This is a genomic window from Paenibacillus sp. FSL R5-0810, from assembly GCF_038002285.1.
Lineage (GTDB): Bacteria > Bacillota > Bacilli > Paenibacillales > Paenibacillaceae > Paenibacillus_AQ > Paenibacillus_AQ lactis.
The window spans coordinates 5,653,940-5,711,610 of sequence record NZ_JBBOCF010000001.1 but is presented as its reverse complement, the minus strand read 5'-3'; the positions used below and the strand labels follow the sequence as shown (position 1 = coordinate 5,711,610).

Sequence of the window (57,671 nt, the reverse complement as noted above, 5' to 3'; positions counted from 1 at the left end):
ATTGCCTCATAAATTTCTTCTCGATAAATCGTAACATTCGAAGGCGCATCGATACCGATCCGGACCTGATCTCCGTTGATTTCAATGACGGAGAGGACGATATTATCATTGATCATAATTTTTTGCCCCTTATTTCGCGACAGGATTAACATCAGACCCCTCTCCTTTCTTCCCTCCCAACAGCGGTTGTTTGGTTGTATAGTTGCCATGATCCAAAATGATCTGGGCAGCGATGTTTCTGGCTTTGTTCAGTACGATCGGAGCCTTTAAGTTACAGGTAATATCTTCAGCAGAACGGACGGTTACGATCACCATCACCTGAACCTCCTCCTCGCTTTGCACCCCCAAAGCTTCAATCCAATGAGGGTCCAGTTGAAATTCATACTCCTTGAAAAAAGCAAACGGGTCCATCACGATAAACGTCAAATTTTCATCCTCAATGGATTGCAAAAATTCGAACGGATGTTGATTACCCTCAGATTGAATGATCACGTAGTTATGCAAGTCATTAAAGCCTAGTATAGGTCCTATAAAGGTTATTAATTGTTCTTCATCGATTTGGATAGGCCCAAATCTCTTGGTATTAACAATCATGCCTTCCGATCCTCCCTTTCTAACAACAATAGCTATAATGACACCTGTCCATTATAGCTATTGTATACCTGTCGTCAGACAACTGCATCCAGCTGTTTGCCCGTCGCAGACATAAATATAAAATTTTGATGAACCAAATACGGATTGACCTTGCCGGGATAGTAATCAATGATCGGCTTATGGGTCTCGGGATTAAAGGTAATTCCGCCCGGCGTGTAATTTGTATGCACTTGGCCCGGTATATAAGTAACATCCACATTGTCGTACCCCGGCTCCCCCGTAACCTCAACTCTCGGCCGATCTCCAAATACGCTGTCCCTTGCAATCTCTGCAAATGCGTTGCCGCCTTCATGAAAAGCCATCATTCGATCCCCGTTACGGGCAATATCTGCGATATTATGCATGGAGATTTGAAGAGAAGATTGCGACACACGATCCGTCATCTCCTCGAATCGGGCCTTGCCGAGTGCAGACCAAGCCTTTCTCGAATCAATCTCTAATACAGGACTAGTCCTCTCCATCTCAAGTTGACCGCGCTGCTGCTTCATGTTAAGTGATGGTCTTGGCTGCTCGATGCTTTGTTGCCCCTTGGTTGTTTCAAGTCCGATTATTGAATATCCTTGCTGAATCTGAATACGGGGAATATTCATTGGTATTCCCCCTTATCTTAGGAAGTCCATTAAGCTCGGACGAATAATCCGGGCCATCGTATCCAGTGATGCCTGATAAATACTTTCCGATGTTTTCAGGTCAATAATGACCTTGGAAATATCGGCGTCCTCCACCTTAGACTGGAGATCCATATAGTTAATATTCAAATCGCCTAGCCGACTGAGTGTAAACTCCAACCGATTCTGCTTTCCTCCCATTTCGGCCTGGGCCGTAATGGTTGTCTCCAAGTTTTTTTGCAAAGCCGGGATAGCATTCTGAATGCCGGCTGTATCATCTGCGAGCAGGGCCTTTTTCAGGTTATCCACGACGGTAAATATACCGGATGGGTCACCGTGAGCACCGAATACTTGCTCTCCGAGCGTATTAACAGAGACAGTAATCCCCGCACCAACCTGATACCTTACTTCACCGTCGTCTAGCTTGTATGCCGTTCCTATCGGATCATCGGGAAATGGCTTCTCATCTGTTCTTTCACCGTTAAATATATATTTACCTTTAAACTGGGCATTGCCAAGGGAGATCAGCTGCTGATACATCTGTTCTACCTCAGCAGCAATATTTTCACGCGCATCCTTAGGCACCGTATCCGTTCCACCTTGAACGGCCAGCTCCGATAAACGCTGAATGATTTGAGTAACCTCGGTCATGACCGTGTCCCCGTACTTCAGCCACGAGTCTGCATCCTCCGCATTTTGCTCAAACTGCGTCGTCGCCGTAATTTGGCTGCGGTATTGCAGAGCACTGGCAACGCCGACCGGATCGTCGGAAGGACGATTGATCCGGCGCTGGGTCATCATCTGCTCCTGGTATTTGTCCAGGCGTTTATAGTTACCCTGCAGTCCGCTCATCATGGTGCTAGTCATCATGGATTGCGTTATCCGCATCGTTCATTCCTCCTATCTGCCGACGACACCGGTACTGTTGATTAATTTATCCAGCATCTCGTCGATTGTCGTAACAACGCGCGCGGACGCGCTATAAGCATGCTGGAAGCGAATAAGATCGGACATTTCTTCATCAAGCGAGACGCTGCTGATCGACATACGGAGCGTGTCGGCGTGCTCTACAAGCAATGACCCATTCTCCACCATTTTCTTAGCGTTACTGCTGTCCGTACCTAATTTGGAAATGACCGACTGCAAATATCCTTCAAAACTTGTAACATCCGTTACGCCGCCGTTATTGTTGTTCGGGTTAAAGCTGAATGTGCGTTCCGACAAGCCGGCAATCAATAAGGCCATGCCGCCATTCCCTTTTAGAACGACCTCAGCCGTACTACCGTCCGGGTTCGTCTTCATCTCGGTCCGTAGGGACGCTGCGATGTTCTTCAAATCTGCCTGGATGGTGGCGCTTAATCTCATGTTCCCCGCTGTAATCGGCCCGCCGTTTGCAGACACGAAGAAATCCGTCCCGGCAGTTGCCGGTTCATTCAATGTATAACCCAGCTTATGCAGTCCGTTGAGACCATCCACCGTATGCTTCGTGTCTTGGGCCAGCTTGCGCGGATTGGTTGGATCCATCACCGCATTCGGGATCGAGACACCTGGAGGCAGAATCGTGCCTGCCGGAAGTGTCACTTCCACTTTTCCGGTCGCGAGCGTATTTGCCATAATGTTAAGCTGGTTGATGTACGTTTCAACATGAACATCGCGGGACGTAACGTAGCCGGCAATCTCACCGCCCGTTAACGTAGTAGCAATCGCTGCGGTTACCGGGGTCGACGCCATATCATCAACTACGACCTGGTTTCCGAACGTCACCTGATACACATCCCCCGTTTCGGTCACGCTGACATTACCGAGAACGGAGAGCTGATCGACCAGTAAGTCCCGCTTATCTCTCAGGTCATTCGCGTTGTCGCCAAGACCCTCGATCCGTTTAATGCTTCGCGTCAGCTCCGCAATCTGATCGATATAATTGTTAGCTTCCTCCACCTTGGTGTCGATGCGGGAAGTCAAATTGTTTCGAAGCGTATCCAGCTGGGAGTATATGTGGTTAAACGTCTCCGTCAATGCGATCGCTTTCTGCTGAACGGCCATGCGGGCCGATAAATCCGTATCGCTCGGATTTTTGCTCAGCGTCTGCCATGCAGTCCAGAACTCTGCAACGCTTGCGCTTAAACTGCTCTCCGAAGGTTCGTTGAAAATCCCCTCGATATTCGAAAGCGTCTCCTGCTGAACGTTCCATGTTGACAAATTCGTGTTTTGATTCCGATATTCAATATCCAGTAGATAATCGCGTACCCGCCGGATGCTCTCAGCTTCCACGCCCATACCGAGCTGGCCCGCTGCCTGCGAACGCTGCATTCCCGGAAAGGCAATCGGGTTAGATGCAACCAGACGTGTCGTCTGCCGGGAATAACCAGGGGTATTGGCATTCGTTACGTTATGGCCGGCCGTGTTAATCGCAGCCTGCTGGGCAATCAAGCCCCTTTTTCCGATTTCGAGCAAATGAAATGTAGATCTCATCGTACCTATTCCTTTCTTCTTATGCCCTGGTATCAAACATGCTTCGGACTTTGCCTGCCGTACTCGGCTGGTTCGGATTCTGATATAGCATGTCATCTTCTGGACGGCTGACCAGCAGATTCAGGCTGTAGTCTATAAATGCAAGGGACTGTTCAATCAGTTCCCGGTTGATCTGATTCAATTCCTTAAGCTCGGTTAGCCTGTCCATTAATTGACGCTGTACATCCAACAGCTCCGTCTTCTCATCCGGGTTAAATACAAGACGAGTCATTTCAGTAACCGTCAGCTGAAGCTGGGAGCGGATGCCCTTCTCGCGCAAAAAATCCTCTGCAGCGCCTTGTCGCAGCGCTTCCGTTTCCGCCACCTGCTTCAGCAGGCGGTTCTCCCTGTTCATGACTGCTGCCAGGCGTTCCACATCGTTCGCTATAATGGCTTGCTTCTTATCATTCCCCGCCTCGATCAGCTGCCGGTGCAGCTCGTCCTGACGCTTCATATAATCGATAATGGATCTTGCACTCACTTGGATTCACCCGATTTATTGTAGGTTTGAAAATATGGGAGCAATTTATCTACAAGACGGTCTGCCGGCACTTCATAGGTGCCGTTAGATACGGCTTCCTTCAAGCGCTGGATTTTCTCTGCACGCTCCGGATCCTGTACCTTGCTTTGTGCGCTCAGTTCCATCGCCTCCGGTGAAATCGATACTTCGTCTTTCTTGCGTTTCTTCTTATCGATATGCTGTAGCTCCCGAGATTCTATATTCCGTTGATACGAATTGACGCCGTTCACGCGTCCCGATTCGTTAATCTTCACGTTCAATCACCTCACTTAAAATAAAAAACCGATAAGCTTTACTAAGTTTATCGGTACGAAATGGAGCATAGTTAATAGTTCAAAAGTTAGTATTTACGCAGTTTATCGACTGCGCGATAAGTCTCTTTCCCTTTGCCGGACCCGGGCTGATGTTCCTGGTCGGTCTCAGCCGCTTGACGAAGCTCCCGCGTCAGTCTTGTCCTGCAGGACTCGCACATATTGCTCTCACGGATCAGCGTGCCGCATACCTCGCACGGATAAGCCATGTTGGGCGCATTGGCAATCGATATCCGGCCTTCCCTGATAAACCGGGTAATCTGGCGGATCGAAACCTCTGTCGCCTCTGATACTTCATGGATCGTCGCGCCTTTCTGCTCCCGCAAATAAGTAGCGCATTTCTCGTATTCCTTCTCAATCTCTTTCAAGCATTCCGAACACATATCCCGAAAATTCAATGCATACAATCTGCCGCACCGAGGGCAATTCCCCAGATTCATGCTAAACGACCTCCATGCTTATCTAGAACCTTTGATACCCCTAGATTACATGATATCAGGCCTTACGTCTATCTTCCGAATATAGAAATCATGAGATTTCCCATGCGCTCCATCCTAACCTCTTAAGATCGGGCCCAAGTTAAGCAATAAACTTCTATCGGTTGACCCAGGGCTTTTTCATGTTTTCGCAACGCCTCCGCGCAGGCGTGGACCGTGCTCCCGGTAGTATAAATATCATCGATTAACAAAAGGCGAAGTGGAAGCAGCGCATCATTGCCCCTGTCCAGGACCCTATTCATCCGCTTCTCCGCTGAAGCTGCTGCGAGAGCCCGAGACATTAGCTCGATTACATGCGGGCCCGTAACAAATGCGTCCTCCATATCCCTCATTCGGTCCATTCGGGTTTTAAAGCTCTGCTTATCGGTATGCCTTTTCCGCTGAAGCAGGCGAAGATACGGCACCTTTATCTGCCTGGCGAGTCCCGTTGCCATCGCCTCTGCCTGATTAAACCCCCGTTCCCGAAGCCGGACATCGCTGACCGGAACCGAAGTTACGGCATGGACCATCCAGCGGCTCATCTGCCCGACCCGCAGATGACGTGCTCGCCCCTCAGGGCTGAGCTCCCGCTCCATAAGCGCATAAGCCCGTGCCAGCATTCCCGCCAACAAACCGGCATACCGTTCATTTCCCCGATATTTGTATTGGGCCAGCCATTCGCGCATCAGCCCATTATACATAACCGCGCTCCGATTCAGGACAAAAGCCCGTTCGTTCGGCCCTGTACGGCTGCAATCCGGACACCCGATCGCCCTCCCGCAGTCCAGGCAGCGGGGACGGACGATCCAGGGAATCGCTCTGGCACAAGCATCGCATATACCGGCGAACTCCCGGTTTAATGGAGCGCTTTTCCCGCAAGCAAAACAAATCTCTGCAGTCGTTCCCAAAAAACCGTGAGCCTTATCCAGAATCTGTTTGAGGGAATGCATAATCACATCGATTGTCTCCTTCCAAAAAATTCGATTCGCGCGCGCATTCGTTCACGTAAAATCCCTATGTAAGCTCTATCCGCAGGTAACCCCCTTTACCCGCAATCCGGTTCATCTGCTTGATCTGGCGTACGGCCAGGCTTTGGCTCCGGGTCCATTGCGGAGCGGCGAACACCACCCGCCCTGCCGGATCATCCTTCGATCGCCCTGCCCGTCCTGCCATTTGGATGAGCGCGGCCTCGTCAAACAGATCGCTGTTGGCATCCACGATATAGACGTCGCTTTTCGGTACCGTTACGCCCCGCTCGAGAATCGTTGTCGTGACTAGCAGCCGAATCTCCCGGTTGCGAAAAGCCATGACCTTGTCCGCACGTGCGGGATCGACGGAAGACGTTCCTTCCATTGGCATGTCCGGCATCGATTGCTGCAGCAGCTCAAGGAACGGGGCAATATGGCGAATCCGGGAGACGAACAGGAACACCTGAGCCCCGCGCGACAACGAAGCTCTCAAACTGCGCACCAAGGGGACCGGCAGCCGGCTCTGTTGCAAACAGCGGTGCACCGGGAAAATCTTCAGCTTCCGAGGAACCGGCAGCGGATGTCCATGGAAACGGGCCGGAACCTTGGCATGGGGCAATCGTCCCCTGGCAGCCTCCCGTTGGAGAGGAGCAGGAGGAGTCGCCGACAAGTAAATGTATTTCCCCTCTTTCTTGCAAGCATTCCGGGCGGCATAAGCCAGCATCGGGTCGTTATGGTAGGGGAAGGCATCGATCTCATCAATGACCACGAGATCGAACGCCTCCCGAAACCGTAACAGCTGATGCGTTGTAGCCAGAGTGATGCTCCCCCGTTTCCATCGCTCGGGGCTGCCGCCATACAACGTAATGACCTGCTCGTCCGGAAAGACCCTGGACAACCGCGGGGCCAGCTCCAGAACGACATCACGTCTGGGGGCCGCAACCAGGACACGCCCGCCCGCGTCCAATACGGCTTGTAGCAGCGGAAAGATCATCTCGGTCTTTCCGGCGCCGGTGACCGCCCAGATGAGAAACCGGGCGGGCCCCGCGGAGCCCCCTGCGGGCGGCTCCGCCAAGAACCGCAGCGCAGCGCCGGCGGCGGCGCTCTGCGCTGCGCTCAGCCCCCACCGGCCCAGGGCCGCGGTGGGGGAACCCCCGGCCGTGCCCCGCACGGCCGGCCCTGCTGCGCCATGCAGCAGCAGGGTGCAAGCGCGGCTGCGCCCCATCGCGAGGCAGGCCTCGCAATAGGCGCAAGCCGCCGAGCCGCACGCGGCGCATGCCGTGCGGCTTCGAGCCTCGCTGCCGCATCGCCGGCAGCGGGGGCCATGGCCCGGCCGCGGCGAAGCCGGCCGGGCGGCACCCGCGGGGCGGGCTGCGCCAGCCCCGCTTCCATGCGCAGGCGGCCCAGCAGGACGCCGAGCTGGGCCGCGGAGCGCCAGCCGCCGGTGCCCCCGGCGGCTTCCGTCAGAAGAGCCTCGATCTCGCCGGCAAGCAAGGCTCGGCCCTCGATGGCGCAGATAAGCTGCTCAGCCTGCCTCATCAGCGCCTTCCATTCCTCGCTGCCCCTTGGCGTCCAGCCGGACAGCACTGCACGCTCGTCGAGCACGCGAACATCCTGCGTGACGGTCCTCCATCTCGCTTGATTCCGCTCGGGCTCCTCGCTGATGTAGCTTGCAATTTTTTTATCCACATAGCCCTGCCACTCGTCTCCCCCCCATTGATCCATTTCTTGAAGCGGTCTGAACGTATCCCGGATCACGGCGGCCCACCCCAGAGGGATCGAAGAAGCAAGGATAACCATACGATGCGGACGGTCGCTGATCTCTCTTTGCCCCTCTCCGTCTCCATACCACCATTGCAAATCCACCTGCATATCGAGTGAGAGATAGCATCGCCATGCATCCGTTGTCCGGACAGCATATACAATCATCTGCATATCCACAAACCCTCCATTTTCCACCGCTAAAGTTTCTGATAAATCCAAACCACGACGAGGAATCATCCATGCAAAAACTCGAGCCATATTAGAGATCGTAAATTCCATTCCACGCCTATTCCACCGGAAGGCATTTGCCATCCCCCATCTTCACTGTACCGAGCGAGGCATGCAGCGAGTGATGCTTGGCGTTGCCGCCAGGCAGATTGTATGTATACCATTCGCAGACGCGTGACCAGAGCATCAGCAGCCTGAATTTTCTCCCCAACGCAAAAAAGCACCCTCCTTCCATCTGGAATCGGAGTGTGCTTCACGCCTCTTGTGTTCGTATTCTATTCCAAAGCATCTTGGGACGAGTCGGCATCTTGATCGTTCATCCTTGGACATAAGGAATCCGGATCGCCTCGAGCGGGTTGCGCAGATCGATCGTCATGATCGGGGGGTCCCCCGACTCCCCATTGGTGTCATGTAAGGACGAATTGCCGGAGCGCCAAGTTCCGTACACCAGCTCAATGCCGGACATAGGCGTTAATCGTTCAACAATCCGCAACGTATCGTCATGCGACTGGTCATCAAGGACGGTGACGCGAATCCGCGTCCCGCTCATCAGAGCATATAATGAAAGGGCTCTCAAGTACCATTCCACCTGCCGCTCATGGTTGGACGTGATCAGCACGTAATGCATGCGCCGCTTGGTGTCTTTTCCGTTTCTACGTAGATGGCGAGCGTGAATAATATGAACCAGAAGGGCAGCGATGCCGTACACCGCAAGGATCCACAGCAAATGGGCAACCATGAGGCTCACCTCCTTCTCATATCCACACTATATGCCGATATGGAAGGGACGGTGACAGTTATGTAACGAACAGCCCACACCGAAACCTGCCGTGGCGGCTCAAAAGGCGTTCGCTTTCCATAAGAAAGGAATCCGCCCAGGCAGCCCTCCTAAGTTATACTCGTCCATGCGCTCCAAATAAGCGAAAATTACAGCGTTACCCAGCCATATTTAATGGAGTTGATAACGGCTTGAGTACGGTCGTCAACCTCCATCTTCTGCAAAATGCTGCTGACGTGGTTTTTAACCGTTTTTTCGCTAATGAACAGATATTCACCAATCATCTTGTTGCTCTTGCCCTCGGCCATCAGTCTCAGCACTTCGGCTTCGCGGCGTGTCAGCGGATTATTCTCCCCTGCCACAAACTTGACGCCCGCCTCGCGTGTACCGCTCTCAGCCATGGCGCCTGCCTCGTTCACGTAGGTCATGCGGCGGAGCTGGTGAATCAGTTTGCCTGTCACCTTCGGATGGATAAACGCATACCCTTCATGTACGGAACGAATGGCGTTGATCAGCGATTCAGCCTCCATATCCTTCAAGAGATATCCGTTAGCTCCTTTACGAAGCGTCTCGAACACATAGCTTTCGTCGTCATGAATGGAAAGAATGATGACCTTGATCTCCGGGAACATTTCACGCAGCTTTTCGGTTGCTTGAACACCGTTCTCGGTCGGCATATTAATGTCCATCAATACGATATCCGGCTTCACTTCGTTGCAGAACTCCAGCACCTGGATGCCGTCTCCGCATTCGCCGATGACGTCGATGTCGTCCTCCATATTTAAAATGCGCTTGAGACCCTCCCTAAATAACTGGTGGTCATCCGCTAATAAAACTTTAATCAGTGTATTCTCGTTTTCTAAGTGTTCCATCCCATTACTCCTTTCCCTTTTCTACGTTCGTCGGGATATGAATGATGATCTTCGTCCCTTGATTCTCGGCAGATTCGATCTCCATTCTCCCTTCGAGCAGCTCTACCCTCTCCCGCATGCCAATTAACCCAAAGTGGTCCTTGCTCTTCTGTTCCAGCAAGTCGACATTGAATCCCAGGCCATTGTCCTGTACAACAATCTTGACCAATTGGGCCTGGTACGTAATTTCCACCAATACATAAGTCGGGTAAGCATGTTTTGCAGCATTCGTAAGTGCTTCCTGCACCAAACGGTAGATGGCCGCCTCCATCGCAGAAGAGAGACGATGCTCTTTCCCCCGCGTTTCGAAGATCGTGCGGATTTTGGATTTTTCTTCAAAATCATGCACATATTTACGCAGCGTGGGAATTAATCCTAGATCATCGAGTGCCATTGGACGCAGATTAAAAATAACCTTTCGCATTTCCTCCAGGCTAGAGCGAACCTGCCCCTTCAAATCTACTATTTCGTCCTGCACCATCTTAAATTCCTGCTTAGCTAGCATTCTTTCTACAATTTCCGTCCTAAGAACCAGATTGGCAAGCAACTGTGCAGGACCATCGTGAATTTCCCGGGATATCCGTTTGCGTTCTTCTTCCTGGGCCAGGATAATTTTCAGACCGATGACCTGCCGGTTCTTCGCAGATTCGATAATGCGGGACACCTGCCCCAGCTCACCGGACAAGTACTCCAGCACCACGCCCATCTGGGATCCGATCGATTCGGCTCGTTCGACGGAATTCTCCACGTTGCGGACGCGCTTTTGCAGCTCATCCCGTCTTGCCTTCAGATACATTTCCTTCTCCCGGTAGATCATGAGATCCAGCTGCAGCTGTGTCGCCTTCTCGTACGCCTGCTTGATGTCCTCTTCCTTATACCGGACGAAATCCCGGCTGACTTCCGTCAGCCGGATCCGGGAACGGCGATAGTTCAGTTCGAGCTGGTCCACTTTCTCCAAGGTTTCCGTCGTTTCCTTCAAAGTCCGCTTTAGTTCCTGATTCAGAGACACGAGCTCCTGCCGAGACGCCTCCAAAATTTCGAACATCTGGTATTTGCTGTCCTCCATCACTTTGATGGCATTCTTTATGACACGGTCGATGGCATCGGCTTGATAATCCACGCACTCTACTCCATTTCTAACGTTTCATATACATATCATACCATATCATGATTCGATCGTAACGGTCTTCGTGTTCTTGTCCCATTTTACTTTAAGGCCTAATTGCTCGGAAACGAGGCGAAGAGGGACTAAAGTCCTACCCCCTTGAACCATAGGAGCTACAGCAGCCGAATGACGCTTGCCGTTCAAAATAAATTCCTTCTTGCCGACGGTCAGCTCAAGCAGCATGCCGCCTCTCAATACGCCTACCCGCTGTGCGGATTGATTCCACGTTGCTTGTCCGCCAAAGGCGTCCAGCACATGCTTGATCGGAACATACGTCGTTCCGTTCTTCAGGATCGGCGCTGAATCAATCGCTACCTTGGAGCCGTTAAGCACGAGTGATTTTTGCCCGATCGTCATGACCGCCTTGCCTGTCGGAAGACCTTCGTTGCCCGCAACAGCCGGCATCGTAAACCGTATATCATCAATGGATACCGAGCCTGTCAGGGCCCGCTCATCCTGTCCCTCATCCACGTTCACGACGTACATGCGCTTCAATTGGGCAGGGAATGCGATATTGTAACCGGTCAAGTCGATATTCAGCGTTTTCCAGCCGGTCCAGTCGATAGCCTTAGCCAAATCAACATAAACGGTCTTGCCGTTGTTGTCCTTCAGCTCAGCCCGGAGCCAGTTCAGGCTGCTGTCGCCTTCCACGTCGATCGCCATGGACGTTGCCTGTGCCGGAATTGTTTTACCGGTTGTACCGTTGAACTCGGCGTATGCATACATCTTCTGTCCAAGCCCGCCGGTCATATCATAGGTCAGCTTCAGCACCTTCGAGTCGGCGTGGCTTCCGCTTCCCTTCACGATGGATGCCGTACCGGTTACGGCAGGCACATTCGTTGTGAATTTGATCGGATAGCTTACATTTTCAAAGTTCTCCCAAGTGCTCTCACCGGCCGCGGACAAAATGACAACCGTGCTAAAGCCGTCATATCTAGCGATCGCATATCCTACCTTGGTGTTGCTGTTTACGGATGTAACGGTCAGGCGGCCGTCTTTGACGCTGCCCTTAAACCCGATGAATTCCCACTTCAGCGCACTGCTTGGAACCTCCAGGCTTTGCCCTGATCTCGTTACAGCCGTTACTGGAACGGACACGCTCGTTCCTGCCTGAAGCGGCGCACTGGATACCGCCGTCGTCAGCGCTGCCAGATCATCGGCTCCCAGTACGTTCACCTGCATCATTGCCTTCGTGCTGCCGCTAACCGCAGTCAGTGTGGATGTGCCCGGCTTCACTGCCTTAATGCTTTGGCCGTTGATCGCCAGATTACCGTTGCTGGATTTCCAGGTCGGTTTGATGGATCCCGCATCAATCGGGTTGTAATAGGTGTCGTAGCCCTTCAGTTCATACGACCCTGTCTGGCCGATCAGGAGCGTGCTGCTGCCGCTAACCTTTAGGCCCTTTAAGTTGCCCTTAGGCGCCGTGGAGAACACGCCGAGCGCGTTTACGACGCTCCGCTGCGTGGTGCCGTATTCCGTAGGGAATGTCAGCTCCGTATTCATCTCGGCCAGCGGACGATTGACCATCGTGGTGGATCCGCCGCCATCCAGATTCATGCCCTTCCATACCCCGATTTTGCTCATGAAATCCTGCAGCTGCTGCAGGGTCATACCCGTGCTGCCGTCATTGCGCTCGGTTGCAATCAGATACGCATAACGGCCATCCTTCGAGTAGCCTACAGCCGTCCGGGCACGCGTGCCGCCGAGATCGTTGACGTTGCGGGAGAACGAAGCGGCTTTGCCGTTATCCACCAGAATCGTATGACCGCCGATCATCATTTGGAGTGAGGAAGGATCCAGCTTCTGACCTGATTTTTTAGATACTAGGGTGTAATCCGCCGTCAGCTTCTGACCGACTTCCAGGTTATTTTTCACGAATTCGGCAGCTGCTCCGTGAGTACGAAGAACATAGCTGCCTTCCGGGACTGCTGTTGGCAAGCCTGCCATAACGGATATGTCCGTAATGACGCCGTCCGTTACCATAACCTCTGTTGGTGTCGTCGAGCTATTTAATGGACGGTCAATGGCCTTCCAGGCGCTAGTGTACAAATACGCTGCGTTCACATGACTGAAGGTCGATCCGGTACCCTCCGGGTTGTAAGCTGTTTTGTTAATGCCTGCGAGCGGGAACGTTGCTCCATTCTCAGCCGTGATGCTTCCTGAAAAAGCAAACTCATCCAAGATCGGCTTGCCATCCTTGGTGACGGCAAATGCATACATTCCCTTCAGCGCGGATGGAGAGGACATGAGATCGCCATTGGACACTTGAGGACCCATTGGAGCCCCTTCGCGATTCGTAATGAAGAAGTCGCCGTTAATCGCGGCAACCGCCCCATGCTCCTTGGCCATACCGCCTGTGCTCTGTCTTGTTGTAAACTGGTTCCCCTTGCCTGCCATCACATCCAGCTTCACATACGGGTTGTTTAAGTCGACACGGACGACATTGGCAAGCGATTTCGCGCCGGTGCTGCTCGTATATTGATACTTCATCAATACAGCACCAGAGGTGATAATCTCTTCTCCAAGCTTCTTGACCGACGTCGTTGCCGCATAGGCGACGGAGGCTGGTGACAGCTTGTCTATCACAGGCAAACTGCCGCTAAGTACGGGGCTCACCCAGATGACCCCTGCCAACGTAACGATAAACCATTTTTTACCTACTGTCGTTTGGTTTGACTTCAGTGCTTTCCCCTGTCTTGCCATGTAATCGTAACTCTCCCATCTCTTTGTTCAACACATATGCCGAACATGTAAAGTCTCTAATTAATAGACTTCATTTTTGAGGAAAAGTTACGATTTTGTTATAAAAAAACGCTTGGGCGTATTCTACACCAACTCTTTCTGATTTCACAGGTGGATTTTTTGGTAGGATTGGATCCCCTGTCCTATTCTACTATATATTCGTGCAAAAATGACAGTTTTGTCATATAACCCCTTCCTATTTTACCATAAATTAAGCCAAAAAAGCTGATACCCTTAGCAGGCATCAGCTTTTTAAAAAGTTACTTTTTTGTAATAATCATTGTTTCAAATGATGATGCTTAGTTGGCTTGAGCTTGCTCCTTCAGAGCCTCAGCCTTGTCTACGCGCTCCCATGGCAGGTCGATATCGGTACGGCCAAAATGTCCGTAAGCCGCTGTTTGCTTATAGATTGGGCGGCGAAGATCCAGCATGCGGATAATGCCGGCTGGACGCAGGTCAAAGTTATTGCGAACGAGCTCAACGAGCTTCTCTTCGCTGACTTTACCGGTGCCATAGGTATCCACGCTGATCGATACCGGATTTGCGACACCAATCGCGTAAGCAAGCTGAATTTCGCATTTGTCGGCCAGGCCGGCAGCGACGAGGTTTTTAGCCACGTAGCGGGCCGCGTAAGCCGCGGAACGGTCGACTTTTGTAGGATCCTTGCCGGAGAATGCACCGCCGCCATGACGAGCGTAGCCGCCGTAGGTGTCGACGATGATTTTACGTCCGGTCAGACCGGCATCCCCTTGAGGGCCACCGATTACAAAACGTCCCGTTGGGTTAATGAAATATTTGGTTTCCGCATCCAATAGTTCGGCTGGAACGACCGGAAGAATGACGTGCTCTTTGATGTCCTTCTGGATTTGCTCCAGCGTAACTTCCTCAGCATGCTGCGTCGATACGACAATCGTGTCCACGCGAACCGGCTTGTCACCGTCGTATTCAATCGTAACTTGCGTCTTGCCGTCTGGACGCAGGTAGCTAAGCGTACCGTCCTTACGCACCTCGGACAAGCGACGAGCGATGCGGTGAGACAATGCGATCGGCAGCGGCATGAGCTCAGGCGTCTCGTTAGTAGCAAAACCAAACATGAGGCCTTGGTCGCCGGCACCGATGTTCTCGGTTTCCTTATCCACTTGGGAAGGATCACGACTCTCCAGTGCAGCGTTTACTCCCTGTGCAATATCGGCCGATTGCTCATTCAGCGATGTCAGCACCGCGCATGTATTGGAATCAAAACCGTATTTTGCACGTGTGTACCCAATTTCCTTCACGGTGTTACGAACGATGGATGGGATATCCACATATTCTGATTTTGTACTAATTTCACCAATGACCAATACCAGACCTGTAGCAACGGAGACTTCGCAAGCCACGCGCGCATTCGGGTCGTTAGCCAAAAATGCATCGAGTACCGCATCGGAAATCTGGTCACAAATTTTATCCGGATGTCCTTCAGTTACGGACTCTGATGTAAATAAACGTCGCCCTGTTAAAGACATGAGATCAACCTCCCATATAAATAGTATGTGAATATTCAAGAGGTCCTACACAAAAAATGAACCTTTTCCGACAGGAAAAGGTTTGAAATGTACAATCCTCAACATGCATATTAACGTATTTGTTACCAGGTGTCAATCCAGTTATCCGGCAGTTTTCAAGGATTTTCTTGGATGTTTTCAAGACGAGGCAAGTCCGTAAATGTTCCTACAATCGCTGTTGATCCTAAATTTCTTACTCAGAATAAATAAGTTGAACTTAACGAGGTAGAGCAGCTGTGTGAAATGTTCTTACGATCGCTGTTGTTCGCAGATTTCTTTAATTTAACTGAACTCGATTGTGGTAGAAATCCTCTTACAAAGGCGACCACTGTCGTTTTCTTCAAAATCATTTCACACTCTTGCATTTCCCTCGTATTTCTTTTGCTCAACTTATCTTAATCCAGTTCAAGAACGATCACAGGCTTGTTCCAGATGAAGCTTTCTTTTAGAAATCTTTTACGGAAGTATTTTACTCCCTTGCTTGCATCTGTTTCTTGGTCCCTTCAAAACATCAGCTAAAAGTTATGAGGCCATTACAATCTGCCGAACAGACTCTGCTCTGCATTTCGTACAAGGCGCTTGGTAATTTCTCCGCCAACGGATCCGTTCTCACGGGAAGTGAGATGACCCCATCCCGGACGGCGGCTTGACGAGCTGCCTCCGATTGCTCCAAGCTCTGACCCGAATTCGGTATCGGCTCCATTCGAACTGCCATATCCCACATTCAAACCAAACTCAGCGGCAATTTCATATTTCATCTGATTCAGCATATGACGGCTTTCCGGTACAACCTGACGATTACGATTGCTGCGTGGCATAATGAAACACCTCCTGTAAATGTGATTACAGAAGTATTATTTGTTTAATATAAGGTACGCACACGTATTAAAGCTTGTCACTGCTGGCAATAATTATAGGAAGACGGTTTATCACATTTAACGTTTGGCATGATGAAATTGAACAAGATATTTCATCCCTTGATTGCTTTATTTTATGGTATAGCCGCCTCGTACCATGACAATGAGACCGTTCTTTTGCCCTTCCTTCACCTGAATGCCACGACCTTCACGCGGGAAGGAGAGCAAATGGTTCTTCGGCGCAGCTTGTCCATTGAGCAGGTCCTTACCATCCGTCAGATCGGCAACACCGTTGGAATCCTCGGTGTAAATAACGGCGTTACCCGAACGAACGATAAATTCTGCACCAGCATCAGCAATCAGAATTTTGCCAGGCTTCAAGGCAACGTTCTTCACTTCATCCGATCCTTGGGAAGGTTGCGTTGGAGTGGTTGGGTTCGTTGGGGTAGTAGGGTTTGTTGGAGTTGTTGTCCCTCCACCACCATTTAGCGCTTTTTGGATTTGTTGATCCACGTAGCTCTTGGTCACGACCGGGTCATCGGCTGTGCCGGGGCTGGTGCTGGCGCCAGTAGCCGTATTGCTATAAACGGCACCAATCCATATCCCTGCCCCAATTGCCAGTGTAGCTAAGGTAACCTTCGTATAAGGTTTCATGTCCTCTGTTCCTCCTAAAGTTTTCTATACTACATAACTATAATGAAAAAAAAAGTACTGAACAGCCTTACTGTAAACTAAGGATCATGTGTACGAGTAAATAGAAAAAACACACCGGGGAACGGTATGTTCTCCGGTGTGTCAAAGCTTAGTAGCTAAGCTTTATTTTAATGAGTCGATTTTAGTAATTAATATTACCTTTCAAATCAACTGTTGTACCATCTGCCAGAATAACACTAGCAGTCAACACTCCACCATTGATGGTATCTTCTTTACCAACTACTACTTTGAAGGAATTTCCATTATCAGCCAATACTGCATCATAAGAAGTTGTTCCTTTGTTTGTAGCAATCGAAACTTTACCATTAACGATGTTTTTCAGAGTCTTATCCACGTTAACAGTCAATGTAGAAGTTGCCGCATCATATGTTGTTGTTGTTACCTTAACTGGCTCAACAGCTGGTGATGTTGGAGCAGCAACTGTGAACTCATCAGATTCCACGGCTTTAACATCTGAACCTCTTGCTACAATATACTGAGCATCCTTACGAACCTTAACCGAAATCGGAGGGTTTGCTTTAAGCAATTCAGGGTTAGTAATCGTAACTACAATGTTACCCTCTGGATTACTAGAGAAGGAAGTGGTGTAGTCAGTCGCAGAGATAATAGGAGTATTATCCTTCGAAAGATCTCTTAGAATCAGGTCATTTCTCACATCAGCAACGTTACCGTTTTTAGCATCTACATAAGTAGAGAATGTAACAGTAAACGATGCGCCTTCTCTCTTAGTAACACCAGTTGCTTTAGGAGCTACAGTGTTTTGAGTAGTCATCACAGCATTACCGTTCAGGTTCAGCTTGTTATTGGAATAAGTTTCAATGGAGTTGTTAGCAAACAAAGTGATTGTTGCACCATTCAGATACTCACTGCTTGTTTTCAACGTTACTTTGTTGGTTCCATCAACTTTCACTTCGGATGGGTAAGAACCATTAACAGTGAAATCACTGATGCTTGCATAAGCAATTACTTGATTGAACTCAAGCTCAAAAGTTTTAGCATCCTTTTGAACTGCTTTTGTCCATTCGAGTTTACTTTGGTTCGCATCTGTCAGTGGTTTGCTAGTCCAGGAAACCGCTTGACCTGTTTTAGATTTAAGTCCAATTGCATGAACTTCTTTAACAGATCCGTTTGTTCCAAACGAAACTTTAGTTCCATCAATGAACTCTGGGAACTGAAGTACTACGGATTTAGCCCCATTAACTACATTCACATTTACTTCACTCGGAATTGCAATTCTCTGGGTGTTAGCACCGTTCTTTTGGAAATCAATGTAGTAGTTAGCTTTGCTTTGAAGAGTCGAGATATCCATTTCTCTTCCAAAGTGCAATGCAACTTTACGAGTTGAATTGTTGTAATCCACATAAGAAGCACTTGGGTTAGCAAGATCAGCAGCTACAAATGTGCCGTTGTACTCAACCATAGTGTTCTGCAACGCTGTTCTGTCTTTTACATCTTTAATCTTCAGATCATAAGTGCCTTCAAGAGTACTGAAGAAGCTAACATAGAAGACTTTGTTGGAAGCGTCAGCTACGACAACATCTTTCACAGGAATCGTGTCGTTACCTTTTTTAACAGTGAAGTACTTTTTGTCAGCAGCATCTACCGCTTTGTCAAAACGAACAGTCAACGTGTTTGTTCTGTCATCACCAAATGTAGTTTCAACTACACGAGGTTGAACCAAATCAACACTTGCCGTAACTTTATGCTCTTTCACAGCATTTGCGTTGCCGGAATAGTCTTTAACTTCAACAAACAGGGTAGTTTCATATCCTGGCAGACGGTTAGCAGTGAAGTCCACTTCATATACGTTTGCGGCGATTTGAGTCGCTTTACCTTTTTTCTTGCTGTCACCAGACTTCCAGTAGAAGCTGTCTTCTGTTACAGAAGCAGGATCGATTTCTTCGTCGAATGTTACAGTTACTTTTTCAAGAGTAGCGGAAATTTCAGTAACCTTCGGACCTTCTGTATCAACGGCAACTGTAAATTCTTTGGTGTCAGCCAAAGATTTCAAGCCTGCATAGTCTTCAACAAGGGAAGTCGTCAACTTGTGAGCACCGACAGAAATTCCACCTGTGTAGTCTCTCAGGATAACTTCTCTTTGGTTTGCACCTTGAGTTACAGAACCAGCGAACGCTTTGTCATCCAGTTGGAAGTTGCTGCTGGATGGAGCAATAACTGGCTCAGAGAAAGTCACTTTAATAACCTTCGTGCCCAAAGCTTTAACTTCAGTTACTGTAGGCAGCGTGTTGTCGGAAGAAGTGAAGGAAACCTCTCCTTGTGGCAATACAGAGCCACTATCGTTTTTCACGTTTTTAACAACCACTTTGTAAGTTGTTCCTTGCGTGAATTTGCTGGATTCGTTCAGCAAGATGCGAGCAGTTTTACCATCTGCCAACAAGGAAATCGATTTGATTCCTTTTGAGTTGTTATCTACAACGTAGTTGTTCTTGTCAGTAGCGGTAACTTTATCAACTTTACCGTCAAATACTACATCAACCTCTTTCAGGTTAACGGAGCTCGCGGATTCAACTTTAGTTGCGGAAGTCACAACCCAAGTTACACTTTCAGTGTACTCGTAGTTGTTGTGCTTGAACTTCACTTCAGTAGCTGTGTTAGCTTTAAGTGGAGTTTCCAGCTCAACCTTCACACTTTCGTTGTTAGCCAGTTTGAAGGTAACAACTTTACCGCTCTCAGTAACTTCGTAGGAAACTACTTTAGGCTTTTGTTGGGACAGGTAGATGTCGTAAGCAACTTCAACCAGTTGAGCACGGGTTGCGTTAGCCTTTGGATTAGTGTTAGCGTCTACCAGACCAGCGTTGATAGCTGCTTGAACATAACCTTTAGCCCAGTCAGAAGCGTTGTTGTTTGTTTCTGTTGGGATTTCAAGTTTTTGAGCAACAACGAGAACCTTCGCCATTTCTTGAACGGTGATTTTACCGTTGAAGTCGAAGATCATTTTCGTTGTGTTCTTACCTTGCATGATGCCCGCAGCGTAAACTGCTTCTACATAAGGAGCTGGCCATTTGCTGGCTTTGTAGTTCTTATCTTTGAAGGAAGCTTTGCCTTGGATTGGCTCAAGACCCATGATGCCAACCAGAACTTTCGCGAACTCAGCGCGGGTCATTTCTTTGTCAAGACCAGCAGTTCCGTCTGGATAGCCCGAGAAGATCTTAGCTTCTTTAAGTACGTCATACTTTTGTTGCGTGTTAAGTGCGTCGTCACCGAATGCAACAGAAGCAAACATGGAGAATGCCATTGCTGTAGACAGTGCTACGGATAAAATTTTCTTCATAACCTTTTTTTCTCCTCCTTGAATCATCACTTGATTGTTGTCTTTAATTTGATAGCTCTTGTCACTCATATGTCGTGCACCTCCTTTCCCGAGTTGAGCATGAATCATAAATGATGTCTGTGACATGATCACAGAATCTTGTTAGCGAGAGAACACTACATACTAGAATAGATTCCTAATCCTACCTAGGTATTATACAACGAGTCCCCAGTACCGTAAAGAACAATTTTCTAATTTATAGACAAGTTTCTTCTTTAGGTTAAACTTGGTTGCCTCATTGGGTTCTACATTATAAACGTTTAATTTCCCGAAAAGTTGCGGGGGTTGCAAAGTTTTTTTAATTTTTTTTTTCGAAGTTTCTACACTTCCTCTAACAACAAGAGTTTTCCATATTACGACAGCAAAAAAAGACGCCCTTAAGGCGTCTCTTGTTGAACTCTATCGAATCTTCATGGCAAGCTGGATAATTTTTGCGCGCATCTCGGGATCCTGGTTCAATCTGCTGTACATTAAATCGATCTCCGCTTTATTCGAACGATATGTCTTGTCGTGTTTAATGGTTGTATGGGACCATTCGATTAACGCATTCTCGGCGACGGTAAGTTCATTGAAGGAATCATGAAAACCAGTCTCTAGAACGAGCCCCTCCATAATCTCTTGTGTTATCTCATTATGAGCGGCACGTGCCAGCTCAATTTTCTTCTCCATTACTTTGGCTTTATCTTCGAATTTCGTCTTCGCCTTCATGTAGTCGAGCTGCGCTTTGGATAAAATCGGCTTCATAAATTCATCTTCACCCTCTAAAAATAGTATGTGCTTTCGCTATTGTAGCGTATTCCATGCGAAATTACAAAAAATAGATTTTGGTAACCGCTTCTATTTACCGCTTATCGGAAGGCTCAATGCTTATGTCTGTCCTAGCATAGTCCACTTCAACGGCGTACAGCTGTTCATGAAAAACGAGAGCAGCACCTGGAAAATTCAGGCGCATGCTCTCGTTCAACTCAATCAGCAAAATCTTGCTTATAACAGCTTCAATTTGCTCATCATGCGTTTCACCACAGTTGCGGTATCTGCTCTATTCATGACTGCATCCGGGTTAAAGTTGTACGTAGGTTTTTTCTCGCCTTCTTTCAGGCTATTGGCAACCCCAGTCAAAATGCCTGCTTTTGAAACGGCAAGAATGGCTGGATAAGAATAGTTGGACTTAATTTTGCCCACATCCTCAAACTGCTTCTGTAGCGTTGCCTTGTCTTTCTCGATCTCGCCCATTTTCAGGTTGAGCGCACGGGCAATAATGTTCGCCGCTTCTTCCCTTGACAGCTCCATATTTGGCGCAAAGCTTCGCGGAGCAATGCCTCGGATGATCCCTTTCCGTGCTGCTGTTTCGATATAACGATAATCCCACAAGGCATTTGCCGGGATTGTCTCCTGGTAAATGTCATCGAAGGTCAGCTTGTTCGAGCTGTTGTTAATCGGCACATCGTAATCCAGCGGAATATCGAGCAGCTTCACAACGATGGTTGCGAACTCACCGCGGGTCATCGGGTCATATACACCGAATGCGTCCTGCTTGGCCGCCTTCATATAACCTCTTGCCAGCATCAGCTCAATATCGTTCCGGGCCGTTTTATGTGAAATCGCATCGGAGTAGCTGTAACGCAGCGACTTGACGGCATAATAACCAAAACCTTTAAACGTAGCGGTGACTGTCTTTTTCTTGGAATCGACCTTGCCGCCGATATTGGTCCAAGTGCCCTGGGACGGGTTGTACCACCAGATACCCAGGTTGCCGGAAGCTGCATTAACCAACGCGGAATCATATTTTAGTGTAATAGTGCCTTTCTGGGAAAGCTCCATCCAGTTTTGCGGAATCAGGCGCTGATGGAATTCATGGCCCTTCGCGTATGGATGCGTAGCTTGCTTCACGTTGAAATCTTCAACATTGCTGCTGTAAGCGTTCAGCGAGCCCGCATCCAGCCAGTACAGCGGCGAAGCATATCCGAAATGAGGAGCCGGCGTGAAGCGGAACGCATTGCCGCTGTCGCCTGGGATCAACGAAAGACGTCCATCCATCTCTACCCCGTTTTCGATCTCTCCAATGCGGTTGTATGCCTTAATTGTACGTCCATCAATCTGGTTCGCAATTCCGAACAAAATGTCATGCTCGCCAAGCAGGTTAATGGTCGGTACTTCGGCTTTCGGGTTCGATTTCGCTTGCTGGAGAACCGTTCCCTTCGGCACAGACAAGGACAGTCCACCTTTAAAAACGTTGATTTTGCCGGATTTCGAAATATTTGCTTTGTATTGGGAGCCTTCTGTTGCATCATCCACATATTGCACGACAATTTGGCCATTCGTCTTCTTGCTGCCTTGTTCGATCGTAAACTTAATGGTGTTTTTGCCGTTCTTCAGGTTTTTAACTTCCAAACGGAAGATATCGCTGATCTCGGATTTCACCATTTGCTCTTTGCCAATCGTAACAGAGTCAGCTCCTTCTGCCTTAATGCTGACTTCTACGAAGTTCTGCTTCAAGACGCCTTCATTCGGCAGCTTCGGTGACAAGACTTGATATGGTGCACGTTCACGCGTGATTTCAATCGTATCCGTCGTCGTCACGGACTGAATGCGGGACCCGATCGAAATGGCCTGCAAGCCTACCTCAGGCAGAGACAATTCTTTGAGTACAATACGCAAGTTATTAGAGCTCGTGCCTTGTTCAATGGTGAAGTACATATCTCGATCCGACGGGTTAATTGCATCAAGCTGTGTTTTTAGTGATCCGCCGGTCAGATCCCACTGTCCAGCACCAATTGGCGTAAACACGGCAAAAATCGTTGATGAAGGATGACTTAGCGTTACGGTCACTTCATCCGTATTATCGACTTCGAACCGAAGACCCATTTCTTTCTCGTAAGTGGTAAAAGCATTTTTATCGGTTTCCATGAACAATTTATCCGGATCGGAGTAAGTTGGAGAGCCAACTGGGAATGGAATCATGTTTTTAATAACAGAGCGGTTGTCGCTGAAATACAACAGTGTCAGCTTGGTCGAGATTTTACCGCTTTTATCGGCTACCACCAGGGTGTTCGGCCCAGGAATCAGTTGTAAGAATCGATTTGCAGCTTGAGGGGACTCAACGTAATTGAATTCGCCATTGCTGCTAACCGGCAGATCAATCGTGTTGCCGTTCAAGGACAAAGTTAGCCCTTGGGTACCGGTGTAATTCACGATACGGCCGGACACCTGAGTGAAATCGGTGCTGTTTTTGAATAATTGGTTGTTGTACAGATTATAAACATCAATATAGGAAGAGGACAGGAACGTTACCGGGATGACCTTCGTATCCGATACGCCGGATCCGTTGCTGACCTTAATGATCAGATTTTGCTGTCCGGAAGGCAAATTCGTAATTTTAAATACGGTGTTTCCGTTATACGTAAAGGTTGAAGCTATGTTTGCGCCTTTACTGGATTCAATCGTGGCGGTTCCCGCGTTTACTTGTTCTACCATTAAATAGAGAGGCAGTTCATTTAGAACCGTGTCGTTGCTGCTTGGAAAAATCGATTGCGAGCTAAAAGACACCGTACTGCCGCTCTCGGTTACGCCATATAATTGGTGGACCTGTTTGATCGTCGGCGCATTGGCATCGCGATACGTGAATGTCTTTTGTACATCATATCCGGTTGCGGTGTCCTTAATGTAGACCAGGTACTCCCCGCTTTGCGTAATGCTGACAGTTCCGTTCGTCGTAAAAGGATACATCAATGTATTGTTAAGAATGGAAGCTTGGCCCACGGTAGCTGTCAAATTCGCAATCGGTACGGTCGACCCAACCGGGAATACCCCTACTTCAAGCACCGGCGGAACCGGAGTAGCACCTGCAGCGGGAGCATCCACCACGACATAACCGGTAATTGTGCCGTTGACGTTCCCTGTTACGACAGCCTGTCCGTCAATGCTGGTGCCGCCGATTCTTAGGTCATTCGCCGTCAAGGATCCTGTCGGATGATATACGACCTGACGATGGATGGTCTGCGTCCGGGATTCGGAATTAACCACGATGACCAGGTCGTTGACGCCTTTCTTCAATTGAATACCTGCGGAATAGAACATATCGCCGCCGCCTGGATACATCGACTGTCCGTTTACGGTCACGCCTTTGGAACCGTTTGTAGCCTTAACGGAGATGCTGATCGTTTCGGTTGTAACGACAACAGGTCTCGAGCTGTTTTCCTCAAGAACCCGGCCGTCGCTCAGCGCGACTTCATAAACAGCCGGAACATCCGAAAACTTGACATAGGCTGTTGCGCTTACTTGCTGCCCTTGCGTGCTCATGCCCGAGACGATAATTTTGTTCACGCCCTGATTCAACTGAACGTTCAAGAACTCGAATGTGTTGGCCGCTTCGTCCAGAATCGGCTTAACACCCGTTCCGCCCGTCGTCGTATCATCAAAACGCTTAATTTCATAGGAAATCGTATTAGGGTTAACGCCGTTATACGTGCCCGACACCTTGATGGAGCTACGGTTTTCGGGCGTTGGCGAATTTGGATCTGTGCTCAGATTAGAAAAATGGAAAAATAAAGCCCCGTTTGCGGCGGAAGCCGGTAGTGCCGGTATCAATGAAAAAAACATCGCTACAGCCAGCAGCAGTCTAGCCATAGTATGAAATGGACGTCTCAACGGTTTTACCTCCTTGTTCGTTCGGACCTGCGGGTCCGCTTTGGGTGTTCGATCTTTCACTTGCTCCCCTCTCTTTCCCTGACAGTTGGTATTAACGCATAGTTCATATATCGGTCCCATACATTCAATTTTTTAGAAAAAAACACAAAAAAGCCTCACCCTTTTCGGGTGAGGCCTGCATGTCCAATCGTATGCAAAAAGAATTAGAATAAGTTCTTATTTGGAGCGGCTTTCGGGATTCGCCTTCATCCGCATGCGGTTGATCAGGCCCAGGATCGGCCGTTTGGTCTTGCCTACAAGCCCGATAACCTCTGCGCCGATCTGCATGAAGCACATCATGACGCAGATGACGACGAAGGTTACCCAGTTCGCCTCATACATGGCCGCCGAGGATTGAATGACGGCCAGAACGCCGAAGAACGCGGCAATCACATAAATGATCAGCACCGTCTGGCGGTGGCTGAATCCAAGCTCGCGCAGGCAATGATGCAAATGGCCTTTGTCCGGCGCGAAGATCGGCTTCTTCTGAATTTTGCGGCGCACGATCGCGAAGAACGTATCCGACAGCGGCACCCCGATAATAATCAGCGGCGTAATGAACGATACGATCGCAATCTGCTTGAAGCCGAGCAAGGACAGCATGGCCAAACTGAACCCAAGGAACAGTGATCCGGTATCCCCCATGAAAATCTTGGCGGGATGGAAGTTAAAGAACAGGAATCCGATAATTCCGCCCAAGAGCAGCAGGCAGAGCAGAGCTACGGTCGTATTTCCCATCAGGAACGCCATGACGGAAATCGTCCCGATCGCAATACCGGACACGCCCGCAGCAAGACCGTCGAGGCCGTCAATCAGGTTGATGGCATTGGTCACCCCGACAATCCAAAAGATGGTGAGCGGAATCGACACCCAGCTCTCGAGCGCCGAGTACCGGTCCTGAAACGGTATATTTACAAAATCCACAGTAATATTAAATCCGAACACGACAACGCAGGCCGCTGCAATCTGTGCCAAGAACTTGACTTTGGCCGACAGCTCAAATCGGTCATCCAGGGCTCCGATCAGTACGATCATGGAACCGCCGATCAGAAAAGCCTTCATAAAGTTGGCATCCCGCGGCGAAAGGCTATCCGGCAAGAAAGGAAGCACTGCAATGAGTCCGAGCACAAAAGCCAGATAAATGCCAAGCCCGCCGAGACGGGGCATGATTCGAGTATGAACTTTACGGGCATTCGGCACGTCGACGGCACCGATCTTGACCGCGAATTTTTTCACTAGCGGCGTAAGAACCAGAGCCAAAGCAAGCGCCACGATAAACCCGATGATGTATATCATTAACATGTAATCATTCGACCCCCAATATTGTCTACCGGTTGAATTATACTCCCTTCGGGTCCGAAATCCAATACCAATTTCCGGTGAAATCCCGGATATTCGCCATAGAAATAAGCGATTTAGCTTGTTTTCGTTACGTTTTCTCTCTCGCGCAGCACTTTCACTACGAATTTCGGCAGCGCAAGCATTCTTTTGTAACGGGAGGGCTCCTTCAGAAGCCGGTAGAACCACTCAAGGCGCAGCTTCTGAAATACCTTCGGAGCGCGCTTGAGCTTGCCGGAAATAATATCGAAGGATCCGCCGACGCCCATAACGACAGGAACCTGCATCGCCTGCTTATGCTTGGCGATCCAAGGCTCCTGATTGTCCGCACCGCGAGCGACAAACAATATGTCCGGCGAAGCGGCCCGGATCTCCTCGATGACGGCGGCATCTTCCTCAGGTCCGAAAAATCCGTCCCGATACCCGCATATAATTGCAGCCGGATATTGCATTTGTAACCGATTGGCGGCTTCCTGAATCACTTCTGCCGTGGTTCCGAGCAAGTAAAACTTCCATCTGTAGGTTTCCCCGACCCGGAGCAATTCATGTAACAGATCGAAGCCCGTAACACGTCCCTCCAGCGGATCGCCCCCTACTCCGGCAGCCCATACGATTCCGGTTCCATCCGGTACGATGATCTCGGCGCTTTGCATCATGGCTTTATACTCGGGATTATTCTCTGCGGTCATGACCATAATCGGATTGGCTGTAATGACCTGATGCGGTTTCCCGGACTTTACGGCCTCCGTCAGATACTTCACGGTATCCTTCATGTCCATCTTGGAAAATGGAACCCCGAACACGGAAACGGTTGGAAAAGGTTTTGTCTGGTTCATGATCTAATCATCCTCTGTGGCGTAAATATTCGACGATGCGGCGGGCCGGCAGAGCAGCCTCCCGCTTCAGCTCGGCGATGGGTGCTTCATGCTCCGTCACCCATGCTTGCCCGCCGTCAAGCAGCTTCGCAATCTCGCTCTTCAACCTGTCCGGATCCAGAGCCTCGCTGCTTCCGACAGGTTCGCAGCCCAGCCGCTTCAAGAAATGGTCAATCTTCGGATCATAGGAGATGCCGAGCAGCGGCACACGCCGATTCGCCGCATAGATCAAGCTGTGGAGGCGCATGCCGAGCACCACATCGCATCGGCTGACCTCCCTCAGCATATCCTGGGGCTGCTGCTCCTCTACATAGTAGCTGATCTCGGAGCCGTTCGACCTAACATCGCCGATCAGCTCGGCTATATACCGGGAGGCTTCCAGATCATCCGGCTTGTGGAACGGAAGGAAGCGGAGATGCACTCCTCGGCTTGCTGCCAATTCCTTCAGCCCATCCGCGATGCTCTGAAGCTCCTTGAGCTCAGGGTGCCAACGGCGAACCGAAATTCCAATCGTCGGAAGATGGCCGTCACCCTGATCAATCTGACCAGCGGATGCTCCTGCACCGGACGCCGACGGATCAGCCTCGAGCGGAGCAGCTTGTCCTTCATCCGCTGCGATCCGTCGTTCACCTTGAGTATCTTCCAGAGCCGCTCCATCCAGAACTCCATGGCTATGCTCCTGCTTGTCCTCAGGGAGCGGAAGGCCCATGACCGGATCGGGAACAACCTGAATCGCATCTGCCGAAATTCCCATCGTCTGAAGGAGCTCGCCCGATTGGGTATCGCGAACAGAGATATACGAGCATTTTCGGAACACGGAGCGGATCATCGGATGGAAAAGCTTTCGGTTTACCGGTCCGACGCCCTGTGCGTAAATAAACGTCGGCTTGCCCAGCCACTGGGCAAGCTTCAGAATGCCAAGGTAATAAGGAATCGTCTTCGGACTGGTCGCATCCTGCAGAAGGCTGCCTCCCCCGCTGATCAAACCATCGCTCTCCTTGATCGCTTGCCTGACCTCTCCCAGCCTCATCCGATGCACGGATTTCACGCCGTACATCGCCTCCGTCCATTCCGGATCGATTGAAAGGACGACCGGGTTGATGTTCACGCCGGCAGCCTGACCTTCCTGCTCGAGCGCGGTCAAAATCGACTTAAGCACGGCCTCGTCGCCGCTGTTTTTAAATCCGTAATATCCGGAAATGACTATCGTCTTAGAAGTAGTGGTGACCATCGTTTCCAGATCCTTTCTAATATCTGCCACGCCGCAATCGCAATCAAACCGATGATCAGGCCGAGTCCAAGGCCGAGCACCACGCGAATCGCCGAAATATAGATTGGCGTATGAATATGCGTAAACGTTCCGACCATCGACAGCTGCCCCATGACGCCAATAATAAGCAGGTAGACCGCATAGCGGTATTTAAAGGATAGGAAGACGCCAAGCACCATCATGGGATGGGCCAGCAAAAATTCCTTGTTCCGCGGACGAACCCCAAAGGTGTTCTCCAGGAACGAGCGGAAGGCCATCTCGATCGGAGAAACAGCGCCCGCGTTGCCGGTCCGGCTTAAGTAGTACATCCCCACGATTCCAACAATGCCGGCCGCGATCACCCATGTGAGCGTAATCGGTGCCTTAAGCAGCTTCTGTATCGAGCTGTACGTAGATCCGCCCCGGTACAACACGACATACACGGCGATCAAGGCGATCGGTGCCGCCGCCAGAAGGCTTACGCCGCGGAACTGATCCAGTACGAGCATATAGGTCACATTGTTCAGCAGCGCAACCACGACCGGAACTGCAGCGAGCGATATGATCGTTGTTTTCACCAGCAAAACAATGGAATGCGACACTCTTCGGCCTGCGCTCATGTCCGGAATGATCTTCTGCGTATCGTTGACCTTCCGAATGGCCAGTATGACGGCAACGGTCGGCGCACTGATGGCGGCAAACAAAGCGAGTGCCTGCTCGAGCAAGGTAGGCTTGAGGACGTACAGACCTGCGCTGCCAACCAAGCCAAGCAAGAAAGCCGGTACTGTCAGGAATGGGATGTAATACGAAATCATCAGCGTGATCAAGGCGATTGCGCCTATAACCGCTCCAAGCTTGAAGTAACGCTGCATGGAGGAGTCGGTGACTTTAAACGGCTCTGCAAGCCCCATCGTAAATCCGTTGTCTTCCATCTTCTGAATCGCTTGTCCCGTACCCGTCAATGCGTCGATCAGATTATCCAACGGATGGGTGATCGATGCTTTGGTCATGTCCCGGCTCGGCTCGGCATTCAAATAAAACATGCGGATATTCCGGTCCTTTGATGCGAGCGCAAACCGGTCCCCGATGGTTTCCGGGTCAAGATTAGCATCCCGCTCACTGAGGGAATAAATACGGGTGACGTTATAATCCGTCATATAAGCAAGCTGGGTAAATCCTTTTTGCGGACGCTTAATGTTTTCGATAGCCACAAGGCCGATATTGTACTGATTCAGGAGTTTACCGAAGGCGTTCAAACTCTTCTTATCGGCATTATCATTGAAGCCCTTGGCTGCATCACCTTCAAACAAAATCCGCTTGACGCCGATATCGGAGAAATACGCCATCAGCTGCTCGACGTAAGCCTCGTCATACGGCAGACTGTCGGATAGACGCGGCACTATGGTAAAGCCCTTGTCCCGCAGCATCGCAATCGTTATCGGATCCGGCGTCATCGGTTTAATGACGGCATTGGAACGAGGCGTTTCAAGAACAAGACCGTCCACAGCCTTTTCATAGTTCCATGCTCTCACCGGAATCCCCAGTCTCGAATAGGTCTCCTCAATGATCGGCTTAATCAGAACTGCGCTTTCCTCGCTATTAAACGCAATATACGTAAAGTTCTCATTCGGCGAAATCGTCGTTCCGGTTAAATCCGCTGCTTGCTGCGCGTCATAGACGGTAATTCGGCGGGATTTCACCAGCTCGTCGAGCGTGCTCTCGTAGAGCGCCATGCTCATAACGCCATTTTCCTTCAAGCGATCCAGCTGCTCGGATATGAAATCCTCCGGCTTGGCTTGGTATACCGACACATCCAATAAATCACGGTAATCAAATACCAGTTCTACATTCTTGGATGTTGATTCTGTCTGCAGCCGGTCATAGCCCACCGGCAGAGACGCTGCAACGCCCAGAACAACCAGAATCCACAGCCACTTCCGGGCTGCCGTGTTCCAGCGTTTCCATTTCTGAACCACGAAAGTACCTCCTCATTGAACCTACAGGGTTAGCGAAGCGAAAAGCGATGCCTACAGTCTATCGGCATACGCTGCAACTCGCTTCGCTGTTAGCCTAAGTTTGTCCATCTCTAAATTCGTTTCTATTCCTTCAATCCGTCAGGCATCGACGCGAGCCATTACACGCTCAACCAGCTGTTGAATTTTCTCCTGCGCATCTGCAATGGAAGCTCCGCGAACGGCGAAATATACCTTAATCTTCGGCTCGGTGCCCGATGGTCTCAAGCAGAACCAGGAGCCGTCCTCGAGCAGATACTTCAGTACATTTTCTTTCGGCAAGCCGTCGAGACCGTTCGCGTAATCAAGCACCTGCTCGACCCGTATGCCGCCGATTTCCTGCGGAGGATCGTTGCGCCAATCCGACATTTTTGCCGCGATTTGCGCTACGCCATCCTTCCCTTTCAAGGTTCGGGACTCGAGCCTTTCCAGGAAATAACCGAACTGCTCATACAGCTCCTGAAGTACATCATACAAGGTCTTTCCTTGCCCTTTATAGTAAGCGGCCGCTTCGCAAATCAGCATGGAAGCCAGCACCGCATCTTTATCGCGGGCATAATTACCTGCGAGGTAGCCGTAGCTTTCCTCATAGCCGAACAAGAAGGTGTGGCTGCCGGACTGCCCAAACTGAGTCATTTTCTCGCCGATATACTTAAAGCCCGTCAACGTATTCAGCACTGCTGCTCCGTAATGCTCGGCAATGGCCGCGCCCATTTCGCTGGTTACAATCGTCTTGATAACCGCTCCATTGTTCGGCAGCTTGCCCGCATCCTTCAGCTGGCTCATCAGATAATGAATCATGATCGCACCGGACTGATTGCCGGTCAGCACGACATATTCTCCCTGACGGTTCTTAACGACGGCCCCCATGCGGTCGGCATCGGGATCGGTACCGATCAGAATATCAGCGCCCACTTCCTCGCCAAGCTTCATGGCCAGCGTAAACGCCTCGCGCTCTTCCGGGTTCGGAGACTTCACCGTGGAGAAATCGGCATCCGGCAGCTGCTGCTCCGGCACCACATAAATATGCTTGAATCCGATCGTTTCGAGGACACGCTTAACCGGCTCATGACCCGTGCCATGCAGCGGAGTAAACACGATTTTGAAATCATCGGCAAGCCGGGATGCAATCGCCTCCCGATTCACGGAAACAGCGGCAACCGTATCGATAAAGGCTTGATCCTCAGCTTCGCCAAGCCATACGAGCAGACCCTGCGCTTCCGCTTCCTCCCTCGAAAGCTTCTTCACGGCGGCAAAGGAATCCACCTGCTGGATCAGGGCGATGACCTTCTCCGCTTCATGCGGCACCAGCTGGCCCCCCTCCTGATTGTATACCTTGTAGCCGTTATACTCCGGAGGATTATGGCTGGCCGTGATTACAATTCCCGCCGAGGCACCCAGATGGCGGACGCTGAACGATAATTGCGGCGTGGAGCGCAAAGACGGATACAGCTTGGCTACAATGCCGTTACCGGCAAGCACCAGAGCGGCCTCAAGCGCAAACTCCGGCGAGAAATGCCTCGAATCATGAGCGATGACCACCGAAGGCTTCCCTTCCTTTTGACCATGGGTATCGAGAATATATTGGGCGAAGCCTTGCGTAGCCCGTCCTACGGTATATTTATTCATCCGATTGCTGCCGGCGCCGATCACGCCGCGAAGTCCGCCTGTACCGAACTCCAGATCGCGGTAGAACCGCTCCTCCAGCTCACGGGTATCATTCTCCAATGCGCGAAGCTCCCGTTTTGTCTCCTCATCGACATAAGGGTCATTTAACCAGCGCTGAACCGTATCCTTCGTTCTCTGACTCATCTCTGACATGAAAAAATATCTCCCTTCAAGCAAGAATTGTCTGCAAGAGGCTGTTCAAAAAGCCGTCTTTTGATCACACGGAGTGAACATGAAGACGCAATACTGATAAAACCGGCTTTTTGAACTCGCACTGCATGGGCTATTCCTTGTCCGCAAGCGCGAACATAATTTCCCCCTCGGCAACCACGCGTCCGTCGACCGTTGCTGTCGCTTTTCCTTTTCCGATCATGCCCTTCAGGCGAATGATTTCAACTTCCAATCGGAGCGTATCCCCCGGCACGACTTGACCGCGGAACCGGAAGCCGTCGATCCCTGCCAGAAATCCCAGCTTTCCGCGGTTGCTCTCCACATTGAGAATAGCGACCGCACCGACTTGTGCCAAGGCCTCCACAATAAGCACGCCCGGCATCACGGCATATTCGGGAAAATGGCCGACAAAGAACGGCTCGTTGATCGTTACGTTTTTGATACCGACTGCGCGCTTGCCGTCCTCGATCTCCACAATTTTATCAACAAGCAAAAACGGGGGGCGATGCGGAATAATCTCTTGAATCTGTTTAATATTCAACATTCTTCAAAATCCTCCTTATGTACGTACCCGCCAAGCACAGCATTTGAAAACGCGGGCCTCGAACTGACGGCTGTCTTTCGTGCTATGCTCTTGCCAGCGGGCATTAGAGTAACCTTCATTGTTCATCTCTAAGTTGAGCTTTTCTTTTCAAGTATGCATAAAAAAACGGGCATGCGGAAAAAATGATGATATCCTTCACCACTGCAGAAGTGAAGGTTTCACATAAGGGGCTTTTTTCGCAGGACAGCTTTGTCGTTGCGGAGAAGGCCCTTTTTACGCATATGTGATTTCCTCATCAAAGAACCGATGTGCAAGTCCCATCCCATTATACCGTTTTACCCTAAAAAAAGAAAACTCCCGGATTGGGAGTTTCAGCTTATATTAACACATTATTTCCATCACGTACTGCACCGGCTAAGGTGCGAAAATCAGGTCAAAAACATGCCTCCAAGTGTCCCAATTAAACACTTCGCTAAGCTCCTGCTTGCCCAGCACGACATAACCGAACGTCATGCCGCCAAACAATGCCAATATGAGCAAAATCGGGATCATGATCCGTACGGCAATTTTCCACCCGGAAGTTTTGGAGCGCGGCTTCGCTGCTTCCTTACTCTTGGATTCCGCCTTGGTTTCACGTTTCGCCCCGCTTTTCGGTTCGCTCATGATGCCCACCTACCCTCGCATAGTGTTGGCAAGGTTCATCATAGTGTCGCTCGAGCTGAGTGCCCGCGAAGCCAGCTGGTAAGCCCGCTGAACTTCCATCATTTTGGTCATTTCCTCCGTCAGGTTGACGTTGGATTGCTCTACATAGCCGGACAGGACCTTGGATTTTGCCGGATCAACCGGATTTCGCGGCGTCAGGTCGAAGACATCCCCTTCGGCGAGCCCGTTGCCGAGCACGAACTGATTATCCCCTACGGATACAAGCCCCTCCGGACGATTCAGCTCGACCAGTTTCAATGTAGCCCCAGGTCTCCGACCAGCAGGCGTATCCAGGATGATCTGCCCGTTCTCATTGACCGCAACCTTGCCATTAGCCGGCAGCGAAATCGGACGATTATTAACGTCCAGCACCGGATAGCCCTGGGAATTCACAAGCAGCACATTCTCGGCGTTGTTCGGATCCGGCGAAACATCAAAAGCGCCTTCCCGGGTATAGACGATCGTTCCGCCTGCCTGAACGGCAAACATGGCTTGTCCCTCAATCATCAGATCGAGCGGGTTGCCGGTTTCCCGCGGAGCCCCTTGATCCATATTCATCCCGAGGGAGGATAACCTCATCCCGTAGCCAAGCGTATAGCCTAGCGGCGTTGCGCGCCCGGGCCGGTCAAAATCCTGATGATGCCGCTGCACCTGAGTCAGGACATCCTCAAAGGACGCCTCTCGCTTCTTATATCCGACTGTATTCACGTTCGCCACATTGTCTGCAATTACATCCAGCCGCTGCTGGAGCGCATTCATCGAGACCATGGCACTAATCATGGAGTTGTTCATTCCTTACCTCCTGTAGGCTTACCTAATCCTAAAACGAAATCTGCCGTCAGACCAGTTGGAGCTGCAGCCCATACTAGACTCGGCCAATCTCATTTACGGCCTTCTCCAGCGTCTTATCGTAATATTGCACGATCCGCTGATTCGTTTCATACGCCCGTAGCGCAGCATTCAATTCCACCATCGATTGCGTCGGATCCACATTGGAACCCTCAATGAAGCCTTGGCGGATCTCTCCGTTATCCGCAGCCGTCATGAAACGAACCTCGCCGTCAGGATCGGCCATGCGAAACACGCCGTTTCCTTCCCGGATCAGGCCATGAGGCTCGCTTACAATGCTAATGCCGAGGTAGGTGCCTGTCCCATTGCCGTCCGCGTCTATGATTTGCCCTTGCTCATCCACTGTAAAGTTACGGGCCGAGCCTGTCAATACAATCGGAGTGTTATTGTTATCCAGCACTTGATAACCGGCCTCGCTCAGCAGGCTGCCATCCGGGTCAACACGGAAGCTCCCGTTACGGGTATAACGGATATCCCCATTCTCGTTCCGAACGGTGAAAAAGCCTTCCGGCCGGTAAATAACGTCCCCATTCTCGTCCACATATCGACCCGAGGCGTCGAATTCATAATTCTCCCCCGTGGCCGGATTCTGGACGTTGAAGGATGATACCAGCGCAAAATCCGTGCTTTTCCCGGTCTCGCGTAGCGCTCCCTCGGTATATAAGGAGATGCTCTCCTCCGCATAGACACCGGTGTTGAACTTGCCGAGCTTCCGGTTCGAATTGGAGGGATCATTTCCGCCGATCATGGAGACGAGCACTTCCGGGAATGAGCGCTGTACGCTATTGACCGCCTTATAACCGGTCGTGTTCAGGTTCGCAATGTTTTGGGTCACGGTATTGTGGCGCTGCTCCTGGGTCATCATCCCTGAAGCTGCGGTATAAAGTCCTCTTAGCAATGAAGACACTTCCTTCCATATTAACGAATGTTAAGAACCCTGATGTCCAGCCATGGAGATGGCATATTCTTCACTGCTTGTACACCGGTCCTTATCCAGATCCAGTCATCCTATCATCAATATAGATGAACAAACGAATTGGAAATCGGGCAAGTACGTAAAATGTTCCTACAATCGCTGTTGCTTCCGGATTTCTTGTTCTTATCAATTCAACAAGGTAGAAATCCGGTCACAAAGGCGACCACTACCGTTTCTTCGGAATCATTTTTCTCCCTTGCCTGTATCTCATTCTTTAGTACATCCTATATTTATATCGGAAGGTTAGAATTTTTTCTTAACGACCTTGTCCAAATTATCCAGCATAATGCCCGTTCCCTTAACCACACAGTGCATCGGATCCTCCGCAACGAGAACCGGTACCCGGAGCTCCTCCGTAAGCAGCTCGTCCAATCCGTGAAGCAGTGCGCCCCCGCCTGTCAAAATGACGCCGCGGTCGATAATGTCAGCCGACAGCTCCGGCGGTGTGCGTTCCAATACGGACTTGGCGGCCAGCACGATCGAGGATACCGGATCCCATAGCGCCTCCTGCACCTCTTCGGAGGATACCGTTACGGTTAACGGGAGTCCCGATACCATGTCCCGCCCCCGGATGTCCATTTCCGCTTGCCGTCCCCCCGGACGAACGGTGCCGATCGCAACCTTGAGATCTTCCGCCGTACGTTCACCGATCAATAATTTATATTTATGCTTAATGTACTTCGTGATCGCTTCGTCGAACTTGTCCCCCGCGACTTTAATCGAAGAAGCGGTGACAACATCGCCCATGGACAGGACGGCCACATCTGTCGTGCCGCCCCCAATGTCCACAACCATGTTACCGCTAGGCTGAAAAATATCCATGCCAGCGCCGATGGCCGCTGCCTTCGGCTCTTCTTCCAGGAACACATCTCTGGCGCCGCTGCGCTCAGCCGCTTCCCGAATCGCCTTCTGCTCCACCGACGTAATATTCGTCGGCGCGCAGATCAGGATACGGGGCCGGCTGTGCCAGCTGCGCGCCCCCACGCGATCAATAAAATACTTCAGCATCATTTCCGTTATGTCGAAGTCGGCGATGACCCCGTCCCTCAGCGGGCGGATCGCCGTAATGTTGCCGGGAGTGCGTCCGACCATACGCCGAGCTTCCTCACCGACCGCAAGGACCCTCTTCATGTCGGTCTCAATCGTGACTACGGAAGGTTCGTCTAACACTACCCCCTTCCCCTTAACGTGTATTAGCACGTTTGCCGTCCCTAGATCGATTCCTATATCCTTGCTCAACATCATGAAAAGCCCCCAAAGTGTTATTTTATGGTAAAGAGTCCTCATTCACTGCCCCGATATTCAATCGACAATTTCCAGCAATCCATGATAATTTACGGCAAGGCAGGTCCCATGATTCGATCCTATACCAGCATTTAACATATCATACTTTAGGGGAGGGATTCAACGTCATTCTAGCGACCTAAGCACTATTTCTCAGGATTTTGCCGTGGCCACCGGTTCACGATTGCTGCCGGATTTTTTGTACTTGATCTTCGTGGCTTCCCCGCCTCTTAGATGGCGGATGGATTTGTGGTATTCGAGAATGTGCTTCACCTGATCCGCCAGGTCCGGGTTAATTTCCGGCAGACGTTCGGTTAAGTCCTTATGCACCGTGCTTTTGGACACGCCAAATTCTTTGGCTATGGTTCGAACCGTATGCCTCGTTTCCACGATACAGCGTCCGATTTTAATGGTCCGCTCTTTGATGTAATCGTGCACGCTCCCGCCTCCCTACTGTGTGGATAGTTTGGTACATTATATGAGGGGCATGACGGGATATTCGCGGTTTCACGGGCTGACAAGCTTAAGCAGGCCCATTTATTTTCTGGACATGCCGGGACGAGGCCGGACCAAAAGCACGAAAACGCAAGGCGCAGCAAGGATTGGACTTGCCTTCACAGCACGCTAGGAGAACCTGCCGGATCCCCCGTTATGTTTCACCGGATATCCACGGCCCCATATGCTTTTCCTTCGGGACTTATTCGTAAAAAAATCAACCGATGCTAAAGGGTAAAAGCGTAGCTTTGTCCATAAGCTCCTTTTGCCGTCAATATGTCCTGGTTCATTTCAAGCAGATAAAAAAAGGACAGGATCTGGATCCTGTCCGGTGTCGAGCGCGGTGGGCGCCGTTAGCATAATATTCAAATTATTTTTGCGGGAGCAGCTTCTCCGGGTTCACCAGCTTATCGCCTTCATACACCTCGAAGTGCAGATGATTACCGAGGTCCTTCTCAAGCTCATTGCGGCCGGCGGTAGCAATCGCATCGCCCTGCTTCACTTCAGCACCCTCGGAAACCTTCACCTCATTCAAGCTTTGGTACACGGTTCTCGTGTCACCCGATGTAACTTCCACCACGTTGCCGTTCAGCGGATGATTCTCCACGCGTGTCACTTTACCGGAAAGCGCGGCTCTGACTTCAAATGCTTGATCGTCGGCGGTTGCCAGATCAATCCCCAGGTTCGGGCTGAAGGTGTCGTTATATTGCACCATCGCCTCTTGATGCGTTTCCGGGGACTCCTCATCGAAGTAAGGCTTAACCACACTTACCGCAACGTCATCCGCTACAGGCCAAATCATCGATTGCGCATTCGCGGTCACTTCAACAGCTTCTCCGTCTTTGCCTTCCGCAGCCGGCGTCTCCGAACCTACTACCGATCCGGATACCGTACTGTTTTCCTCTTGTGGCTTCAGCGTTTTTTGGCTGGCGTCCTGGTAGACCCACACGAGGGTTAGTATAATTGCCGCTGCTGCTAAGTATGCTGCCGGGAACACCCACCGTTTGGATAATGCTTTCTTCCACGAAGACGACGTTGCCGACGAATCTCCCTGCACAGTTTTAGGAGCTTCTTCGTGGGGTTTAGTATTTTTGTTTTGTTCATTCATTTGCAATCACCTCAGTAACCTATTGTTACCGGGGGTAAATCTTTTATACGTTATCTCACTATTATTTTTTTAAGAGGTTGTTCAAAAAGTCGTCCTTTGATCACGAAGTGAATCAAGAAGTAACTCGGCATCGAATCTTGAATTCAGCCGGGCCTTCCGGTGCTCACGTACCTAAAACGTACGCTCTGCTCCTCAGTCCCTGGCTTCATTCAACCTTCTCGGTGCTGAAAATCCGACTTTTTGAACTCTCTTTTAAAGACAGAAGATTGGAAGTTTGGTCAAACGAAATATCCGTATAGTAGTGCTTCAGGATGTCCTGGGCCTTGTAGCCTTCCCGGGCCATCCCTTCAGCCCCGTACTGGCTCATGCCAACCCCATGCCCGTTGCCGTAGGTCGTAATCTCGATTTTCCCGTCTATCATCTTAAAGCTGAATTGGCTGGATTTCAGCCCAAGCTTCTCTCTCACTTCACGCCCTGTAAACGTCTTGCCTCCAACCTTCAGTCTCTCGATCCGATGACCTTCCGTATATGAAAGAATCTTCACGATCGGCGAACCGCTCCCCTGCCCGCCTGCCGATACCGGAACTGCGCCATCCGTAAGCCCTAGCTTGTCTATGAACTCCGCTCGGGACATTGTCACGGTCGTTTTATACTTTGGTGAAATCTTGACATCCCACGGGCTCTCCACGCTTCGCAGATAGGGAATCTCATTCTTCCAATAATCCTCTGAATTTTCCGTAAAGCCGTTGCTTGTCGAGAAAAAAGAAGCCGTAATCGGCTCTCCCTGGTAGGTCATGACCATTCCCCTCGTCTCGTCCACGGCCCGTTTGAGCTTCGCCAGCTCCGCTTCCTTCCCTGCTTGCTTCCATTCCTTCTCCAGCTGATCCTTAGACAGATAGGCCTGGTGGCTAATCGTATCCGTCACCACGGCCTTGGGGTCCGGTACACCGCTGCGGTCGCCGGACAACAGCCGCTGCACGATATAGGTCCGTGCAGCGATTGCCTGTGCCTTAAGTGCCTCCGGCTGGAATTCCGCCGGCATTTCGGCGGCGAGTACGCCGACCAGGTAGGTTTCCAGCGGGAGCTCCTCCACGGTGTCCGTCCGCGTTAGATAGACGGACACCGTGGGCTCCTCCGCCGCCTGCGGCTCGGCGGAAGGTACGGGCGCCGGGCCCGGCGGGAGCGGCTCTGGCTGGCCGTTGCCGGGGGCAACGACCAGCAGCGGCAGCGCAAGCGCCAGGGCCAGGAGCCCGGCTATGGCCCAGACGGCAGGGTGCACCCGCACCCGCCGTCTTCCGGCCGCCGGGCGGCGCCGCGCGGCAAAGCCGCGGCGCCACAGCCCCCGGGGCCGCGCACGGAACGTGCGGCCCCCGCGGGGGGCGCGGCCGTCCGCCGCCGCAGTGCGCGGCGGTCCGGCCGCGGGCTGCGGGCCATGCGGCATGGCCGCCGGCCCGCCGGGGTCCGGCGCAGCGCCGTGCGGCGCGCGTGCGCCAGCGGGGCTGCCGGGCGGCGGCGTCTGCGCCGCCCGAAGGGGCCGGCCGGACTTGCCGGAGGCGTCCGGCCCGGGGCCGCGGTGCCCGCGCTGCCCCTGTGCCGGCTCGTATTGTTCCTCTTCGAGCCGGCCGGGCGAAGGGCGGCCTCCCTGGGCCTGCGGCTCAGGGGCTGCCGGGAACGCCCACTTCAATACCGGTGCGGCCGCGCCTTCCGTGAATTCACGATGCGCCTGAACATCATCCTCATTCGCTTGCACCGCCGGACCCAAAATTTGTTCCTTATCTGAAAGATGGACATTCATCCGATACTTGGAATCTTTCATTTGCGTTTCCCTCCTGACATCACTCTTCCAGCACTTTCGTTTCTACCTTTCGTACGCTCTACTTTATCTGTATGAAGCGAAGGGAATTGCTAGAACTGTTCTGAGAGAAAAGAAAGGGATTCAAATGGGGAGTAAACTGTCGGTATTAGAAACGGGGAGAGATCCTCTATCTGAGATCACATTCTTGTACGGGGCCATCAATAAATAAGAACAACCAATGTCGTATAAGAAGCTCCATCCCTACTTGTGAGCCCCATTATTGACGCTGCTTGAAAAATTAGATGGCATAGGCCTCCAGTACGCTTGCTTCAGTTATCTTTTTTATTACTAAAACATAACGCCTTACCAGTGATGAGAGTTCTTGCTGGATCGACGGAGAATACGAAAGCTCGCTGGACATAACAATTCTCCTAGAACTTCAGTATCGTTTCCGCTAGACCCACGCGATTCCGGATTAATCGAGCATAAGCTCCGATCCATAAACCATCCGGAAAGAAAGATCCCTGCGCGTTTCCCTGCAGCTGCGATCACTGCCTGGCCAAGTGCCTTTGCCGATTTGCGCATTTTTTGATATATAAACGACAAATGGCCTTGCCCTCAGGCAAAGCCATTTGCTACTCCGTATTAAATTCATGAATCTTGAATTAGAGAGTCTTCAAAAAACGAGGTCATTAAGCCCAGGTAGGCTGAACATTAAACAGTTTGCTGTCTTCCGCGTCGTCCGCAGGCTTCTTCGAAGCCTTCTCGGTGCCCGGCTCCTCCGTGGAAATTCTCCAAATGTCTGCGCCAAGACCCGACAGCTTCTCGGCTAAATTGACATAGCCGCGGTCGATATGCTGAACGCCGCCAACCTCCGTCGTGCCTTCCGATACCAAACCGGCCAGGATCAGAGCAGCTCCCGCACGCAAATCGGTAGCGGTCACTTTGGCTCCCTTCAGCTTGGCTCCACCGGTAACGATGGCAGAACGTCCCTCAACCTTGATTTCCGCATTCATCAGTTGGAACTCATCCACATGCATAAAGCGGTTCTCAAATACGGTTTCCGTCACGACACTTGTACCTTCCGACACCAGCAGAAGCGCCATCATCTGAGACTGCATATCCGTCGGGAAGCCAGGATAAGGCAGCGTTTTAACGTCTACCGATTTCAGCGGTTTGTCCGCAATAACGCGAATGCCGTTCTCATCCGGCAGGATCGTAACGCCCATCTCCTCCATTTTGGAGATCACTGGGCCCAAATGATCCGCAATTGCACCCTCGACGTACACATCGCCCCCGGTAATCGCGGCGGCAGCCATAAATGTGCCTGCCTCAATCCGATCCGGTATGACATGATGCTTCACGCCGTGCAGCTGCTCGACTCCCTCGATCCGGATAATCCCTGTTCCGGCACCGCGAACTTTGGCGCCCATGGCATTCAAGTAATTCGCCAAATCGACAATTTCCGGCTCTTTCGCCGCATTTTCGATAACCGTGACACCTTCAGCCAAGGTTGCGGCCATCATAATATTTTCCGTTGCGCCTACGCTTGCGACGTCCAGATATATCTTCGCGCCGCGAAGCTTACCATTGCTCTTTGCTTCGATATATCCTTGTCCGAGGCTGATCTCAGCCCCGAGTGCTTCAAATCCTTTTAAATGCTGATCGATCGGTCTTGTGCCAATCGCGCAGCCCCCCGGAAGAGAAATCCGGGTTTGTCCGCAGCGTGCAAGCAAAGGTCCCATGACCAAAAAAGACGCCCGCATCTTCCGCACCCACTCATAAGGTGCTTCACATGTCGTTATGTGCTCTGCATTCACACGAATGACTTCATCCTGATATGTAATGCCTGCACCAAGCGACTCCAATACTTTACTGATTGTAATTACATCGTCAAGAGGAGGAGCGTCAATAATAACACTTTCCCCAACTTCCCCTAGTAGAGAGGCAGCGATGATCGGAAGAACTGAATTTTTTGCTCCGCTGACTTTGACGCTTCCGGTCAGTCTTTTGCCACCGCGGACGATAAATTTGCTCATCATGGTTTCCCTCCGCGTCCATAATATTCCTCAAGCATAGTTGTAGTGCATTTCCTTGCTAATTCCCTAAATTTCATCTTATCATTGTTATTTTCCGCTAAACAAGCGATCTTTGAACTATTTATGACATCTGATACGGCGTTTAGTCCAGGAACTGAAAAACTCATGATGCACTTCCAAGACGCATCTGTTATCCACAGTATGGACCTATCGAAAGGTACCACGACTGACATGCAATTGTCAATGTGTAACCATTACCGGGAGAACAAGATAGTCCGGAAGTCATATCGTCCGCCCGATCGAATCCTTAACCTCAGTGTTCACATAATAAAATGTGTTTATTCGACATCTTCTTCAAGCAACCTAACAGAGATATAACCATTCGCACAATCATTCAAACAGGGGAGATATTTACAAATACCTAACCTTATGTACGGTTCGAAATTTCTTTCCCTAAGCTTGATGATGATACGCGGTTCACTCTTGCTTTAAAGCATATATCGGATCATTTGACTCCATGTAATATAGTCAATTAGAAATTCAGCAACAAAACGTCCTAGTACGATGGCTAGCAGCAGATGCAAAAGCTTCCCCTGCGGTCCCTTCGGATGTCGGACGACCAAATCCAGTTTCAGATGTTGTAACGCCCACCATGCCAACGCAATACAAGCCAGGGAAACGATAATGGACATTAGTCCGTTAACCCCTACAGCACCGGAAATTGAATTGGATAAATCCTGATTCATGTTCCCTCCTCCATTCTTCAATTATCTGCCCATAAGGCTCGACTATTCTATAATACTTTGCCCGGACCGAAGAATCCAGCACTTTCTATCCGACATTTCCTCGGAAATAATAAAGATTGTCGACAAGATGATCAAATGTTCGGTCCAACGCAATTAGCAGAAGTCTAATCCCGGTATTGGCGTTTCTATTATGAACATTCATATTATGCGTATTTCCTCACAATTTAGCCTGTAACATCAACTATTCGCCTAGAATATACCATTGTTTGATCTTTTGCTCATGGAACTATAATCCTTTTCTGATTAATTCGATTTCCAAATACTAGTAAAAATTGTTTTAAGTTCTTCCCTATGCAACAGTAATTATCCGTCACAAAAGATGCCGTATGCTTAAGCTCCCATTGCAGCACTCCCTCAAATTGCCTGTAGCTCCTGGAAGTGTTTTGCTCTCCCATGCCTGCAGTTCATCTTCTCCTATGCGTTCTATTGAATCTGTCTTAAGCTCTTTTTTTATGAAAAAAGCCTTGTTTTGATTCTTTGGTCACATGATTTCATTTATGAAAAAGAACCTCATTTCGAGGTTCCCATTGAAATTTCGGCTATTTATTTCTTTCAATTATACTGCCGTGGCAATATGAATCGTTCCGAAAGCAGGCACTGTTCCCGTCAGAAGCGCGGCCACCAACAAGTTGTCGACTGTGAGACTAAGACTGTTAAATCCAGGAATAACATAAGTGGTTACCGGTTCATTGACGCGGGTTAGGACGAGCCCCACCGCTCCTTCAGAAAAGTTGTTGACGATTATGGTGGCAGGATCGCCTCCTGTCAGGTTCTCGTAATAGGATTTACCGACTTGCGGCGCCAAATCAAATATTTGTTCCGGAAGCAATATAGCCATTGGAGTTACCTCCTCTCCTATTGGATGCTACAGTTTATGCTACGAATCTAGCAAAAGTTATGGATATTTGGTGCCTTATACCGGCATATTTTCATAGATTCATAATTTCCCCCTATCCGTTGGCTGATATTGTAGCTTGGGTCTAATCGTTCTGTAGCTTCTCCGTTTTTCGGGCGGTGTAATGATGACTGCTGCACGATGATTAGCGTCGACGCTCGGACGACAAGCCATGCAAAATAAAAAAGACAGCCCGCCGCAATAGCATTGCAGCCAAGCTGTCTGTACGATTAACCTTGGGTTACCTTAATCCGGTTCATCGCTCTTTGCAGAGCGAGCTCTGCACGGCGATGGTCGATTTCGTCCTGTCTTCCTTTCGCGTTCAAGCGGGCTTGCGCGCGCTCTTTCGCGGCTTCTGCACGCTCCCGATCGATTTCGTTCGCTCGCTCGGCGCTTTCAGCCAGAATGACAACCTTATCTTTGCGGACTTCGACGAACCCGCCTTGTACCGCAAACGGGGTGCGTTCATTACCGATCTTCACATAGACAGGAGCTATCTGAAGAGGCGTCACGAAAGGAATATGCCCAGGCAAAATGCCCAGCTCCCCTTCCACCCCGCGCACCGTAACACTGTTCACTTGCTCGGAATAAACGACGCGGTCCGGTGTTACGATTTCCAACAAAAAGGTGCTCACTTCCATCCCTCCTCACCGTTATCCGCGAATCACTCGCATACCAGGCTGCATGGCTGCAGCCCGATATGGTCAGATACACCCGCGAAGGTGTCCGGCTTACAGTGTTTTCGCTTTTTCAACTGCCTCTTCAATCGTGCCTACGAACAGGAAGGCAGCTTCAGGAAGGTGATCGTGCTTGCCTTCCAGAATTTCTTTGAAGCTGCGAATCGTTTCTTTAACCGGCACGTATTTACCCGGCATGCCGTTGAACTGCTCCGCAACGTGGAATGGCTGGGACAGGAAGCGCTGAACGCGACGTGCACGAGCAACGATCGCCTTGTCTTCCTCGCTCAGCTCATCCATACCGAGGATGGCAATGATATCTTGAAGCTCGTTGTAGCGGGCAAGAATTTGCTTAACGCCTTGAGCGACATTGTAATGCTCTTCGCCTACGACTTCCGGAGTCAGAATCCGGGAGCTGGAAGCGAGCGGATCTACCGCTGGATAGATACCCATCTCGGAGATCTTACGCTCCAGGTTTGTCGTAGCATCCAAGTGAGCAAACGTTGTTGCAGGAGCCGGGTCCGTGTAGTCATCCGCAGGTACGTAAATCGCCTGGATGGACGTTACCGATCCTTTTTTCGTTGATGTGATCCGCTCTTGCAGACGTCCCATTTCGGTTGCCAGCGTTGGCTGGTAACCTACCGCGGACGGCATCCGTCCAAGGAGGGCGGATACTTCGGAACCCGCTTGCGTGAAGCGGAAGATGTTATCGATAAACAGAAGCACGTCCTTACCTTCTTGATCACGGAAATATTCCGCCATCGTCAGACCGGTCAAGGCTACGCGAAGACGTGCGCCCGGCGGCTCGTTCATCTGTCCGAATACCATGGCAGTTTTGCTGATAACGCCGGAATCGCTCATTTCATGATACAGGTCGTTACCTTCACGGGTACGTTCACCAACACCTGCGAATACGGAGATACCGCCGTGCTCCTGCGCGATGTTGTTGATCAGTTCCTGGATGGCAACCGTTTTACCTACACCCGCACCACCGAACAGACCGATTTTACCACCCTTTTGGTATGGAGCCAGCAGGTCGATAACTTTAATACCGGTTTCCAGCATCTCCGCTTGCGTCGAAAGCTCGTCGTAAGCAGGAGCTTCGCGGTGGATTGGATTGTTAACTTCGGAAACAACGTCTCCCGCATTGTCGATAGGCTCGCCAAGTACGTTAAATACACGGCCAAGCGTTGGGGCACCAACAGGTACCGTGATCGGAGCACCCAGGTCGACTGCTTCGATTCCGCGTACCAGTCCGTCTGTGGAGGACATTGCGATACAACGTACCAGATTGTCGCCCAGATGGTTAGCTACTTCCAGAGTCAGGTTTATAGAACGGCCGCCTTCCAATGCGCCTTCAATTTTGATGGCGTTAAAGATCTCGGGAAGATGACCGCGTTCGAATTCAATGTCAACAACAGCGCCTTGAATGCTGACAACGCGTCCTTTTTTCATTGTTTGATTTTCCCTCCTACACACTCACTATGGCAAGTGCTCTTCTTAAACCGCATATTTCATGATCGATAGATTCCGATAAAATATCAATGATATTACTGCTGCGCGTTTGCACCAGCGACAATCTCCGAGATTTCCTGCGTAATCGCTGCCTGGCGGGCACGGTTGTACGTCAGGGTAAGCTCCGAGATCAGCTTGCTTGCATTCTTCGTAGCCGCACCCATTGCCGTCATTTTCGCGCCAAGCTCACTTGCTTTGGCATTTAACATCGCGCTGAAAATGAGGGTTTCGGCGTATTTCGGAAGAAGCACTTCAAGCACGCGCTCCGGTGAAGGCTCGTATTCATAGCTCGCTACCGAGACGCCGCCGCCGATGTTCTCCATCGGGAGAAGCTGATCGACCTGCGGATCCTGCGTCAACGCATTAACGAAGCGGTTATAGCATACGAACAGCTCATCGATCTTGCCGTTCTCGTATTGGCCGACAGCCGCATTCGCAATCGCCTTGATATCGCCGAAGGTCGGGCTGTCCGACAATTCGGTCAGCTCTTCCACAACCGGCATTTCTCTGCGGCGGAAGTAGTCGCGACCTTTGCGTCCGATGACGAAAATGCAGTATTCGTCCTTGGATTGGTGACGTTCCGCAATGAAATTAGACACTTTACGCAAAATGTTGGAGTTCGACGCACCGGCAAGACCGCGGTCGGACGTAATAACGAGGTAACCGGTCTTCTTCACCTCGCGTTTCTCCAGCATCGGGTGGCTGATTCCTTGGGTGCCGGCGGCAATGCTGCCAACCACTTCTTTCAGCTTATCCGAGTATGGAAGTGCAGCGGTTGCTTTCTCCTGGGCTCTTCTGAGCTTGGCGGCGGCAACCATCTCCATCGCTTTGGTGATCTGCTTCGTGTTTTGGATACTCTTGATTTGCCGTTTAATATCACGTAATCCTCTTGCCATGATTTCACCACCTCAAAACTTTGGCGGAGCCAAAGTTACTTCGTAAGCATGAGCCAAGCTTTGGCGAAGCCAAAGCTAACTTCGAAAGCATAAGCTTAACTTTGGCGGAGCCAAAGTTACTTCGTAAGCATAAACCTAGCTTCGGCGATGCCAAAGCTAACTTCGTAAGCGTAGACCTAACTTTGGCGGAGCCAAAGTTACTTCGTAAGCGTAAACTTAACTTTGGCTGAAACCAAAGTTGCTTGTTAATCCAGCTCGCTTTGGCTTTAGCCAAAGTTACATTCCATATGATGAAAGAGGATACCGGACATTGCCGCCCGGTTCCCCTCCTTATGCCGTCGTCTTTTGATCACGAAGTGAATCAAGAAGTAACTCGGCATCGAATCTTGAATTCAGCCGGGCCTAGGTAGCTGCTTCCGAAGCATGTTTCCTTCGGAAACATTTTAGGTGCTCACGTACCCAAAACGTACGCTCCGCTCCTGACGTCCCTATCTTCATCCAACCTAAAGCGTTTTGAAAAAACGCACTTCGGAAGGATAAGCCGCGGCGCTGAAAATCCGACTTTTTGAACTCGCTTTAAACCGAAGCGGCAAAGCCCTTCTTGAATTGATCGATGGCTGCTTTCAGCGCGTTCTCGTTGTCTGCTGTCAGGTCTTTTGTATCCGTGATGGACTTCAGGATTTCCGGCTTGTTGCTCTCGATAAACGCCAGGAATTCCTTCTCGAAACGGCGGACATCCGCTACTTCGATGTCATCCAGATATCCTTTAACAGCGGTGTACAGGCTGACAACCTGCTGCTCAACGGACAGCGGCTGGTTGACGCCCTGCTTCAGGATTTCCATCAGCTTGGAACCGCGGTTCAGACGAGCGAGCGTCGATTTGTCCAGATCGGATCCGAACTGGGAGAACGCTTGAAGCTCACGGTATTGGGCAAGGTCGAGTTTCATACCGCCCGCAACCTTCTTCATCGCTTTAATTTGTGCGGAGCTACCAACCCGGGATACGGAGATACCTACGTTGATCGCCGGACGCTGACCCGCATAGAACAGGTCGGACTCCAGGAAGATCTGTCCGTCGGTGATCGAAATCACGTTGGTTGGGATATATGCGGATACGTCGGAAGCCTGCGTCTCGATGAACGGCAGTGCGGTCAAAGAACCGCCTCCGAGCTCGTCGTTCAGCTTCGCAGCGCGCTCCAGCAAGCGGGAGTGCAGATAGAATACGTCACCCGGATACGCTTCGCGGCCCGGAGGACGACGGAGAAGCAAGGACAGCTCACGATAAGCTGCTGCTTGTTTCGACAAGTCATCATAGATGATAAGGGCATGCTCGCCTTTGAACATGAAATATTCGCCCATCGCGCAGCCCGCATAAGGAGCGATATACTGCAGCGGAGCAGGCTCGGATGCGGAAGCGGTCACGATAATCGTGTATTCCAGCGCGCCGTGGCGGCGGAGCGTTTCCACAACCTGTGCAACGGTCGATTGCTTTTGACCGATCGCAACGTAAATACATTTAACGCCGCTGCCTTTTTGGTTCAGGATCGTATCGATCGCAACGGTTGTTTTACCTGTTTGACGGTCACCGATGATCAGCTCGCGCTGTCCGCGGCCGATCGGTACCATCGCGTCAATCGCTTTAATACCGGTTTGAAGCGGTTCATGTACCGATTTCCGGTCGATAACGCCCGGCGCGTTGCTTTCTACCGGACGGAACGCTGCAGCTTCAATCGGTCCTTTGCCGTCAAGCGGCTGGCCGAGCGGGTTTACAACGCGTCCAAGCAGCGCTTCACCGACAGGAACCTCCATGATCCGTCCTGTACGCTTAACCTGATCGCCTTCCTTGATCTCGGAGTAAGGTCCAAGGATAACGACACCGACGTTGCTCTCCTCGAGGTTGAGTGCAAGACCGGATACGCCGTTTTGGAACTCGAGCAGCTCCCCGGACATTGCATTCTCCAGGCCATATACGCGAGCAATACCGTCACTAACTTGAATAACCGTACCTACTTCGGAGACCGTGATATCGGATTTGTATTCTTCGATTTGACTTTTAATTAAAGTACTAATTTCTTCAGGTCTGATACTCAACGTTTTCACCCCTATCTACTATGCTCGTCTATTAAAAGACTTTTCGAGACGCTCCAGCTTGCCGGCAAGGCTTCCGTCATACAGCTTGTCGCCGATCACGACTTTCAAGCCGCCGAGCAGGCTTTCGTCTACCACATTGGTCACCCGGATATTCTGCTGAGCCAGCTGTCCGAATTCCGTGGCTACTTGTTCTTTTTCCTGATCGCTAAGCGGGTAGGTAGAATAGACTGTGGCATCCGCCATTCCCAGGCTGGCACCCTGAATCTTCACGTAACTGTTCAGAAGCTCGGCAAACATTTCCGTACGCCCTCTTTCAAGAAGCAGCTCGATGGTATTCAGCACAGGCTGCGAAACCTTTCCTGCTAACGCCCTTTTCAAAACGTCCATTTTTACGGACAGCGGAATATTCGGCGTGGAGATGAACTTCTGAATGTCCGCGTCTCCTTCGATCGCCGATACGACGGCGCGCAATTCCGCTTCCACTTCCAGACCCTTCTGCTGCTGAGCCGCCACGTCGAACAGCGCCCGCGCATACCGCTTGGCTGCTACTGTATTTTGGCTCATGGTCTGCCTCCTACCTCTTTAAGGTATTGGTCAACCAGTTCTTCCTGTGCTTTATCATTCTTAACTTCCCGTTCAATCAGCTTGGATGCAATCTTGACGGAAACGCTGCCCAGCTCGCTGCGGAGCTCTTCGACTGCCTTCTTCTTCTCGTTCTCGATATCCCGGACCGCTTCGGATTTGAGACGAACCGCCTCTTCCTTGGCTTGCTCCAGAATTTGCTCAGCCTGCTTGTTGCTCGTTTGTCTGGAACGCTCGATAATATCGTGAGCGTCTTGACGCGCTTGCTCCAGTGCCTTCTTCTGCTCTTCTACGTAAGCAGCCGCCTGCTGGCGGGTCTGTGCCGCTTCGTTCATCTGGCTCATAACCAGCTCACGACGCTGCTCCATGATGCCGAACAATTTGCTGAATGCAAATTTTTGAAGCAAAAAATAAAGAACAATAAACGAAATGATCGTGATTACGATATTTTCCCATAGAATGTTCATTGAGGTCACTCCTTTCCATCAACACGAAGTGCGGTGCCTAACAAAACGAAGGCGCGGATGGCATCGGCCCTCCCCGCCAAACCGTTGTATTGTTATTAAGAAAACATGATCAAGAACGCGATTACGGTAGCCGCCAAAGGAATAACCTCGACGATACCAACACCGATAAACATCGTCGTTTGCAATTGACCGCGTGCTTCCGGCTGACGAGCGATAGACTCAACTGTTCTGCTTACGATCATACCGTTACCCAAACCTGCGCCAAGAGCGCCAAGACCTACTGCAATAGCTGCTGCCAAAAATTCCATTGTTAAATATCCTCCTTAAAATTGGTTCATAATAGAGTGGTAGTGCTATAAATATATCTCTTTCGAAAAACACCGCTGTCACGGCGGATTCGTCCGAGTGAATCAATGCTCTTCATGAATCGTTGTTTGCGAAATGTACACCATGGTTAAGATTGTAAAGATAAACGCTTGCAGTGCTCCGATGAAGATACTGAAGCCTTGCCATGCGGCCATGAACGGAATACCGAAGAATCCAGTTTTCAGAATGACCGTGATCAGAACTTCCCCTGCGAAAATGTTCGCATATAGCCGGATCGCCAGAGCGATTGGCTTCGCCAGGTTCTCAATGATGTTAAGCGGCAGGAAGATCGGGAATGGTTCGATATAGTGCTTCAGGTAATGCTTGCGGTTCAGCTTCAGGCCCAGGTAGTTCATGAGCACAAATACGACAAGCGCCAGCCCCGCAGTAACGGAAATGTCCGCTGTTGGTGATTTCCACCACAAGACGTGAGCGTAGTGTCCCGGCTCGAGACCAACCGTAGCCTCAATTGTCTTACCGAAGACTTTGAAATCTGCCGGCAAGTCGGTGATAACCGAGAACGGCAAGCCGAGCAGGTTCGCTACGAAGATGAATAGAATCAGAGTCAGGCCCAGCGATATGTACGCCTTCCCCTTCTTCAGATCCATAGCGCTTGCTACGACACCCTGCACAAATTCCACTACCCATTCCATGAAGTTCTGCAGTTTGGAAGGGTTTTCGACAGATAGATTCCGAACAGCCAGACGCACAAGCACAAAGACAATGATCCCTGTAACCAGCAGCATCATGACAGCGGATAGATCCAAACGGAATCCACCTAAATCAATAATCGGTGATTCATGCATAGAATTATTTTCACCCCTTTCCAAGTTAGCGCTGATCAATGATTGTTTCTCAAACTGAATACAATGCTGACAGGAATGGTCAACAATTGGGGGATGAACAGACCGGCGATAGCGCCGCCGAGCGACACCTGTTCGAGCTTCGCCGCGAAGACGACGATCAGAAAGCCGATGCATAGTCTCGTGATGAAGCCGAAGTTGTATCTCTTCGGTTCAGGATTGACAGCCAATTGTGCCAGCTGCTGCACTTTCATGGAAAGGAAGCGAACATTAAACAATCCCGCCGCCATGCCCATGATCATCCCCACGATGACGGGGCGATATTCCGGGTAAAGAGCCCATCCCAGAAACAAGGCAGACAATAAGAGCAATGATACTCTAAATACAGCGTTCACAATGGAAGTCAGATCATTCACTTTGTGCCCCCAGAAACTTTTTAATGAGAAGAGCAATATTCAAAATCCCTATAAAGAGCCCTAAAACGGTTCCAATCGCCAACCAGTATCTGGGCCCGTCCAGCCATTCGGCCAGCCACTTGCCTGTCAAAAAACCGATTACGATATACACGGCCAGTAATCCACCGGCCCCGCTGATATACAGCGCTATCAACCAAGGGTTGTCTTGACTATTCGGATTTTTCATATAAACCTCTAATCCCAACTCATTTTACTGAATATGACAAGACTTTGTCAATGAATCGATTTTTTGATTTTCCGTGTAAAATCGGGCGTTTTGGGCTCCCTAAACTGCGCAAAACGCCGCGGTAACCGTACAGTTCAACTGTATGCTGTCCCCTTGCGATTCAGAATGCGGCAAACTATGCCTTTGTGAACATTCTGTGAAATTCTTCGGGGCGTTCTTTGAGGATGCCAAAATGGTGCAAAATCGCATTGACAATCCGCTGGGAAGCTTGTCCATCGCCATATGGATTCGCCGCCTTGCTCATCTTCTCATACAGCGCATCATCTGTCAGAAGAGCCTTAATCCGACTATATACCTGCTCTTCTTCCGTCCCTACCAGCTCCAGCGTTCCGGCCTCAATGCCCTCCGGACGCTCGGTCGTATCCCGGAGCACCAGCGTCGGTACGCCGAAGGAAGGCGCCTCCTCCTGCATGCCGCCGGAATCGGTAATGATGAGGTGCGTATGCGGGTAGAAATTGTTCATATCCACCACATCCAGCGGATCAATCAGCTTGATGCGCGGATGGTCGCCCAGAATCCGGTGAGCCGGCTCCTTCACCGCAGGACTCGGGTGAACCGGATAGACGATCGCAATATCCTCGAACTCATTGGCAATGCGCTTCACAGCCTCGAAAATTTGACGATGCGGCTCCCCGTGGGATTCCCGGCGGTGCGCCGTCATCAGGATCAGTCGCTTGCCCTCGGCCCAATCCAGCACCGGATGCGTATAGTCGTCACGCACCGTATATTGGAATACGTCCGTAGCCGTATTGCCCGTTACATAAATGCGCGACTCCGGCTTGTTCTCTCTGCGGAGATTGTCCGCGGACCATTCGGTCGGCGCGAAATGGACATCCGCCAATACGCCGGTCAGCTGCCGATTCATCTCCTCCGGATACGGAGACAGCTTGTTCCATGTCCGAAGGCCGGCTTCGACGTGGCCGACCTGGATCTGCTGCAGGAAGGCCGCATAGCTCGCCAGGAACGTCGTCAGTGTGTCGCCGTGCACGAGCACGATATCCGGCTTAGCCTCGCGCAGCACCGGCTCAAGACCTTCCAGAACGCGAACGGTGATTTCATTTAATGTCTGGCGTTCCTTCATGACGTCCAGGTCATAGTCCGGAACAATCTTGAACACCTCAAGCACCTGATCCAGCATCTGTCGGTGCTGGGCCGTAACGCACACCACGGATTCAATATGCTCTGGGTGTCGCTGCAGCTCCAAAATGAGCGGCGCCATCTTGATCGCTTCAGGGCGCACCCCGAATATGGTCATCACTTTCACTTTAGACATGGCTGATATTACCTCTCCTTATCATCCTTGCTTCCGATCCCGCCGGCCTCCCTAGTCAGGCAAGCCGGTTAGCGGACAGTCAGCGGATTCTATTATTTCGTCCCGTAGAGCCGGTCTCCCGCATCGCCTAAACCAGGTACGATGTATCCATGGTCGTTGAGACCCTCGTCCAATGCAGCAACATAGATGTCCACATCCGGGTGCGCTTCCTGGACCGCCTTAACGCCTTCCGGCGCGGCTACGAGATTCATCATTTTAATCTGGGTGCAGCCCCGCTTCTTCAAGACGTCGATCGCAGCAATCGCGGAGCCCCCTGTGGCGAGCATCGGGTCGATTACGATCAATTCTCTTTCGGTCACATCAGTCGGCAGCTTCGTGTAGTATTCCACGGGCTGCAGCGTTTCCGGATCACGGAACAAGCCGACGTGCCCGACCTTTGCTGCCGGCAGAAGCTTGACCACCCCGTCCAGCATGCCTAAACCGGCACGGAGAATCGGCACCAGCCCGAGCATGCGGCCCGAGATAACCTTGCCTTCGGTTTCGGCGACCGGGGTTTGGACGGAAATCGTTTCAAGCGGAACCTCCCGCGTGATTTCATAAGCCATTAATGTCGCGACCTCATCTACAAGCTCGCGAAAGTCTTTTGTGTTAGTCCGCATATCGCGAATAAATGTTAGTTTGTGTTGAATCAACGGGTGATCACAAATCACCAATTTTCCCATGTCAGGTCCCTCCGGTTGGATACAAATATGTTTTCAATATGGGCGTATAATATGGTAAGCTCCATAAATCCTGTCTATTATATCATTCCCTCCGGCCATTTGACACCCGCATAGGTCATGTTTCTTTCGACTCGAAGGGCACGTTAAAGCTCCTCGCCACCCACCCTATATACGGTTCCCATTTTTTCCAACAAAGATGCTCCTTCCAGGATTCAAACGACCTGCCTCTCGCAGCCGAAACCCTCCATATGCAAAAAAAGGGTATTCCTGCAGGTTCATAACCCTGAGGAATACCCACCCCGTCGATCCCGATTAGTACTTGAGGTCCGGATACAGCGGATACTGATCCGTCAGCTCGGCAACCATACGGCCTGCTTTCTCGAGCGTCGCCTCATCCTTCGGAGCCTTCAGCGTCATCGCGATGATCTTCGCGATGGTCACCATGGCCTGCTCATCCATGCCGCGCGACGTAACCGCCGGCGTACCGATCCGAATGCCGCTGGTAACGAACGGGCTGGTCGGGTCGAACGGAATCGCATTTTTGTTGACGGTGATGCCGATCGAATCCAGCACCTTCTCCGCATCCTTGCCGGTGATATCCAGATTGCGCGTATCCACCAGCATCAAATGGTTATCCGTTCCGCCGGAAACGATGTTCAGGCCTTCCTCAATCAGCGTGTCGGCCAGTACCTTCGCATTGTTCACGACATTTTGAGCATAGGTCTTGAAGGACGGATCCAGCGCTTCGCCAAGAGCAACAGCCTTCGATGCGATGACATGCATCAGCGGTCCGCCCTGCGATCCCGGGAATACGGCCTTGTCGATCGCTTGCGCCCAAGCTTTTTTGCACAGAATCATGCCGCCGCGCGGCCCGCGGAGCGTCTTATGCGTCGTTGTGGTCACGAAATGCGCGTGCGGAACCGGATTCGGGTGAAGACCAGCCGCAACAAGACCTGCGATATGAGCCATATCGACCATAAACAGCGCGCCGACATCACTCGCGATCGCGGCCAGCTTCTCGAAATCAATGATGCGCGGATAGGCGCTGGCACCGGCAACGATCAGACGAGGGCGATGCTTGAACGCCGCTTTGCGGACTTCATCATAATCAATGAGGAACGTGTCCTCTTGAACGCCGTAAGCCACGAAATTGTACAGCAGACCGGAGGCATTGACCGGGCTTCCGTGCGTCAGGTGACCGCCATGGGCAAGGTTCATGCCAAGTACGGTATCGCCAGGCTTGAGCGCTGCAAGGTATACCGCCATATTCGCCTGCGCGCCGGAGTGCGGCTGCACGTTGGCATGATCGGCTCCAAACAGTTCCTTCGCACGGTCACGAGCGATATCCTCGACAATGTCGACACGCTCGCATCCGCCGTAGTAGCGTTTGCCAGGGTAGCCTTCCGCATATTTATTGGTGAGGACGGTGCCCATCGCTTCCATGACCGCTTCGCTGACAATATTCTCCGATGCAATCAGTTCGATATTGCTGCGCTGGCGCTTCAGCTCCAGCTCCATCGCTTCAAGTACAGCAGGATCGTTCTTACGCAAATGTTCCATCATTTTTATATCCTCCTATGATCCAAAATCTTACTATAAATATTCTGTTTCCGTATTACACAGGGCCAACTACCAAATGGGATGTGGGGCAGTACGTGAAATGTTTCTACAATCGCTGTTGCTCCCTACAAACAAGCAAAACAGGATGTCCAAGCCGTTCCAATCGAATCAATTGCATGATCCGGAATCCGCATCCGGCACCTGGCGATAAACGGCCCGCTCTCCGCCGATCAGCTTCGGCCGGGTATAGGCGGCCGTAACCCGAGCCTCGCCGATATACCGCTCACTCGGCCTAAAGGGAACCGCCACGCTGCGCAGATGCATGCCGATCAGCGTCTCGCCGATGTCGATACCCGCATGCGCCTGAATGGATTCCGCCAGGCAAGGCTGCTTCATGCTGCGGTAGGCGCTGGCTGCCATGGAGCCGCCGGCTCCGGGAATCGGCACAGCCGCCACTTCCGTCAAGCCAAGCCGCTCGAGCAGCTCGCGCTCAACGACCAGCGCTCGGTTCAGATGCTCGCAGCATTGGAAGGCCAGCGAGAATCCGTACTCCGCCTGAACCTCGGCAATGCCTTCAAGCAACTGCTGCGCCGTCTCCAGCGCGCCGCCTGTCCCGATCCGCTTGCCCGCAACCTCGCTCGTGCTCGCGCCGACGACCAGCACCTTGCCCGGTCCAAGCTTCGCCGTCTCGGCGAGCTCGCGGACGATGCGGGCGGTCTGCCCGTTTAAGGAAATGTTGGAAGCATCGCTCATGCCACAGTCCTCCCTTAATAGTCTCTACGTCGCTTCATGCCCTAAGTCCCTCACATGAAGGGAACTCTCTGAATGCAGCCCCAACACCTTTTCGGAAAGAAACGTCCTATCCGTTCTTTAGGTAGCGTTCCTCGATCGCCTTGATCTTGTTGACGCGGCCGACATGACGCTCGCCGTGACTGAACTCGGTTGTCAGCCAGGTGCTGACGATTTCCGCAGCAAGACCAGGGCCGACTACGCGTTCGCCGAGCGCGATCACATTGCTGTCGTTATGCTCGCGAGTCGCTTTGGCCGAGAACACATCATGCGTCAGGGCGCACCGGATTCCCGGCACCTTGTTCGCCGCGATGCTCATGCCGATGCCGGTTCCGCAGATCAGAATGCCGCGATCGGCTTCGCCGGACACGACCTTCTCGCATACCGGCAGCGCATAGTCCGGATAGTCGACGGAATCGGAGCAGCCGCAGCCGAGATCCTCCACCTCATGTCCAAGGCTGCGAATAACCTCCATGATCTCCTCTTTCAGGCGAATGCCCGCATGATCCGTGCCTAGTGCAATTTTCATCGATGAAACCCCCTCATATGTTCGCTTTCGCGTGATTAGCTTGTTTCATTATAACCCAAATATCCCGCAAAAGACGAAAAAAGAGCAGTCGGCGCACACGTAGTGCTCCAATGCTCTTTGCCCAGGCGACCGGCCGTATACTCCGGTGCTCCACCGTGGTTTCATCCACTTCGTCGCCAGTTACACCGGATCTATTGTTGTTTCCCCTACATCTTAAATCAATCGTCCGGGAAAGGCAAGCGGCTTTTTTAGCCACGCCTGCAGCTGTGCCTTTTCCACTCACGCGCTCTGATGCCAGAGTCATAATTCGTCCGCCCGCAGCAAGCGATTACGCCGGCCCGCCCGCATTCAGCTTGTCCAACAAACGAAAGAGCGCCGTCCGAATCTCGGCTGCGGTCGCTTCATACTCTTCCTTCGTGCCGCCGAACGGGTCCGAGATATCAAAGCTAGGAATGCGCTGGCGAAGCTCAATCAACCGTTCGCGATCCTTATCGCTGACATTTTGACCAAGCGCTCGGGCCAGCTCAATCGATGCGTACAGACTGTCTTGCTCCTGCAAATCTGCAAGCACCTTGCTGTCATCCTCAACATATTCCTTTAAGGTATGCATTTTATCGGCCGCGTGAGGAAACTGCCGAATGGCATATTGCTTATGCGATTGGGTTAGAGTCAGAACGAGATCAGCCCATTCCACCAGCTCTGAGGTGAGCGGCTTGGATACGAGCTCGTCCCGGATATCCTGATCCCGCAGTACGGATTCCGCATGATGGGACACCGGCATGCCATCTATCGCCGATACGCCGGCGGATCGCACCTCCAGCGGAATGCCCCGCTGCTTCGCCAGCTTGCGCAGCATCCCTTCGGCCATCGGACTGCGGCAGGTATTTCCGGTGCAGACAAATAGTATCTTTTTCACAGTCTTAAGGCTCCCTCCCGTCAGTATTAGGTCATTAGGGATATTGTATCAAATCTCATCACAAATTTCGCAACTTCTATATTACTCGGACAATGATTCCACAAAAGTTACTACTCTGCCGGTCAACGAATTCCCCACATTCATCCACATTTCATATCCGGTGTGCCTTACCGCCCGTATCAGACAATAAACATCACGCCAAACACGAC

The 57,671-nt window shown here is 51.0% G+C and carries 53 protein-coding genes, 1 pseudogene and 1 riboswitch (2 of these 55 running past the window's edge); all 54 genes and pseudogenes read right to left on the bottom strand.

The features are described from left to right. Positions 1-116 carry the 5' portion of a carbon storage regulator gene (locus tag MKX76_RS25275; RefSeq protein ID WP_312889535.1) on the bottom strand. 85 nt of this gene lie to the left of the window's left edge, so only the first 116 of its 201 coding nucleotides appear in the window; its start codon is at positions 114-116; its stop codon lies off the left edge, out of view. Positions 117-129: 13 nt separating this feature from the next. Continuing rightward, on the bottom strand, positions 130-594 hold the full coding sequence (gene fliW / locus MKX76_RS25270) for a flagellar assembly protein FliW (protein ID WP_341034784.1): 465 nt from the start codon (positions 592-594) through the stop codon (positions 130-132). Positions 595-668: 74 nt separating this feature from the next. Beyond that, positions 669-1,244 (bottom strand): DUF6470 family protein, encoded by a 576-nt coding sequence (locus MKX76_RS25265; RefSeq protein ID WP_341034783.1) that lies wholly within the window; start codon positions 1,242-1,244, stop codon positions 669-671. A gap of 12 nt (positions 1,245-1,256) precedes the next feature. After that, complete coding sequence (gene flgL / locus MKX76_RS25260) at positions 1,257-2,150, bottom strand: flagellar hook-associated protein FlgL (protein ID WP_341034782.1); 894 nt, start codon at positions 2,148-2,150, stop codon at positions 1,257-1,259. 12 nt (positions 2,151-2,162) lie between these two features. Then, on the bottom strand, positions 2,163-3,734 hold the full coding sequence (gene flgK, locus MKX76_RS25255) for a flagellar hook-associated protein FlgK (protein ID WP_341034781.1): 1,572 nt from the start codon (positions 3,732-3,734) through the stop codon (positions 2,163-2,165). A gap of 19 nt (positions 3,735-3,753) precedes the next feature. Further along, complete coding sequence (locus MKX76_RS25250; RefSeq protein WP_007132307.1) at positions 3,754-4,254, bottom strand: flagellar protein FlgN; 501 nt, start codon at positions 4,252-4,254, stop codon at positions 3,754-3,756. After that, positions 4,251-4,547 carry a flagellar biosynthesis anti-sigma factor FlgM gene (gene flgM / locus MKX76_RS25245; protein ID WP_028405620.1) on the bottom strand — a complete coding sequence of 99 codons (297 nt, stop codon included), beginning with the start codon at positions 4,545-4,547 and terminating at the stop codon, positions 4,251-4,253. The genes MKX76_RS25250 and flgM overlap by 4 nt, the downstream gene beginning before the upstream one ends. Positions 4,548-4,633: 86 nt before the next feature. After that, positions 4,634-5,044 (bottom strand): TIGR03826 family flagellar region protein, encoded by a 411-nt coding sequence (locus tag MKX76_RS25240; protein ID WP_341034780.1) that lies wholly within the window; start codon positions 5,042-5,044, stop codon positions 4,634-4,636. 122 nt (positions 5,045-5,166) lie between these two features. After that, positions 5,167-6,030, bottom strand: coding sequence for a ComF family protein (locus tag MKX76_RS25235; protein ID WP_341035077.1), 864 nt, complete (start codon positions 6,028-6,030; stop codon positions 5,167-5,169). 64 nt (positions 6,031-6,094) lie between these two features. Next, positions 6,095-7,983 (bottom strand): annotated as a pseudogene (locus MKX76_RS25230) (DEAD/DEAH box helicase). 115 nt (positions 7,984-8,098) lie between these two features. Further along, positions 8,099-8,251 carry a hypothetical protein gene (locus MKX76_RS25225; protein ID WP_210093990.1) on the bottom strand — a complete coding sequence of 51 codons (153 nt, stop codon included), beginning with the start codon at positions 8,249-8,251 and terminating at the stop codon, positions 8,099-8,101. 105 nt (positions 8,252-8,356) lie between these two features. Beyond that, positions 8,357-8,779 carry a hypothetical protein gene (locus MKX76_RS25220; RefSeq protein ID WP_213615917.1) on the bottom strand — a complete coding sequence of 141 codons (423 nt, stop codon included), beginning with the start codon at positions 8,777-8,779 and terminating at the stop codon, positions 8,357-8,359. A 188-nt stretch (positions 8,780-8,967) separates the two neighbouring features. After that, positions 8,968-9,690 carry a response regulator gene (locus MKX76_RS25215; protein ID WP_007133256.1) on the bottom strand — a complete coding sequence of 241 codons (723 nt, stop codon included), beginning with the start codon at positions 9,688-9,690 and terminating at the stop codon, positions 8,968-8,970. A gap of 4 nt (positions 9,691-9,694) precedes the next feature. Further along, complete coding sequence (locus tag MKX76_RS25210) at positions 9,695-10,849, bottom strand: sensor histidine kinase (protein WP_007133257.1); 1,155 nt, start codon at positions 10,847-10,849, stop codon at positions 9,695-9,697. Positions 10,850-10,894: 45 nt separating this feature from the next. Further along, positions 10,895-13,597, bottom strand: a complete 2,703-nt coding sequence (locus MKX76_RS25205; protein WP_341034779.1) for a stalk domain-containing protein — start codon at positions 13,595-13,597, stop codon at positions 10,895-10,897. 338 nt (positions 13,598-13,935) lie between these two features. Beyond that, the gene (gene metK, locus MKX76_RS25200; RefSeq protein WP_007133259.1) at positions 13,936-15,141 is read right to left on the bottom strand and encodes a methionine adenosyltransferase; all 1,206 of its coding nucleotides are present in this window, start codon (positions 15,139-15,141) and stop codon (positions 13,936-13,938) included. A gap of 572 nt (positions 15,142-15,713) precedes the next feature. Next, a complete protein-coding gene (locus MKX76_RS25195) occupies positions 15,714-15,998 on the bottom strand; it encodes an alpha/beta-type small acid-soluble spore protein (RefSeq protein WP_341034778.1) in 285 nt (94 codons plus the stop codon). 168 nt (positions 15,999-16,166) lie between these two features. Beyond that, positions 16,167-16,691: a hypothetical protein gene (locus tag MKX76_RS25190; protein WP_341034777.1), complete on the bottom strand. Its 525-nt coding sequence runs from the start codon at positions 16,689-16,691 to the stop codon at positions 16,167-16,169. A 181-nt stretch (positions 16,692-16,872) separates the two neighbouring features. Then, positions 16,873-20,112 carry an S-layer homology domain-containing protein gene (locus MKX76_RS25185; protein WP_341034776.1) on the bottom strand — a complete coding sequence of 1,080 codons (3,240 nt, stop codon included), beginning with the start codon at positions 20,110-20,112 and terminating at the stop codon, positions 16,873-16,875. A gap of 369 nt (positions 20,113-20,481) precedes the next feature. Next, complete coding sequence (locus MKX76_RS25180; RefSeq protein WP_007133263.1) at positions 20,482-20,826, bottom strand: hypothetical protein; 345 nt, start codon at positions 20,824-20,826, stop codon at positions 20,482-20,484. Between the two features lie 240 nt (positions 20,827-21,066). Further along, positions 21,067-24,729 (bottom strand): S-layer homology domain-containing protein, encoded by a 3,663-nt coding sequence (locus MKX76_RS25175; RefSeq protein WP_341034775.1) that lies wholly within the window; start codon positions 24,727-24,729, stop codon positions 21,067-21,069. A gap of 216 nt (positions 24,730-24,945) precedes the next feature. Beyond that, positions 24,946-26,070 carry a glycosyltransferase family 4 protein gene (locus tag MKX76_RS25170; RefSeq protein WP_007133265.1) on the bottom strand — a complete coding sequence of 375 codons (1,125 nt, stop codon included), beginning with the start codon at positions 26,068-26,070 and terminating at the stop codon, positions 24,946-24,948. 113 nt (positions 26,071-26,183) lie between these two features. After that, the gene (locus MKX76_RS25165; protein ID WP_341034774.1) at positions 26,184-26,942 is read right to left on the bottom strand and encodes a WecB/TagA/CpsF family glycosyltransferase; all 759 of its coding nucleotides are present in this window, start codon (positions 26,940-26,942) and stop codon (positions 26,184-26,186) included. 7 nt (positions 26,943-26,949) lie between these two features. Next, positions 26,950-28,212 carry a polysaccharide pyruvyl transferase CsaB gene (csaB, locus tag MKX76_RS25160; protein ID WP_341034773.1) on the bottom strand — a complete coding sequence of 421 codons (1,263 nt, stop codon included), beginning with the start codon at positions 28,210-28,212 and terminating at the stop codon, positions 26,950-26,952. Continuing rightward, entirely contained in the window at positions 28,185-30,206 is a 2,022-nt protein-coding gene (locus tag MKX76_RS25155) for a DUF5693 family protein (RefSeq protein WP_341034772.1), read from the bottom strand. Before MKX76_RS25155 ends, csaB begins: the two co-directional genes overlap by 28 nt. A gap of 138 nt (positions 30,207-30,344) precedes the next feature. Then, positions 30,345-32,063, bottom strand: coding sequence for a phospho-sugar mutase (locus tag MKX76_RS25150; protein WP_341034771.1), 1,719 nt, complete (start codon positions 32,061-32,063; stop codon positions 30,345-30,347). Positions 32,064-32,193: 130 nt separating this feature from the next. Beyond that, positions 32,194-32,625, bottom strand: coding sequence for a 3-hydroxyacyl-ACP dehydratase FabZ (fabZ, locus tag MKX76_RS25145; RefSeq protein WP_007133270.1), 432 nt, complete (start codon positions 32,623-32,625; stop codon positions 32,194-32,196). Positions 32,626-33,039: 414 nt separating this feature from the next. Next, positions 33,040-33,288 carry a DNA-directed RNA polymerase subunit beta gene (locus tag MKX76_RS25140; RefSeq protein WP_028405636.1) on the bottom strand — a complete coding sequence of 83 codons (249 nt, stop codon included), beginning with the start codon at positions 33,286-33,288 and terminating at the stop codon, positions 33,040-33,042. A 9-nt stretch (positions 33,289-33,297) separates the two neighbouring features. Then, on the bottom strand, positions 33,298-34,119 hold the full coding sequence (locus tag MKX76_RS25135) for a flagellar hook-basal body protein (RefSeq protein WP_028405637.1): 822 nt from the start codon (positions 34,117-34,119) through the stop codon (positions 33,298-33,300). A 73-nt stretch (positions 34,120-34,192) separates the two neighbouring features. Continuing rightward, the gene (locus MKX76_RS25130; RefSeq protein ID WP_007133273.1) at positions 34,193-35,074 is read right to left on the bottom strand and encodes a flagellar hook-basal body protein; all 882 of its coding nucleotides are present in this window, start codon (positions 35,072-35,074) and stop codon (positions 34,193-34,195) included. A gap of 321 nt (positions 35,075-35,395) precedes the next feature. Next, complete coding sequence (locus tag MKX76_RS25125) at positions 35,396-36,394, bottom strand: rod shape-determining protein (protein WP_028405638.1); 999 nt, start codon at positions 36,392-36,394, stop codon at positions 35,396-35,398. 195 nt (positions 36,395-36,589) lie between these two features. After that, on the bottom strand, positions 36,590-36,874 hold the full coding sequence (spoIIID, locus tag MKX76_RS25120) for a sporulation transcriptional regulator SpoIIID (RefSeq protein WP_007133275.1): 285 nt from the start codon (positions 36,872-36,874) through the stop codon (positions 36,590-36,592). A 427-nt stretch (positions 36,875-37,301) separates the two neighbouring features. After that, positions 37,302-38,039 carry a M23 family metallopeptidase gene (locus tag MKX76_RS25115; protein ID WP_028405639.1) on the bottom strand — a complete coding sequence of 246 codons (738 nt, stop codon included), beginning with the start codon at positions 38,037-38,039 and terminating at the stop codon, positions 37,302-37,304. A gap of 205 nt (positions 38,040-38,244) precedes the next feature. Further along, the gene (spoIID, locus tag MKX76_RS25110; RefSeq protein ID WP_341034770.1) at positions 38,245-39,855 is read right to left on the bottom strand and encodes a stage II sporulation protein D; all 1,611 of its coding nucleotides are present in this window, start codon (positions 39,853-39,855) and stop codon (positions 38,245-38,247) included. 671 nt (positions 39,856-40,526) lie between these two features. Beyond that, entirely contained in the window at positions 40,527-41,873 is a 1,347-nt protein-coding gene (murA, locus tag MKX76_RS25105) for a UDP-N-acetylglucosamine 1-carboxyvinyltransferase (protein ID WP_028405641.1), read from the bottom strand. Positions 41,874-42,361: 488 nt separating this feature from the next. Continuing rightward, a complete protein-coding gene (locus tag MKX76_RS25100; protein WP_007128772.1) occupies positions 42,362-42,619 on the bottom strand; it encodes a DUF1146 family protein in 258 nt (85 codons plus the stop codon). Between the two features lie 616 nt (positions 42,620-43,235). Continuing rightward, positions 43,236-43,517 carry a hypothetical protein gene (locus tag MKX76_RS25095; protein WP_007128773.1) on the bottom strand — a complete coding sequence of 94 codons (282 nt, stop codon included), beginning with the start codon at positions 43,515-43,517 and terminating at the stop codon, positions 43,236-43,238. 287 nt (positions 43,518-43,804) lie between these two features. Further along, positions 43,805-44,209: a F0F1 ATP synthase subunit epsilon gene (locus MKX76_RS25090; protein WP_007128774.1), complete on the bottom strand. Its 405-nt coding sequence runs from the start codon at positions 44,207-44,209 to the stop codon at positions 43,805-43,807. Positions 44,210-44,305: 96 nt separating this feature from the next. Next, the gene (atpD, locus tag MKX76_RS25085; protein WP_007128775.1) at positions 44,306-45,706 is read right to left on the bottom strand and encodes a F0F1 ATP synthase subunit beta; all 1,401 of its coding nucleotides are present in this window, start codon (positions 45,704-45,706) and stop codon (positions 44,306-44,308) included. A 95-nt stretch (positions 45,707-45,801) separates the two neighbouring features. Continuing rightward, entirely contained in the window at positions 45,802-46,662 is an 861-nt protein-coding gene (gene atpG / locus MKX76_RS25080; protein WP_007128776.1) for an ATP synthase F1 subunit gamma, read from the bottom strand. A 576-nt stretch (positions 46,663-47,238) separates the two neighbouring features. Continuing rightward, complete coding sequence (gene atpA, locus MKX76_RS25075; protein WP_007128777.1) at positions 47,239-48,753, bottom strand: F0F1 ATP synthase subunit alpha; 1,515 nt, start codon at positions 48,751-48,753, stop codon at positions 47,239-47,241. Positions 48,754-48,771: 18 nt separating this feature from the next. Then, positions 48,772-49,317: a F0F1 ATP synthase subunit delta gene (locus tag MKX76_RS25070; RefSeq protein ID WP_007128778.1), complete on the bottom strand. Its 546-nt coding sequence runs from the start codon at positions 49,315-49,317 to the stop codon at positions 48,772-48,774. Continuing rightward, the gene (gene atpF / locus MKX76_RS25065; protein WP_007128779.1) at positions 49,314-49,802 is read right to left on the bottom strand and encodes a F0F1 ATP synthase subunit B; all 489 of its coding nucleotides are present in this window, start codon (positions 49,800-49,802) and stop codon (positions 49,314-49,316) included. Before atpF ends, MKX76_RS25070 begins: the two co-directional genes overlap by 4 nt. Positions 49,803-49,897: 95 nt before the next feature. Further along, positions 49,898-50,110, bottom strand: a complete 213-nt coding sequence (gene atpE / locus MKX76_RS25060) for a F0F1 ATP synthase subunit C (protein ID WP_007128780.1) — start codon at positions 50,108-50,110, stop codon at positions 49,898-49,900. A gap of 102 nt (positions 50,111-50,212) precedes the next feature. After that, positions 50,213-50,974: a F0F1 ATP synthase subunit A gene (atpB, locus tag MKX76_RS25055; RefSeq protein WP_007128781.1), complete on the bottom strand. Its 762-nt coding sequence runs from the start codon at positions 50,972-50,974 to the stop codon at positions 50,213-50,215. A 35-nt stretch (positions 50,975-51,009) separates the two neighbouring features. Next, positions 51,010-51,387, bottom strand: coding sequence for an ATP synthase subunit I (locus tag MKX76_RS25050; RefSeq protein ID WP_007128782.1), 378 nt, complete (start codon positions 51,385-51,387; stop codon positions 51,010-51,012). Next, positions 51,380-51,613, bottom strand: a complete 234-nt coding sequence (locus MKX76_RS25045; protein WP_007128783.1) for an AtpZ/AtpI family protein — start codon at positions 51,611-51,613, stop codon at positions 51,380-51,382. The genes MKX76_RS25050 and MKX76_RS25045 overlap by 8 nt, the downstream gene beginning before the upstream one ends. A gap of 175 nt (positions 51,614-51,788) precedes the next feature. Continuing rightward, on the bottom strand, positions 51,789-52,946 hold the full coding sequence (gene wecB / locus MKX76_RS25040) for a non-hydrolyzing UDP-N-acetylglucosamine 2-epimerase (RefSeq protein WP_007128784.1): 1,158 nt from the start codon (positions 52,944-52,946) through the stop codon (positions 51,789-51,791). Between the two features lie 92 nt (positions 52,947-53,038). Continuing rightward, positions 53,039-53,668, bottom strand: a complete 630-nt coding sequence (gene upp, locus MKX76_RS25035; protein WP_007128785.1) for a uracil phosphoribosyltransferase — start codon at positions 53,666-53,668, stop codon at positions 53,039-53,041. 312 nt (positions 53,669-53,980) lie between these two features. After that, positions 53,981-55,231 carry a serine hydroxymethyltransferase gene (gene glyA / locus MKX76_RS25030; protein ID WP_007128786.1) on the bottom strand — a complete coding sequence of 417 codons (1,251 nt, stop codon included), beginning with the start codon at positions 55,229-55,231 and terminating at the stop codon, positions 53,981-53,983. A gap of 165 nt (positions 55,232-55,396) precedes the next feature. Next, complete coding sequence (locus MKX76_RS25025) at positions 55,397-55,981, bottom strand: TIGR01440 family protein (RefSeq protein WP_251535772.1); 585 nt, start codon at positions 55,979-55,981, stop codon at positions 55,397-55,399. 106 nt (positions 55,982-56,087) lie between these two features. Beyond that, positions 56,088-56,546: a ribose 5-phosphate isomerase B gene (rpiB, locus tag MKX76_RS25020; RefSeq protein WP_213615933.1), complete on the bottom strand. Its 459-nt coding sequence runs from the start codon at positions 56,544-56,546 to the stop codon at positions 56,088-56,090. A 112-nt stretch (positions 56,547-56,658) separates the two neighbouring features. Continuing rightward, a riboswitch (ZMP/ZTP riboswitch) is annotated at positions 56,659-56,740 on the bottom strand. A gap of 134 nt (positions 56,741-56,874) precedes the next feature. Beyond that, positions 56,875-57,462 (bottom strand): low molecular weight protein arginine phosphatase, encoded by a 588-nt coding sequence (locus MKX76_RS25015; protein WP_144877968.1) that lies wholly within the window; start codon positions 57,460-57,462, stop codon positions 56,875-56,877. 179 nt (positions 57,463-57,641) lie between these two features. Then, on the bottom strand, positions 57,642-57,671 hold the final stretch of the coding sequence (locus tag MKX76_RS25010) for a manganese efflux pump MntP (protein WP_007128790.1). 534 nt of this gene lie beyond the right edge of the window; 30 of the gene's 564 nt are visible here — the last part of the coding sequence; its start codon lies off the right edge, out of view; the stop codon is at positions 57,642-57,644.

Coding starts and splice junctions, on each gene's coding strand:
- fliW (WP_341034784.1), bottom strand. CDS start 594: ATGATTGTTAATACCAAGAGATTTGGGCCTATCCAAATCGATGAAGAA.
- MKX76_RS25265 (WP_341034783.1), bottom strand. CDS start 1,244: ATGAATATTCCCCGTATTCAGATTCAGCAAGGATATTCAATAATCGGA.
- flgL (WP_341034782.1), bottom strand. CDS start 2,150: ATGCGGATAACGCAATCCATGATGACTAGCACCATGATGAGCGGACTG.
- flgK (WP_341034781.1), bottom strand. CDS start 3,734: ATGAGATCTACATTTCATTTGCTCGAAATCGGAAAAAGGGGCTTGATT.
- MKX76_RS25240 (WP_341034780.1), bottom strand. CDS start 5,044: ATGAATCTGGGGAATTGCCCTCGGTGCGGCAGATTGTATGCATTGAAT.
- MKX76_RS25235 (WP_341035077.1), bottom strand. CDS start 6,030: ATGCATTCCCTCAAACAGATTCTGGATAAGGCTCACGGTTTTTTGGGA.
- MKX76_RS25220 (WP_213615917.1), bottom strand. CDS start 8,779: ATGGTTGCCCATTTGCTGTGGATCCTTGCGGTGTACGGCATCGCTGCC.
- MKX76_RS25215 (WP_007133256.1), bottom strand. CDS start 9,690: ATGGAACACTTAGAAAACGAGAATACACTGATTAAAGTTTTATTAGCG.
- MKX76_RS25205 (WP_341034779.1), bottom strand. CDS start 13,597: ATGGCAAGACAGGGGAAAGCACTGAAGTCAAACCAAACGACAGTAGGT.
- metK (WP_007133259.1), bottom strand. CDS start 15,141: ATGTCTTTAACAGGGCGACGTTTATTTACATCAGAGTCCGTAACTGAA.
- MKX76_RS25195 (WP_341034778.1), bottom strand. CDS start 15,998: ATGCCACGCAGCAATCGTAATCGTCAGGTTGTACCGGAAAGCCGTCAT.
- MKX76_RS25190 (WP_341034777.1), bottom strand. CDS start 16,691: ATGAAACCTTATACGAAGGTTACCTTAGCTACACTGGCAATTGGGGCA.
- MKX76_RS25185 (WP_341034776.1), bottom strand. CDS start 20,112: ATGAGTGACAAGAGCTATCAAATTAAAGACAACAATCAAGTGATGATT.
- MKX76_RS25180 (WP_007133263.1), bottom strand. CDS start 20,826: ATGAAGCCGATTTTATCCAAAGCGCAGCTCGACTACATGAAGGCGAAG.
- MKX76_RS25170 (WP_007133265.1), bottom strand. CDS start 26,070: ATGTTAATGATATACATCATCGGGTTTATCGTGGCGCTTGCTTTGGCT.
- MKX76_RS25165 (WP_341034774.1), bottom strand. CDS start 26,942: ATGAACCAGACAAAACCTTTTCCAACCGTTTCCGTGTTCGGGGTTCCA.
- csaB (WP_341034773.1), bottom strand. CDS start 28,212: ATGGTCACCACTACTTCTAAGACGATAGTCATTTCCGGATATTACGGA.
- MKX76_RS25150 (WP_341034771.1), bottom strand. CDS start 32,063: ATGTCAGAGATGAGTCAGAGAACGAAGGATACGGTTCAGCGCTGGTTA.
- fabZ (WP_007133270.1), bottom strand. CDS start 32,625: ATGTTGAATATTAAACAGATTCAAGAGATTATTCCGCATCGCCCCCCG.
- MKX76_RS25140 (WP_028405636.1), bottom strand. CDS start 33,288: ATGAGCGAACCGAAAAGCGGGGCGAAACGTGAAACCAAGGCGGAATCC.
- MKX76_RS25135 (WP_028405637.1), bottom strand. CDS start 34,119: ATGAACAACTCCATGATTAGTGCCATGGTCTCGATGAATGCGCTCCAG.
- MKX76_RS25125 (WP_028405638.1), bottom strand. CDS start 36,394: ATGTTGAGCAAGGATATAGGAATCGATCTAGGGACGGCAAACGTGCTA.
- MKX76_RS25115 (WP_028405639.1), bottom strand. CDS start 38,039: ATGAATGAACAAAACAAAAATACTAAACCCCACGAAGAAGCTCCTAAA.
- spoIID (WP_341034770.1), bottom strand. CDS start 39,855: ATGAAAGATTCCAAGTATCGGATGAATGTCCATCTTTCAGATAAGGAA.
- murA (WP_028405641.1), bottom strand. CDS start 41,873: ATGAGCAAATTTATCGTCCGCGGTGGCAAAAGACTGACCGGAAGCGTC.
- MKX76_RS25100 (WP_007128772.1), bottom strand. CDS start 42,619: ATGAATCAGGATTTATCCAATTCAATTTCCGGTGCTGTAGGGGTTAAC.
- MKX76_RS25095 (WP_007128773.1), bottom strand. CDS start 43,517: ATGGCTATATTGCTTCCGGAACAAATATTTGATTTGGCGCCGCAAGTC.
- atpD (WP_007128775.1), bottom strand. CDS start 45,706: ATGAAAAAAGGACGCGTTGTCAGCATTCAAGGCGCTGTTGTTGACATT.
- atpG (WP_007128776.1), bottom strand. CDS start 46,662: ATGGCAAGAGGATTACGTGATATTAAACGGCAAATCAAGAGTATCCAA.
- MKX76_RS25070 (WP_007128778.1), bottom strand. CDS start 49,317: ATGAGCCAAAATACAGTAGCAGCCAAGCGGTATGCGCGGGCGCTGTTC.
- atpF (WP_007128779.1), bottom strand. CDS start 49,802: ATGAACATTCTATGGGAAAATATCGTAATCACGATCATTTCGTTTATT.
- atpE (WP_007128780.1), bottom strand. CDS start 50,110: ATGGAATTTTTGGCAGCAGCTATTGCAGTAGGTCTTGGCGCTCTTGGC.
- atpB (WP_007128781.1), bottom strand. CDS start 50,974: ATGCATGAATCACCGATTATTGATTTAGGTGGATTCCGTTTGGATCTA.
- MKX76_RS25045 (WP_007128783.1), bottom strand. CDS start 51,613: ATGAAAAATCCGAATAGTCAAGACAACCCTTGGTTGATAGCGCTGTAT.
- wecB (WP_007128784.1), bottom strand. CDS start 52,946: ATGTCTAAAGTGAAAGTGATGACCATATTCGGGGTGCGCCCTGAAGCG.
- upp (WP_007128785.1), bottom strand. CDS start 53,668: ATGGGAAAATTGGTGATTTGTGATCACCCGTTGATTCAACACAAACTA.
- glyA (WP_007128786.1), bottom strand. CDS start 55,231: ATGATGGAACATTTGCGTAAGAACGATCCTGCTGTACTTGAAGCGATG.
- MKX76_RS25025 (WP_251535772.1), bottom strand. CDS start 55,981: ATGAGCGATGCTTCCAACATTTCCTTAAACGGGCAGACCGCCCGCATC.
- rpiB (WP_213615933.1), bottom strand. CDS start 56,546: ATGAAAATTGCACTAGGCACGGATCATGCGGGCATTCGCCTGAAAGAG.